Annotated in this window: 51 protein-coding genes and 2 riboswitches (2 of these 53 running past the window's edge); of the genes, 26 read left to right on the top strand and 25 right to left on the bottom strand. The window is 67.9% G+C overall.

All coding sequences use genetic code 11. The features are described from left to right. The 4 genes from AC5P5V_RS06855 to AC5P5V_RS06870 form a co-directional block, all read left to right on the top strand. Positions 1-233: the final stretch of a lauroyl acyltransferase gene (locus tag AC5P5V_RS06855; protein ID WP_134968290.1), read on the top strand. Its footprint begins 688 nt before the window's first position; only the last 233 of its 921 coding nucleotides appear in the window; its start codon lies off the left edge, out of view; its stop codon occupies positions 231-233. 87 nt (positions 234-320) lie between these two features. After that, positions 321-1,457: a GTP cyclohydrolase II RibA gene (gene ribA, locus AC5P5V_RS06860; protein ID WP_065196859.1), complete on the top strand. Its 1,137-nt coding sequence runs from the start codon at positions 321-323 to the stop codon at positions 1,455-1,457. Positions 1,458-1,529: 72 nt separating this feature from the next. Further along, on the top strand, positions 1,530-2,030 hold the full coding sequence (locus AC5P5V_RS06865) for a PH domain-containing protein (RefSeq protein ID WP_005419594.1): 501 nt from the start codon (positions 1,530-1,532) through the stop codon (positions 2,028-2,030). Next, a complete protein-coding gene (locus tag AC5P5V_RS06870) occupies positions 2,027-3,565 on the top strand; it encodes a PH domain-containing protein (RefSeq protein ID WP_134969197.1) in 1,539 nt (512 codons plus the stop codon). Before AC5P5V_RS06865 ends, AC5P5V_RS06870 begins: the two co-directional genes overlap by 4 nt. Before the next feature lie 90 nt (positions 3,566-3,655). On the opposite strand, the gene AC5P5V_RS06875 is transcribed toward AC5P5V_RS06870, so the two are convergent. Continuing rightward, positions 3,656-4,714 (bottom strand): CDP-glycerol glycerophosphotransferase family protein, encoded by a 1,059-nt coding sequence (locus tag AC5P5V_RS06875; protein ID WP_061478125.1) that lies wholly within the window; start codon positions 4,712-4,714, stop codon positions 3,656-3,658. Between AC5P5V_RS06875 and AC5P5V_RS06880 the strand changes: the two genes are divergently transcribed. Further along, the gene (locus AC5P5V_RS06880; RefSeq protein WP_061478126.1) at positions 4,713-5,519 is read left to right on the top strand and encodes a glycosyltransferase family 2 protein; all 807 of its coding nucleotides are present in this window, start codon (positions 4,713-4,715) and stop codon (positions 5,517-5,519) included. The genes AC5P5V_RS06875 and AC5P5V_RS06880 overlap by 2 nt on opposite strands. Positions 5,520-5,549: 30 nt before the next feature. Here AC5P5V_RS06880 and AC5P5V_RS06885 read toward each other — a convergent pair whose 3' ends face one another. The 5 genes from AC5P5V_RS06885 to def all read right to left on the bottom strand — a co-directional run bounded on the left by AC5P5V_RS06885 (position 5,550) and on the right by def (position 11,582). After that, entirely contained in the window at positions 5,550-6,806 is a 1,257-nt protein-coding gene (locus tag AC5P5V_RS06885; protein ID WP_061478127.1) for an O-antigen ligase family protein, read from the bottom strand. 152 nt (positions 6,807-6,958) lie between these two features. Then, positions 6,959-8,668: an ArnT family glycosyltransferase gene (locus AC5P5V_RS06890; RefSeq protein WP_134969198.1), complete on the bottom strand. Its 1,710-nt coding sequence runs from the start codon at positions 8,666-8,668 to the stop codon at positions 6,959-6,961. A gap of 22 nt (positions 8,669-8,690) precedes the next feature. Beyond that, the gene (gene rsmB, locus AC5P5V_RS06895; protein WP_061478129.1) at positions 8,691-10,022 is read right to left on the bottom strand and encodes a 16S rRNA (cytosine(967)-C(5))-methyltransferase RsmB; all 1,332 of its coding nucleotides are present in this window, start codon (positions 10,020-10,022) and stop codon (positions 8,691-8,693) included. 3 nt (positions 10,023-10,025) lie between these two features. Further along, positions 10,026-10,949: a methionyl-tRNA formyltransferase gene (gene fmt, locus AC5P5V_RS06900; RefSeq protein ID WP_231352337.1), complete on the bottom strand. Its 924-nt coding sequence runs from the start codon at positions 10,947-10,949 to the stop codon at positions 10,026-10,028. A 120-nt stretch (positions 10,950-11,069) separates the two neighbouring features. Further along, entirely contained in the window at positions 11,070-11,582 is a 513-nt protein-coding gene (gene def, locus AC5P5V_RS06905; RefSeq protein WP_005419619.1) for a peptide deformylase, read from the bottom strand. A gap of 126 nt (positions 11,583-11,708) precedes the next feature. Between def and AC5P5V_RS06910 the strand changes: the two genes are divergently transcribed. From AC5P5V_RS06910 to AC5P5V_RS06950, 9 genes are all read left to right on the top strand, one after another. Next, positions 11,709-12,839, top strand: a complete 1,131-nt coding sequence (locus AC5P5V_RS06910) for a LysM peptidoglycan-binding domain-containing protein (RefSeq protein WP_072167258.1) — start codon at positions 11,709-11,711, stop codon at positions 12,837-12,839. A 110-nt stretch (positions 12,840-12,949) separates the two neighbouring features. Then, on the top strand, positions 12,950-14,077 hold the full coding sequence (dprA, locus tag AC5P5V_RS06915; protein ID WP_154351477.1) for a DNA-processing protein DprA: 1,128 nt from the start codon (positions 12,950-12,952) through the stop codon (positions 14,075-14,077). A 43-nt stretch (positions 14,078-14,120) separates the two neighbouring features. Continuing rightward, the gene (locus tag AC5P5V_RS06920; RefSeq protein ID WP_005419622.1) at positions 14,121-14,594 is read left to right on the top strand and encodes a DUF494 family protein; all 474 of its coding nucleotides are present in this window, start codon (positions 14,121-14,123) and stop codon (positions 14,592-14,594) included. 39 nt (positions 14,595-14,633) lie between these two features. Continuing rightward, positions 14,634-15,392 (top strand): pilin, encoded by a 759-nt coding sequence (locus AC5P5V_RS06925; RefSeq protein WP_134969339.1) that lies wholly within the window; start codon positions 14,634-14,636, stop codon positions 15,390-15,392. Between the two features lie 49 nt (positions 15,393-15,441). Beyond that, positions 15,442-16,371, top strand: a complete 930-nt coding sequence (locus AC5P5V_RS06930) for an RDD family protein (RefSeq protein WP_005419625.1) — start codon at positions 15,442-15,444, stop codon at positions 16,369-16,371. A 193-nt stretch (positions 16,372-16,564) separates the two neighbouring features. Continuing rightward, positions 16,565-19,048, top strand: a complete 2,484-nt coding sequence (locus tag AC5P5V_RS06935; RefSeq protein ID WP_134969340.1) for a DNA topoisomerase I — start codon at positions 16,565-16,567, stop codon at positions 19,046-19,048. 98 nt (positions 19,049-19,146) lie between these two features. Next, positions 19,147-19,737, top strand: coding sequence for an L-threonylcarbamoyladenylate synthase type 1 TsaC (gene tsaC, locus AC5P5V_RS06940; RefSeq protein WP_005419629.1), 591 nt, complete (start codon positions 19,147-19,149; stop codon positions 19,735-19,737). 43 nt (positions 19,738-19,780) lie between these two features. After that, complete coding sequence (locus AC5P5V_RS06945) at positions 19,781-20,470, top strand: DUF4124 domain-containing protein (RefSeq protein ID WP_231352338.1); 690 nt, start codon at positions 19,781-19,783, stop codon at positions 20,468-20,470. Between the two features lie 34 nt (positions 20,471-20,504). Then, positions 20,505-21,215: a hypothetical protein gene (locus AC5P5V_RS06950; RefSeq protein ID WP_231352339.1), complete on the top strand. Its 711-nt coding sequence runs from the start codon at positions 20,505-20,507 to the stop codon at positions 21,213-21,215. A 49-nt stretch (positions 21,216-21,264) separates the two neighbouring features. Here AC5P5V_RS06950 and AC5P5V_RS06955 read toward each other — a convergent pair whose 3' ends face one another. Then, positions 21,265-22,041, bottom strand: coding sequence for an SDR family oxidoreductase (locus AC5P5V_RS06955; RefSeq protein WP_134969305.1), 777 nt, complete (start codon positions 22,039-22,041; stop codon positions 21,265-21,267). Positions 22,042-22,152: 111 nt separating this feature from the next. Here AC5P5V_RS06955 and AC5P5V_RS06960 point away from each other — a divergent pair, with 111 nt between their 5' ends. Beyond that, the gene (locus AC5P5V_RS06960; protein WP_134969306.1) at positions 22,153-22,365 is read left to right on the top strand and encodes a hypothetical protein; all 213 of its coding nucleotides are present in this window, start codon (positions 22,153-22,155) and stop codon (positions 22,363-22,365) included. A gap of 125 nt (positions 22,366-22,490) precedes the next feature. On the opposite strand, the gene sppA is transcribed toward AC5P5V_RS06960, so the two are convergent. The 4 genes from sppA to AC5P5V_RS06980 all read right to left on the bottom strand — a co-directional run bounded on the left by sppA (position 22,491) and on the right by AC5P5V_RS06980 (position 27,685). Continuing rightward, on the bottom strand, positions 22,491-24,413 hold the full coding sequence (gene sppA / locus AC5P5V_RS06965) for a signal peptide peptidase SppA (protein ID WP_061478137.1): 1,923 nt from the start codon (positions 24,411-24,413) through the stop codon (positions 22,491-22,493). A 115-nt stretch (positions 24,414-24,528) separates the two neighbouring features. Next, on the bottom strand, positions 24,529-25,893 hold the full coding sequence (locus tag AC5P5V_RS06970) for an MATE family efflux transporter (RefSeq protein WP_134969307.1): 1,365 nt from the start codon (positions 25,891-25,893) through the stop codon (positions 24,529-24,531). A gap of 207 nt (positions 25,894-26,100) precedes the next feature. After that, the gene (locus AC5P5V_RS06975; protein WP_154351482.1) at positions 26,101-26,688 is read right to left on the bottom strand and encodes a DUF3106 domain-containing protein; all 588 of its coding nucleotides are present in this window, start codon (positions 26,686-26,688) and stop codon (positions 26,101-26,103) included. Continuing rightward, positions 26,681-27,685 carry a hypothetical protein gene (locus AC5P5V_RS06980; protein WP_154351483.1) on the bottom strand — a complete coding sequence of 335 codons (1,005 nt, stop codon included), beginning with the start codon at positions 27,683-27,685 and terminating at the stop codon, positions 26,681-26,683. The genes AC5P5V_RS06975 and AC5P5V_RS06980 overlap by 8 nt, the downstream gene beginning before the upstream one ends. A gap of 412 nt (positions 27,686-28,097) precedes the next feature. On the opposite strand from AC5P5V_RS06980, the gene AC5P5V_RS06985 reads away from it, so the two are divergent. Next, positions 28,098-30,275, top strand: a complete 2,178-nt coding sequence (locus tag AC5P5V_RS06985; protein ID WP_134968664.1) for a primosomal protein N' — start codon at positions 28,098-28,100, stop codon at positions 30,273-30,275. Positions 30,276-30,357: 82 nt separating this feature from the next. Here the strand turns inward: AC5P5V_RS06985 and AC5P5V_RS06990 are convergent, their stop codons facing one another. Together AC5P5V_RS06990 and AC5P5V_RS06995 are read right to left on the bottom strand one after the other, a co-directional pair. Beyond that, positions 30,358-30,978 (bottom strand): glutathione S-transferase family protein, encoded by a 621-nt coding sequence (locus tag AC5P5V_RS06990; RefSeq protein WP_134968663.1) that lies wholly within the window; start codon positions 30,976-30,978, stop codon positions 30,358-30,360. 112 nt (positions 30,979-31,090) lie between these two features. Then, positions 31,091-31,870 carry an NYN domain-containing protein gene (locus AC5P5V_RS06995; protein ID WP_049470953.1) on the bottom strand — a complete coding sequence of 260 codons (780 nt, stop codon included), beginning with the start codon at positions 31,868-31,870 and terminating at the stop codon, positions 31,091-31,093. Positions 31,871-31,992: 122 nt separating this feature from the next. Between AC5P5V_RS06995 and AC5P5V_RS07000 the strand changes: the two genes are divergently transcribed. Beyond that, entirely contained in the window at positions 31,993-33,273 is a 1,281-nt protein-coding gene (locus tag AC5P5V_RS07000) for an NAD(P)/FAD-dependent oxidoreductase (protein ID WP_134968662.1), read from the top strand. An 82-nt stretch (positions 33,274-33,355) separates the two neighbouring features. On the opposite strand, the gene AC5P5V_RS07005 is transcribed toward AC5P5V_RS07000, so the two are convergent. Together AC5P5V_RS07005 and AC5P5V_RS07010 are read right to left on the bottom strand one after the other, a co-directional pair. Continuing rightward, positions 33,356-33,787, bottom strand: coding sequence for a nuclear transport factor 2 family protein (locus tag AC5P5V_RS07005; protein WP_061478141.1), 432 nt, complete (start codon positions 33,785-33,787; stop codon positions 33,356-33,358). 152 nt (positions 33,788-33,939) lie between these two features. Next, complete coding sequence (locus tag AC5P5V_RS07010; RefSeq protein WP_231352340.1) at positions 33,940-34,215, bottom strand: GIY-YIG nuclease family protein; 276 nt, start codon at positions 34,213-34,215, stop codon at positions 33,940-33,942. Between the two features lie 40 nt (positions 34,216-34,255). Then, positions 34,256-34,345: riboswitch (glycine riboswitch) on the top strand. 13 nt (positions 34,346-34,358) lie between these two features. Next, positions 34,359-34,462: riboswitch (glycine riboswitch) on the top strand. 84 nt (positions 34,463-34,546) lie between these two features. Here AC5P5V_RS07010 and AC5P5V_RS07015 point away from each other — a divergent pair. Continuing rightward, positions 34,547-35,164 (top strand): trimeric intracellular cation channel family protein, encoded by a 618-nt coding sequence (locus AC5P5V_RS07015; RefSeq protein ID WP_134968660.1) that lies wholly within the window; start codon positions 34,547-34,549, stop codon positions 35,162-35,164. A 211-nt stretch (positions 35,165-35,375) separates the two neighbouring features. Here AC5P5V_RS07015 and AC5P5V_RS07020 read toward each other — a convergent pair whose 3' ends face one another. The 6 genes from AC5P5V_RS07020 to AC5P5V_RS07045 all read right to left on the bottom strand — a co-directional run bounded on the left by AC5P5V_RS07020 (position 35,376) and on the right by AC5P5V_RS07045 (position 40,535). Next, a complete protein-coding gene (locus tag AC5P5V_RS07020) occupies positions 35,376-36,449 on the bottom strand; it encodes a 3-deoxy-7-phosphoheptulonate synthase (RefSeq protein ID WP_053443579.1) in 1,074 nt (357 codons plus the stop codon). Positions 36,450-36,744: 295 nt separating this feature from the next. Next, a complete protein-coding gene (locus AC5P5V_RS07025) occupies positions 36,745-37,002 on the bottom strand; it encodes a hypothetical protein (RefSeq protein ID WP_005419663.1) in 258 nt (85 codons plus the stop codon). 185 nt (positions 37,003-37,187) lie between these two features. Further along, a complete protein-coding gene (locus AC5P5V_RS07030; protein ID WP_134968659.1) occupies positions 37,188-37,928 on the bottom strand; it encodes a DNA alkylation repair protein in 741 nt (246 codons plus the stop codon). After that, positions 37,925-38,425, bottom strand: coding sequence for a MarR family winged helix-turn-helix transcriptional regulator (locus tag AC5P5V_RS07035; protein WP_134968658.1), 501 nt, complete (start codon positions 38,423-38,425; stop codon positions 37,925-37,927). Before AC5P5V_RS07035 ends, AC5P5V_RS07030 begins: the two co-directional genes overlap by 4 nt. Positions 38,426-38,496: 71 nt before the next feature. Next, positions 38,497-39,795 carry a sensor histidine kinase gene (locus AC5P5V_RS07040; RefSeq protein ID WP_231352342.1) on the bottom strand — a complete coding sequence of 433 codons (1,299 nt, stop codon included), beginning with the start codon at positions 39,793-39,795 and terminating at the stop codon, positions 38,497-38,499. Between the two features lie 32 nt (positions 39,796-39,827). Then, positions 39,828-40,535: a response regulator gene (locus AC5P5V_RS07045; protein WP_061478145.1), complete on the bottom strand. Its 708-nt coding sequence runs from the start codon at positions 40,533-40,535 to the stop codon at positions 39,828-39,830. A 106-nt stretch (positions 40,536-40,641) separates the two neighbouring features. Between AC5P5V_RS07045 and AC5P5V_RS07050 the strand changes: the two genes are divergently transcribed. After that, on the top strand, positions 40,642-41,565 hold the full coding sequence (locus tag AC5P5V_RS07050; protein WP_134968657.1) for an aspartyl protease family protein: 924 nt from the start codon (positions 40,642-40,644) through the stop codon (positions 41,563-41,565). 68 nt (positions 41,566-41,633) lie between these two features. After that, the gene (locus AC5P5V_RS07055) at positions 41,634-42,794 is read left to right on the top strand and encodes a serine hydrolase domain-containing protein (RefSeq protein ID WP_061478147.1); all 1,161 of its coding nucleotides are present in this window, start codon (positions 41,634-41,636) and stop codon (positions 42,792-42,794) included. 71 nt (positions 42,795-42,865) lie between these two features. Here AC5P5V_RS07055 and AC5P5V_RS07060 read toward each other — a convergent pair whose 3' ends face one another. The 3 genes from AC5P5V_RS07060 to AC5P5V_RS07070 form a co-directional block, all read right to left on the bottom strand. Continuing rightward, positions 42,866-43,477: a DUF6445 family protein gene (locus tag AC5P5V_RS07060; RefSeq protein ID WP_134969294.1), complete on the bottom strand. Its 612-nt coding sequence runs from the start codon at positions 43,475-43,477 to the stop codon at positions 42,866-42,868. Positions 43,478-43,614: 137 nt separating this feature from the next. Then, positions 43,615-45,264 (bottom strand): chaperonin GroEL, encoded by a 1,650-nt coding sequence (gene groL, locus AC5P5V_RS07065; RefSeq protein WP_005411226.1) that lies wholly within the window; start codon positions 45,262-45,264, stop codon positions 43,615-43,617. An 81-nt stretch (positions 45,265-45,345) separates the two neighbouring features. Then, entirely contained in the window at positions 45,346-45,633 is a 288-nt protein-coding gene (locus AC5P5V_RS07070; RefSeq protein ID WP_005411227.1) for a co-chaperone GroES, read from the bottom strand. Between the two features lie 311 nt (positions 45,634-45,944). Between AC5P5V_RS07070 and AC5P5V_RS07075 the strand changes: the two genes are divergently transcribed. The 4 genes from AC5P5V_RS07075 to AC5P5V_RS07090 all read left to right on the top strand — a co-directional run bounded on the left by AC5P5V_RS07075 (position 45,945) and on the right by AC5P5V_RS07090 (position 51,083). After that, on the top strand, positions 45,945-47,735 hold the full coding sequence (locus AC5P5V_RS07075) for an endonuclease (protein WP_061478149.1): 1,791 nt from the start codon (positions 45,945-45,947) through the stop codon (positions 47,733-47,735). Positions 47,736-47,803: 68 nt separating this feature from the next. Continuing rightward, entirely contained in the window at positions 47,804-48,142 is a 339-nt protein-coding gene (gene cutA, locus AC5P5V_RS07080) for a divalent-cation tolerance protein CutA (RefSeq protein WP_005419675.1), read from the top strand. Next, complete coding sequence (locus AC5P5V_RS07085) at positions 48,139-50,520, top strand: protein-disulfide reductase DsbD family protein (RefSeq protein ID WP_231352343.1); 2,382 nt, start codon at positions 48,139-48,141, stop codon at positions 50,518-50,520. Before cutA ends, AC5P5V_RS07085 begins: the two co-directional genes overlap by 4 nt. After that, a complete protein-coding gene (locus AC5P5V_RS07090) occupies positions 50,517-51,083 on the top strand; it encodes a TlpA family protein disulfide reductase (RefSeq protein WP_134969249.1) in 567 nt (188 codons plus the stop codon). Before AC5P5V_RS07085 ends, AC5P5V_RS07090 begins: the two co-directional genes overlap by 4 nt. A 99-nt stretch (positions 51,084-51,182) precedes the next feature. Here AC5P5V_RS07090 and AC5P5V_RS07095 read toward each other — a convergent pair whose 3' ends face one another. Further along, complete coding sequence (locus AC5P5V_RS07095) at positions 51,183-52,103, bottom strand: bifunctional helix-turn-helix transcriptional regulator/GNAT family N-acetyltransferase (RefSeq protein WP_134969248.1); 921 nt, start codon at positions 52,101-52,103, stop codon at positions 51,183-51,185. A gap of 280 nt (positions 52,104-52,383) precedes the next feature. Here AC5P5V_RS07095 and AC5P5V_RS07100 point away from each other — a divergent pair, with 280 nt between their 5' ends. Both AC5P5V_RS07100 and AC5P5V_RS07105 read left to right on the top strand, forming a co-directional pair. Then, a complete protein-coding gene (locus AC5P5V_RS07100; RefSeq protein WP_231352344.1) occupies positions 52,384-54,942 on the top strand; it encodes a TonB-dependent receptor plug domain-containing protein in 2,559 nt (852 codons plus the stop codon). A gap of 205 nt (positions 54,943-55,147) precedes the next feature. Further along, a protein-coding gene (locus tag AC5P5V_RS07105; RefSeq protein WP_231352345.1) for a PepSY domain-containing protein crosses the window boundary here: on the top strand, positions 55,148-56,213 show its 5' end (the start). 1,457 nt of this gene lie beyond the right edge of the window; the window shows 1,066 of its 2,523 coding nt (coding positions 1-1,066); the start codon lies at positions 55,148-55,150; the stop codon falls past the right edge of the window.

Here is a 56,213-nt window from a genome sequence, read left to right on the forward strand (position 1 = left end):
GCTGGTGCGAGCGCATCGGGCCGCACATGGAATTCGCCCTGCACATCGAGCCGACCGACCCCGCCGTGGCCGACCCGGACCCGCAGGTGGCGGCCACCGCGCTCAACGCCGGCATCGAGCGCATCGCCCGCCGCGACCCGACGCAGTACCAGTGGACCTACAAGCGCTATACGCTGCGGCCACCAGGCAGCGGCGAGGAAGACCCGTACGCGACCGAAGAGCATCCACACTGACGGTCGCATCACGCGGGCCCGTCCGGCCCCTGCGACCGGCGGCCGCACCACGTTGAATACGACGCCGTCGCCCCCATAGAGACTGCGATGTCCGCCTCCCCCGGTCCTGCCATGCCTGCTGCCTCTTCCCTGTTCGGCGACCCCGCCGCGATCCGCTGCGAACGCGCGGTGGCCGAACTGCGTGCCGGTCGCCCGGTACTGCTCCACGATGGCCAGGGCCAGCGCCTGGCGGTGATTGCACTGGACAGCGCCACTGCCAGCAGCTTTGCCACGTTCGCCGCTGCCGCGCGCGAGCGCCACTACCTGTTCCTGACCGCGACCCGCGCCCGCGTGCTCGGCGTGGAAGCACCGGAAGGCGCGCGCCTGCCGCTGGCCGGCATTGCCTTCGATACCCTGCCCTCGCTGGGTTACCTGCGCGAGCCCGGCCCCATGCCCGACGGCTGGGCGGCCGGCGACGCCTTCGATGCCGGCGCGGTGGAGCTGGCCCGCCTGGGCCTGCTGCTGCCGGCAATGGTCGCGGTGCGCCTGGACGTGGATGACCACACGTTCGACGGTGCCGCCGAGGTGGCCCTGTGCGACCTGGCCGAAGGCGCAGCACATGCGGCCCACGACTACGAACTGGTGGCGCGTTCGCCGGTACCGCTGCGCGACGTCGGCATGACCACCTTCGCGGTGTTCCGCGGCGGCGTGGCCCAGCGCGACCAGGTCGCGATCATCGTCGGCGAACCGGACCTGTCGTCGGTGGTACCGGTACGCGTGCACTCCTCGTGCCTGACCGGCGACCTGTTCGGCTCGCTCAAGTGCGACTGCGGCGACCAGCTGCGGCGCGGGCTGCGCAAGCTGAAGGAACTGGGCGGTGGCGTGCTGCTGTACCTGGACCAGGAAGGCCGCGGCACCGGCATCGCCGCCAAGATGCGCGCCTACGGCTACCAGCACGACGGCCTGGACACCATCGACGCCGATGCACAGCTGGGCTTCGGTGCCGACGAACGCCGCTACGGCAGTGCGGTGGCGATGCTGCATGGCCTGGGCATTTCGCGCGTGGCTCTGCTCAGCAACAACCCGACCAAGGCACAGCGCCTGCGCAATGCCGGCATCGAGGTGCTGGACTGCATTCCGGTCACCGGCGAGATCACCGCCGAAAACGAACACTACCTGCGCACCAAGGCCGATCGTGCTGGCCACCTGCTGGATGTCGATGCGCTGATCCAGGCTGCCCAGTAACACAGCCGACCTGCTACCGTCTGCGCGGTGCGGCCACCGCCGCCGCTCGCCCTGCCACCTGACGGAGCCCGCGTGACCGACGTCGCCCCCATCGCCCCGACCACCGAAGCCTGGCAATCGCTACCGCAACGTGCCGCCCGCCTGGCCGCACTGGAAGGCGCCTTCGGCGGACTGTTCGTGCCGGGTCTGCCACTGGCCGCAGCTGCCTGGTTCTTCGATCTGCCCGGCGGCCTGTGGACTGCCGCCCTGGGGCTGCTGATCGGCATCCTCTTCGGCGCCTGGCTCGGCCGCCGGCGACTGACCCGCACCCGCTGGCGCCTGGATGACCAGGGCCTGGGCCTGCGCCGCGACCTGATGTGGCAGCTGGAAACCCGGATTCCCATTTCGCGCGTACAGCACCTGGACCTGCGCCGGGGCCCGTTGGAGCGACGCGCCGGCCTGGCCACGCTGATCGTGCACACTGCCGGTACCCGCATGAGCGCGGTCACCGTCAACGGCCTGGATGAAGCCGACGCCGAGCGCCTGCGCGACACCCTCTCGCACCAGCTCGACCAGGACGCCGACGCCCTGTGAGCCTGCCGCCGCCCCTGCCCGCATCGCTGCCTGCCGGTGGCGAGGACCATCGCCTGCACCCGTGGTCGTGGTTGTTCGTGCTGCTGATGCAGCTGCGACACTACTTCCTGCCGCTGGTCGCGCTGCTGGTGTTCGGCCAGCGTGGCGAGCGCGACCCGATGTGGGCGCAGTTGATTCCACTGTCGGCGATCGCGGCACTGGTGCTGGTCTCGGTGCTGCAGTACCTCAGCTACCGCTACCGCATCGGCAGCGATGCCATCACCGTGCGCAGCGGGCTGCTGGCGCGCAACCGCCGCGAGATCCCGTTCGCCCGCATCCACAACGTGGAAGTGCGGCAGAACCCGTTGCACCGGCTGTTCGGTGTGGCCGAGCTGCGCCTGGAATCGGCCGGCGGCGTGCGGCCGGAAGCCGAGATGCGGGTACTGAGGCTGGACCAGGCGCTGGCGCTGGAACGGCTGGTGCGCCAGCGTGGGCAGGCACCGCAGCCCGCCGGCGCCGTTGCCACTCCCTCGATCACCGGGGCCGACACCGAACAGGTGCTGCTGCGCCTGTCGAGCTGGGACGTGGTGCGCATGGGCCTGCTCTCCAACCGCGGATGGGCACTGGCGATCGCCGCCTTCGGCGTGCTGTTCCAGACCGTGCCGCGGCCGGTGATGGACGCGGCCATCCAGCGTGGTGGCAGGGAGGCCTTCGGCTACGCAAGCCACCTGCATCCCGGCGTGGCCGGCGCCTTCCTGCTGCTGGCCGCAGCCCTGCTGCTGGGCTGGATGGCGCTGCGTGCGTTGTCGGTGGTGCTGACCCTGCTGCGCTATCACGGCTTCACTCTCAGCGAGCAGGATCGCCGGCTGACCGTCTCGGCTGGCCTGGTCAGCCGAACCCGCAGCAGTGTCGCGCGTCGCCGCATCCAGGCCTGGACGCTGTACGAGACCACCCTGCATCGCTGGTTCGGCCTGCGCCAGCTGCGCGTCGACAGTGCCGCCGGCGGCCCTTCGCGGGACCAGGACCGCGCTCTGCGCGAGCTGGCACCGCTGGCCCCGGCAATGCGCTGCGAGCAGCTGGTGCAGCACCTGTTGCCTCAACTGCAGTGGCCACCGGCGCAATGGCAGTCCATTCCGCAGCGTGGCTGGTGGCGGCTGTGCCTGGGCGCGCTGCTGCTGGTTCCCCTGCTGGCCGCCGCCGCGTACTGGCGCTGGGGATCATGGGGCCTGATCGTGCTGGCCTGGCTGCCGCTGGCGCTGCTGGTGGCCCACCGGCAGATGGCGCGCATGGGCTGGTATCTGGATGACCACTACGTCGCCGTGCGCGGCGGCTGGTGGAAGCGCTGGTGGCGCTGGGCCGAGCTGGACAAGGTGCAGGGCCTGCGCCTGCTGCGCTCGCCACTGGACAAGCTGCTGGGCACCAGCAGCCTGCAGCTGGATACCGCCGGCGCGCATGGCGATGTGGCATTGATCCTGCACTACCTGCCGCAGGCGCAGGCGCAACAGGTGATGGATCAACTGGCGGCCGCGCTGGCGCGGCGCAAGCTGCGCTGGTAGGCAGTGCCGGCCGCTGGCCGGCACTACCGCGGCCGGGGTCGCGCATCCACGCATGGCGTGGATCTACTTTGAGCCGAGCCCACGCTCGGCTTACCGCTGCGACGGCCCCCAATACCCCAGGTCCTTGCGGATCTGCAGGTCGCGCACCCAGCTGCCGAACGGCTTGCGCCGCAGCACGCCCATCTCGCCGGACAGGAAATCCTCGGTAGCCGCAATCACCCGTTCGCTGGACAGGCCATCGCGGTACGGATGGATGGCGTCGGCGTAGCGCACGATCTCCGCCTGCAGCGCGGCGTCGGGATGCAGCGCGCGCTGCAGCATCGCAGGCAGCTGCACCGGGTCATCGAAGTCGATCATGTGCGGCTTGGGCACCCGGTTGCGGAAGGTGACCACCGGCTTGTGCTGGACGATGAACTCCGAAACGATCGAGGACGTATCGGACACCAGCACATCGGCAGCGCGCTGTGCAGCCATCACCTGCTCAGGCTCGATGAAGCGCGCATTGGCACCGGCCAGCGCGCGGTAGCGTTCGAACAATTCCGGTGGGCACTTCGGGTGCAGGGTCAGCAGCCAGTAGCGGTTGCCCTCTGCGATGTCGGCAGCAATCTGCGCATGCAGGTGCGGGGCTGCGCTCAGGCGTTCGGTGAAGGTCGAACCGAACAGGATCACCGGGCGTCCTCCAGCGGCGGCGCGCAGCGCGGCGCTCTCGCCACCATCGTCGCGGAACAGCGGATCCAGCTTCGGCCAGCCGGTCTCGGCCACCGCGAAGTGGCCCTGCAGGGCCGCGATCTCACGAAACGGCCCGGTGGTGGCCGGCCCCTGCGTGCAGTACAGGTCGAACATGCCGCGCACCCGGAAGTGGCCGCGCGCACTGTCCCGCTTCTCCACGTTGAAGCCATGGAACAGCTGCACCTTGGCTCCCGAAAGGAAGGTCGGCACCCAGTTGGCGGCGCTGAACACCGCCCGCGGCCGCATTGCCAGCGCCTGCTTGAGGCCGATGTTGGGCACGCCCGGCAGCTGGCTGCCGGCCGCGCCGCCCTCGAACCAGGCCGCCACCTCCTGCCCGGAGACGTGCAAGGCCTGCGCCAACGGGGCGAGAATAGGCAGCGCATAGCGCTCCGTCGCAAACAACAGGTACCCGGCCATCATGTCCTCCACGACCGCTCCCATCGAACGGCCTCGCATCTCGGCCTGCATTATCGCGTTCAACGAGGCCGGCCGCATCGGCGACTGCCTGGCCTCGCTGGCCTTCTGCGATGAGATCGTCGTCGTGGACTCCTACTCCACCGATGCCACCGTGGCCATCGCCGAGGCCGCAGGCGCCCGCGTGCTGCAGCGCCCGTTCGACGGCTTCCGCAGCCAGAAGGCGTACTGCGTCGAGCAGGCCGGCCACGACTGGGTGCTGTGCCTGGACGCCGATGAGCGGATCAGCCCGGAACTGCGTGAGGCCATCGAACAGGCCCGCGACGGTGGCTTCGCTGGCCATGCCGGCTATCGCTTCGCACGCCTGTCGGAGTACTTCGGCAAGTTCCTGCGCCATGGCAATGCCTACCCGGACCGGGTGATGCGCCTGTTCGACCGCCGCCGTGGCGGCTGGCGCGGCAAGCGCGAGATCCATGAGGCCGCCAGCGTCGATGGCAGTGTCGGTACCCTGCGCGGCGACCTGGTCCACTACCCCTACCGCTCCTTGCAGCAGCAGCTGGCCAAGACCGAGAAGTACGCGCGGATGATGGCCGAGCACGAGTTCGCGCGCGGCAAGCGGGCCACCCTGGGCAAGCTGGTGCTGGCACCGGCCTGGCGGTTCTGGCGCGGCTTCGTGTTCCGTGGCGGCTTCCGCGACGGCTGGCATGGCCTGGTCTACGCCTACGTACGCGCCAACTACGTGCGGCAGAAGACCATCATGCTGTGGATGCTGGGCAACGGCCAGGCCGTAGCCGACCCGCCGAACCCCTGATCGCCGGGCCCTGCCCGGCGCGCCGATGCATCACGCCCCGGTGACTGCCCGGTGGCGCGCGCCTTCGACGATCGACAGGCCGGTCAGCAGGCCGACCAGGGTCACGTAGAAACTGGCCGTCATCTGGTGCGCGAACATCGACTGGGTCAGGCCGCACAGCGCATAGGTGATCACCAGCATGATGCCGGCTGCGGCCGGCCCCCGGAAGGTCGTCCGTCCGCTGCGGCGATGAAGCCGCACGAACACCCCTAGCGGGATGCCATACACCGCCAGCAACAGCAGCAGGCCCGGTACGCCCTGGGTCGCTGCCCATTCGGCAACATCGTTGTGCGCATGCCCCAGGTGGCAACGCATCTCTTCCGGATTCTCACGGCAGACCGGCACGCGCAGCATCGCGCTGTCGAAATGACCGATGCCAACGCCCACCAGCGGGTGATCGAGGAAGGTCTCCCAGGCCACCTGCAGGCGTTCCACGCGGGCACCGGCAGAAGAATCACTGTCACCCAGTTCCATCCGCTGCACGTCACTGTGAAGCTCGCTCAGGCGCACCTGGTGACGCAGCTCCGGTACCGACAGCAGCAGGGTCGCACCGATCGCCAACATGCCGGCCAGCACCGACAGGCGCGCCGCGCCGGTGCGCCAGCGCAGGCTCAGCGCCAGCACCACCAGCAGTGCCAGCAGGGCGGCAAACACGCCGCGGCTGCCGGTCAGCACGATGGTGCCGCAGCCGGCGGCCATGCCGAGGATCACCAGCGACCAGCGCCGCGACGGGCGACAGAACACCAGCAGCACCATCAACACCATCACGATGTCGGCCAGCACGATGGCGTTGGTGAACAACTCTGCGCGCGGGGCGCCACCCAGCACCTGCCACAGCGACATCGCGAAGGTGGCGAGCAGGCCGGTCAATGATCCGTACCAGAGCCACCGCAGGTTGGGACGCAGCGCGCAGACCCAGAGCGCGATCCACGGGATCACCACGAATCGCGAGCGGTTGTCGACGTCACGCAGGCCCTGCTCGAACAACACCACCGACAGTACGCCGAGCGCCAGCACCGCCAGCATCAGCCAGGCCAGCACTTTCACCGGCTGACCGGCCATGCCGCGCGCGCGCCACAGCAGCTCCGGCGCCAGCAGCGTGCTGAGCAGCAGCAGCAGGCCATACGGCAGCAGGTTGATCGGCACGGTCAGCACCAGTGCCGGCAGGCAGAACAGGCCCAGCTGGGCGAGCGCATGCGCGACCCCATGGCGCCCACCGGCGGGAACGCCCAGCGGGTTTCCGGCCAAGGGGTTCAGGTTGTCCGGTGAAGCTGGCACGTCGGGAAGTATCGCTGCAATCTGAGGGAAGAACGGGACGGGCCAACGCAGGCCGTCCCAGCCTGCTGTTTTACTGCCTTTGGGCCTGCTTGGGCAGACTGGACAAGCCGGAATCGTGGTGGCTAGTCATGTTCCTGCAAACGCCGTTCACGTTCGCGCTCCTCTGCAGTGACCACGCAGGGCACCTTCACCGCTGCTGCCGGCACCAGCCACCAGCGCCGCCGGTTGGCCACGCCGGCCAGTTCAGAACGGTTGCGGTCGACGCACGACAGCATCGCGTATTCGTGCACCAGCAACCAGCGGCGTCCGGGCGCCAGCCGCTGCCAGCGCGTGGCCGCAAACAGCTGCTCGTCCCAATCCGTCTCGAAACCGAAGGTCGCTGCGGGGCGGTCGGCCAACAGCAGATGCTGCTCCTTCCAGGCCACCAGCCCCAATTCGGCATCCGGTCCCAGACGGTCACCAACCGTGCGCATCAGGCCGCGGGCGGAACTGGAATCGTTCAGCAGCGGATAGCCGACCAGGCTGTACAGCACCCAGACCATCGCCAGGGTCGACACCAGCGCCAGATGCCGGCGACCGCCGCAGGCCAGCAGGCTCAATCCGCCCCACACGCCCATCGCCAGGATCGTCCAGGCCAGTGCGTCGACAGCGCCGGGCCCCAGCCCGCGGCTGTGGGTCAGGCGCAGCTCGAAGGCCGGGTCGCCCAGCACCGCCATCGCACCGGCCAGGGCCAGGCCCAGTGACAGCAGGCCGGTGAACACCCCCACCACGGCCTGCACATCGCGCCGCCTCAGCAATCCAGGCAACAGCGGCGCCAGCACCAGGCAGAACATCGGCAGCGCCGGCAGGATGTACACATCGCGCTTGCCGGCGGGAATCGAGAAGAACAGCACCACCATCAGCCACCAGGCCAGCGGCAGCAGGTAGCGCGGGTCGCGGCGGCGCAGCCGGCGGCGCCACGCCGGAATCGCCCAGGGCAGGGCCAGGAACGCCGGAATCCACATCAGCGGCATCGTCGCCAGGAAGTACCAGGCGGGCTGGTGATGGTCCCAGGAATGGGCGTAGCGCCGCGCCGTCTGCTGGAACAGGATGTCGTCCATGTAGGCCCGGTACTCGTCCGAGCCGGTGGCAAAGCCGGCCAGCAGCATCGGCGCCAGCCACAACGACACCGCCAGCAGGAAGGCCAGCGGCGCCAGCCAGAAGCGCGCATCGCGCGCATGCAGTCCCACCCGTGGCCACTGCAGCGCCGCGGCGATCGCCGCAGGCACGAGCATCAGCAGCGCCAGCATCCCCACGCCCTTGGTGATCACGCCGATGCCAGCAAAGAACCAGCCCAGCCACCACCAGCGCCAGCTGGGTCCCAGCAGAAGGTGGCGCAGCAGGCCGTAGTTGGCCAGGGTGATGAACAGCAGCAGCAGTGGGTCGATCTGCGCCTTCTTCGCCTGGAAGGTGAACTGCAGCGCGAACAGCAGCGCCCAGCCGGCGTACAGCCCCACCCGCCGCGTCCACAGGCGCCGCCCCAGGTCGACCACGCACCACAGCGTGCCCAGGGCCGCCAGCAGCGACGGCAGCAGGAAGGCCACGCGCCACTGCCCGACCAGGCTGTACAGCGTGGCCTGCCACCACATCAGCATCGGCGGCTTGTCCGAGTACAGCTCGGTGCCGCGATGCGGGAACAGCCACTGCCCGCTGTCGAACATCTGCTTGGCCACCAGCGCAAAGCGCGGTTCGTCCGACGGCCACGGATCACGAAGGCCCAGCCCGGCCCCCAGCACCAGCAGGGCCATCACCACGAACAACCACGTCTCGCGCGACGCGCGGGATTTCAGCATGGGACTCGGAACGTCAGCGGGGTCAGGCTGTTTTTAGCAGACGCGCGTAAAAGAAACCGTCAGCATCGTTGTCACCCGGCAGGCGCTGGCGCGCAATCCCCTCGCAATCGAGGCCGAATGTGTCATCCAGAGGCTGTGCCGCTGCGTCCGGATGCCACTTCAGGAAGGCTCGCACCTGATCGACGTTCTCGGCGCGCAGGATCGAACAGGTGGCGTACAGCAGCACGCCTCCCGGGCGCAGCATCGACCAGCAGGCCTCCAGCAGGCGGGCCTGCACGCCGACCAGCGCATCGATGTCCTCGGCGCGGCGGTGGAACATCACGTCCGGCTGGCGGCGGATCACGCCGGTGGCCGAGCACGGGGCATCGAGCAGGATGGCGTCGAACGGCGTGCCGTCCCACCAGGCCCCGGGATCGCTGGCATCGGCCACCCGGGTCTGCGCGCCCTCACCCACACCGGTGCGGGTGTAGGTATCGCGGGCGCGCGCGAGGCGACGCGCATCGATATCGAGCGCCAGCAGGCGCAGACTGGGGTCACGTTCCAGCAGGTGCGCCGACTTGCCACCGGGCGCCGCACAGGCGTCCAGCACGCGGGCGCCGGTCGCGGGCGCCAGCGCGTCGGCTGCGCATTGCGCCGACAGGTCCTGCACCGACAGTGCACCGTCGGCAAAACCCGGCAGCTGGTTCACCGCAACGGGGGCTGCCAGGCGCAATGCATCGGCGCAGAGCGCGCTGGGTTCGGCGGCAATGCCCGCCTCGGCCAGTGCCGCCAGTGCCTTGTCACGGCCACCGTGCTGGCGGTTGGCACGCAGCCACAACGGTGCCGGTTGCAGGCTGGCGCTGAAGATCGCCTCGGCCTGTGCCGGCCAATCGCGTTCCACCGCATCGGCCAGCCATTCCGGGAAGGCATCGCGCGCCGGCTGCTCCGGGAAACCTTCGCGCTGCGCGCGGCGCAGGATCGCATTGACCAGGCCGGCCTGGCGCTCACGGCCCAGCGCACGCGCGGCATCGACCGTGGCCGACAGCGCCGCATGCGCCGGCAGTTCCAGCACGTCCAGCTGGGCGAAGCCCACCATCAACAGGGTGCGCAGGTCGGCGTCGCGCGCCGACAGCGGCTTCTGCATCCACGACTGCAAGGCAGCGTCATAGGTACTGCGGCGACGCAGGACCGCAAAGCACAGCGCTTCCAGCAGGGCACGATCGCGGCTGTCGGCCAGCTTCGGCAGCGCCCAGGCCAGTTCGGCCTTCAATGAACGGCCACGGGTGAACACCTGTGCCAGCACACGCGCGGCCAGCATGCGCGTGGCCGCGCCCGGCGCCGCCTTGGCCACGGAGAAATCGTTCTGCTTCGACACCGCTTATGCTCCCACGCGCAGATCACGGCGGGCGTTGAGGTAGTCGGCGGCGGTGATCGCCTTGCCGCCTTCGCGCTGCAGCGTACGCAAGCGCAGTGCACCCTGCCCACAGGCGATGTCGATGCCATCGCGGCTGGCCGCCAGCACCGTGCCCGGCGCTTGGCCGTGGGCCGCATCCAGCGCCACCGCGCCATGGATGCGCACGCGTTCGCCAGCCAGCGTCGCTTCGGCGATCGGCCACGGATTGAAGGCACGCACGGTACGCGCCAGCACATCGGCGCGCTGCGCCCAGTCCAGACGGGCTTCGGCCTTGTCCAGCTTGTGCGCATAGGTCACGCCCTGCTCCGGCTGCGGCCGCGCGATCGGCTTGATGCCGGCCCGCAGCAGGCCCAGGCCGTCGGACAGGACCTGTGCACCCAGCTCGGCCAGCTTGTCATGCAGCTGGCCTCCGGTATCGGTGGCAGCGATCGGCAGTTCCTGGTGCAGCAGCACCGGGCCGGTATCCAGGCCCGCTTCCATCTGCATCAGGCACACACCGGTCTTTGCGTCACCGGCCTGGATCGCGCGCTGGATCGGCGCAGCACCGCGCCAGCGCGGCAGCAGAGAGGCATGCACGTTCCAGCAGCCGTGGGTCGGGATCGCCAGTACCGCCTTGGGCAGGATCAGGCCGTAGGCCACCACCACCATCAGGTCCGGCTGCAGGTCGCGCAGCTGCTGCTGGGCAGCCTCGTCCTTCAGTGATTCGGGCTGGTAGACCGGAATGCCACGGGCCACGGCCTCGAGCTTGACCGGCGACGGTGCCAGGCCACGGCCACGGCCGGCCGGCCGGTCAGGCTGGGTATAGACGGCCACGACCTCGTGGTGGCGCGCCGCGGCGCGCAGCGACGACACCGCGAATTCCGGCGTACCGGCAAAGACAATCCTCATGGCTACCCCACTTGCAGGATGGATTCGTGCAGGAAAGAAAACGGCGCCGTCGGCCGGCGCCGTGCAGCCCGCGCGCGTCGCGCAGGCACGGGCCACCCGAAGGGCGGCCCGGATGGGCGATCACGCCACGTGCTTGCGCTGCTTGGCCAGCTTCTTGCGGACCATCTCGCGCTTGAGCGGCGACAGGTAGTCAATGAACAGCTTGCCGTCCAGGTGGTCCATCTCATGCTGGATGCAGGTGGCCAGCACTTCACCGGCCTCCAGCTGCTGTTCCTGGCCGTTGCGGTCCAGGTACTTCACGGTGATGGTGTCGGCGCGGGTGACGTCGGCGAAGATGCCCGGGACCGACAGGCAGCCCTCCTGGTACACCCGGCCCCCGTCCCTGGCGACGATTTCCGGGTTGATGAACACATGCGGTTCATTCTTTTCTTCGCTGACATCGATGACCATGAAGCGCTTGTGCACGTCCACCTGGGTGGCCGCCAGGCCGATGCCCGGGGCGTCGTACATGGTCTGGAACATGTTGTCGATCAGTTCCTGGAAGGCCGGCGTGGTGACTTCGGCGGCGTCGATCAACGCAGCCTTGGTACGCAGGCGCGGATCGGGGAACTCGAGAATGGGGAGAAGGGCCATGGCTGTTTCCGGATAGGGGGCCGGCACGCCGGCATACGTCGCAGATTCTAGCTCCAACGCTTGCCTTGCGCCCCGGTTTCTGGACTATAGTGCGCGGACCTGTTGGGGAATCAGGGCTTCACACCTATGTTGCTTCGTTTTCGTACGGTCGTCGCCGCGGCGATGCTGACCGTGGCTGCCTATGCTACCGCCGTGGAAGTGAATGGCGGGCACCCGGACACCTATGTGGTCCGAAAAGGGGATACGTTGTGGGATATCGCCGCACGTTTCCTGCAGAAGCCTTGGCTGTGGCCGGAAATCTGGCAAGCCAATCCGCAGATCGCCAACCCGCACCTGATCTATCCAGGTGACGTGCTGAGCCTGGCCTACCTGGACCGGGTGACCGTATCCCAGGCCGGCCCGCGCCAGGAGGCCCCGATCGACGCCATTCCGCTGGCCCAGGTCGAGCCGTTCCTGAAGCAGCTGAGCGTTGTCGACAGCATCAAGCAGCTGCCCTACGTGGTCGGCCTGGAGGACAGCCGCCTGCGCGTGTCCGGCGGTGACACCGTCTATGTGCGCCTGGCCGATGCCCAGGTGGGCCAGCGCTGGGCCGTGGTACGCCCGACCGTGCGGTACGCCCAGCCCAAGCCGACCGAAGACCTGACCGCCAATGGCGACGTGACCCCGGGCAGCGGCAACCTGTGGAAGGCCTACAACGCGCCCAACGCCCGCCGTGGCGTGCTCGGCTACGAGCTGGCCCAGGTCGCTACCGGCACCATCACCCAGATTGCCGGCGGCAAGGTCGAGGCCTCCACGCTGGTGCTGGACAAGAACGACGGCGGCCGCGAAGTGCGCGCCGGTGACCGCCTGGTGCCGGTCGAAGCCAAGCCGTACGACCTGCAGTTCATCCCTCATGTACCCGCTGCCGGTGTCGAGGGTGTGGACGTGCGCGTGCTGGCCGTCACCGACATGTTCAATGCCGGTGGCCCGCGCGACGTGATCGCGATCTCGGCCGGCCGTGCCCAGGGCGTGGACAACGGTACCGTGTTCTCGCTGTGGCGCCCGGGCCGCCATGTGGCGCACCGCATGAAGTACCCGGGCTCCTCGCGCATGGACGACTCGCTCAGCACCGGCGCGGGCCGGGTCTCGTTGCCGGACGAGTATGCCGCGCACGCGATGGTGTTCCGTACCTTCGACAACGTCAGCTACGCGCTGGTGATGCAGGGCGTGAAGCCGGTGCAGGTGGGTTACAACGCGCTGCACCCGGACGCAAAGTAACCGTTGCCGGGCGTGCCGGCCGCTGCCCGGCAGGCGTCTGCGGGAAAACCTGACGATCACATGCGAAGGCGCCCTAGGGCGCCTTTGTTGCGTGCGGCCGATAGTGGGGGATGACCACGCATGCATATGAGGCGCTGCTGCGCCTGTTGATGGCGGGAGGCGCACTGGCGCCACGACGGGCCCTGCTGCAGGCCGCGGGCGGTGCGCAAGCCGCCATCGCGCAAGGCCCGGCGAACTGGCGCGCGCACGGCTGCACGCCGGAGCAATGCGCCGCGCTGGAACGTCCCGACGCCCGGGCGTGTGCATCCGCCCTGCGCTGGCTGGAACAGGACAACCATCACCTGCTGCCCTGCACCGATCCGGCCTTTCCACCCTCGTTGCTGGAGGTGCCCAACCCGCCGCTGGCGCTGTTCGTCGCCGGAGACCCCAGCCTGGCCTGGCGCCCGTCGGTGGCGCTGGTCGGCAGCCGTTCCCCCACCCCGGGCGGGCGCGCACTGGCCGCGCGTTTTGCCGGCTGCTTCGTCGAGGCGGGCCTGGCGGTGACCAGCGGCCTGGCCGCAGGCATCGATGCGGCTGCGCACCAGGCCACGCTGGAGGCCGGTGGCTGCACCGTGGCGGTGATCGGCACGGGCCCTGACCGCGCCTATCCGGACAGCCACGCCCGGCTGCAGGCGCGCATCGCCGCCGAGGGCGTGGTACTCAGTGAGTACCTGCCGGGTACGGCGGCCCGCCCAGGCCACTTCCCCGCGCGCAACCGGCTGGTAGCCGGGCTGGCGCTGGCCACCGTGGTGGTCGAGGCCGCGCAGCGTTCGGGCGCGCTGATCACCGCGCGCCTGGCCGCCGAGGCAGGCCGCGAGGTCTGTGCCCTGCCCGGGTCGGTGCTCAACCCGCGCGCGGCTGGCTGCCACCGCCTGATCCGCGAGGGCGCGGCGCTGGTCGAGCGCCCCGAGGAGGTTCTGGAACTGCTCGCCCCCGCCCTTCGCCAGCAACTGCCGGGCTTGCAATCGCGGCTGGCCACCCCCACTGAACAGGCACTGCCGGCCGTCCTGCCGGCGCGCTGGGCCGACGACCCTGACTACCAGTGCTTGTGGCGAGCCCTGGACCACAACCCAAGCGGTATGGATTCACTGATCACGCGCTGTGGATTGACGGCGTCCCAGGTGTCCTCCATGCTGCTGGCCATGGAACTGGCGGGAATCGTGGTGTGCGTACACGGCCGCTACTGTCGAACTCCCTAGTTTCTTCACCTCCACAGCGTCGCGCGACGCAGGCCGAGGGGCAATGAAAGAGAGCATCCTGGATGTACTGCTGTACCTGTTTGAACACTATTTCAGCGAAGATGCGGACCTGATCCGTGACCGCGATTCGCTGCAGAACGGCCTGATCCAGGCCGGTTTCAGCCCCACCGAGATCAACAAGGCGTTCGACTGGCTCGATGCCCTGGCCGCCCAGCGGCCGAGCGTGGCCCAGGCGAGGGTCGACGGCCCCGTGCGCATCTACCATGGCCCCGAGCTGGACAAGCTGGATGTGGAATGCCGCGGCTTCCTGCTGTACCTGGAACAGCACGGCATCCTCGACGCCGACCAGCGCGAGCTGGTGCTGGACCGGGCGATGGCCCTGGACCAGGACGAACTGGACCTGGACGACCTGAAATGGGTCGTGCTGATGGTGCTGTTCAACCAGCCCGGCTCCGAAGCGGCCTATGCCTGGATGGAGACGCAGATGTTCATGGACGAGCCAGAACCCCTTCACTGACCGTACACTTGGGGGCATAGCGCATTCAGGAGCGTCCCCGTGAGCGAGTGGTTCCATGCAGAAGGCAACCGGCAGCAAGGCCCGCTGCCGGCGGAACAGTTGGTCGAGTTGTTCCGAAACAACCAGATCTCCCTGGACACCCTGGTCTGGCGCGACGGCCTGCCGCAATGGCAGCCCTTGCGCACCGTTGTCGACGAGCTGGGCCTGATCGTGCCGGCGCTGGACGTTGCTGCGCCGGCCCAGCAACCCGAGCCGGAACCGGAACCGGTGGCCCCGCCTCCGCCGCAGCCGCCTGTACTGCCGCCGTCCACGCCCTATGCCACCCAGGCGGCGGCCGGGGTCCTGCCGCCGCCGAAGAAGAAGCTCTCCGGTTGCGCCCTGACCGCGATCATCGGCGGCGGCCTGCTGCTGGTACTGGTACCGATCATGGCCATCCTCGCGGCGATCGCGCTGCCCGCATACAGCGACTACACCGTGCGTGCCAGGATCGCGACCGCGGTCAATGCCCTGCAGCCGCTGAAACAGCAGGTGCAGCACTTCGCCGACGATGAAGGCCGCTGCCCCGGCGCCAACGATGCCGGTTTCCCGGCCCCGGGTGACTTCACCCAGGCCGGCCTGTCGGCGGTGAACATCGGCCGCTTCAACAACGGCCACTGTGGCATCGAAGCAACGCTGGCCGTGCCCGGCAAGAGCCTCGATGGCGACCTGCTGTGGCTGGAATATGATCGCGACAGCGGCCGCTGGGAATGCAGCGGTGAAAGCGACGACAAGTACCTGCCGACGTCATGCCGCGGCTGAGCCACGCGCACGGCAGCACCTCCAAGGACGATCCAACAGGGAACATGCAATGACTGAGTGGTACTACGCCGTAGGACAGCAACGCCAGGGCCCGCTGTCGGTCCAGGAGATCCGCCAGCGCTTCCAGCGCGGCGAACTGAACCTGGACACCCTGGTCTGGCGCGAAGGCATGGCCCAGTGGGCTGCACTGCGCCAGGTGGTCGATGAACTGGGCCTGCAGACGCTGGCCGACGCCAGCACCGCCACTGCCAGTGGCGGCTTCGACCTGCGCAGCGACTACGCCGCCATCGACAACGGCACTGCGCCGCTGCCTGGCACGGGCGCGCTCAGCAGCTCGCCCTACAACGCCCCGGCCGCCGCCGCTGCCGGTGGCGCGCGGCCGGTGATCGGCGGCGAGGTGGTCTACGCCGGCTTCTGGAAGCGCGTCGCGGCCTACATGATCGACTACTTCGTGCTGGCCGTGCCGGGCGGCATCATCGGCGCCATCATCGGTGTGGTGCTTGGCGCCAGCATGGGCGCGGTGGGCAGTGGCGAAACCTCCATCGAAATCGTCGCGCAGCTGGCCAGCGCGCTGATCAACATGGCCATCGGCGTGGCCTACTACACCTGGTTCCATTCCTCGCAGGGCGGCGCCACGCTGGGCAAGATGGCGGTCGGCATCAAGGTCGTGCGCAGCAACGGTGACCGCCTGACCCGTGGCCGCGCCTTCGGTCGCTACTGGGCCATGCTGCTGAGCAGCTTCACCCTGGGCATCGGCTTCCTGATGGCCGCCTTCACCGAGCGCAAGCAGGGCCTGCACGACATGATCTGCGACACCCTGGTGGTCGACCGCTGGGCCTACACCGACCAGCCGCAGCTGCAGCGCCATGAGCTGGGTACGGTCACCATCGTGATCCTGGTGCTGACCGGCCTGCTGACGGTGGCGGGCCTGGTGCTGCTGGTGGCTGCGGTCGGCTTCATCGCCAAGATGGCCTCATGAACGGCCATCCTCACGTCTGGCTGCTTGACAGGGGCTGGCCGGGCGTGATTCCTCTAATAAGGTGAAACCTGAACGCCCGGCACACTACCGGGCGTTCAGCGTATTGATTTGTCCGTGGCCGCTTCACTAATGCGGCCGTTTGCTCCACCCTAGCGGCCCCTTCCCTGCGGCTCGCCCCACAGACACTGCTGCCATGCCCAAGCACCTGCTCATCGTCGAATCGCCGGCCAAGGCCAAGACGATCAACAAATACCTCGGCAAGGACTACACCGTCCTGGCCTCGTATGGGCATGTGCGTGACCTGATTCCGAAGGAAGGCGCGGTCGACCCGGACAACGGGTTCGCCATGCACTACGACGTGATCGACAAGAACGAAAAGCATGTCGATGCGATCGCCAAGGCCGCCAAGGGCGCCGACGACATCCTGCTGGCAACCGACCCGGATCGCGAGGGTGAAGCGATCAGCTGGCATATCGCCGAGATCCTGAAGGAGCGCGGGCTGGTCAAGGACAAGCCGATGCAGCGCGTGGTGTTCACCGAGATCACCCCGCGGGCCATCAAGGAAGCGATCAGCCAGCCGCGCGCGATCGCCAGCGACCTCGTCGACGCCCAGCAGGCCCGCCGCGCGCTGGACTACCTGGTCGGCTTCAACCTGTCGCCGGTGCTGTGGCGCAAGGTGCAGCGCGGCCTGTCCGCCGGCCGCGTGCAGAGCCCGGCGCTGCGCATGATCGTCGAGCGCGAGGAAGAGATCGAAGCCTTCATCGCCCGCGAGTACTGGTCGATCGCTGCCGAGTGCGCGCACCCGTCCCAGCACTTCAATGCCAAGCTGGTCAAGCTGGACGGGCAGAAGTTCGAGCAGTTCACCATCACCGATGGCGACACCGCTGAAGCGGCGCGCATGCGCATCCAGCAGGCCGCGCAGGGTTCGCTGCACGTCACCGACGTGGCCAGCAAGGAGCGCAAGCGCCGCCCGGCGCCGCCGTTCACCACCTCCACCCTGCAGCAGGAAGCCTCGCGCAAGCTCGGCTTCACCACCCGCAAGACCATGCAGGTGGCGCAGAAGCTGTATGAGGGCGTGGCCATCGGCGACGAAGGCACCGTCGGCCTGATTTCGTACATGCGTACCGACTCGGTGAACCTGTCGCAGGACGCGCTGGCGGAAATCCGCGACGTGATCGCCCGCGACTACGGCATCGCCTCGCTGCCGGACCAGCCCAACACCTACCAGACCAAGTCGAAGAACGCCCAGGAAGCGCACGAAGCGGTGCGCCCGACCTCGGCCCTGCGCACGCCGTCGCAGGTCGCCCGCTTCCTGACCGACGACGAGCGGCGCCTGTACGAGCTGATCTGGAAGCGTGCGGTGGCCTGCCAGATGATCCCGGCCACGCTCAACACCGTCAGCGTCGACCTGTCGGCCGGCAGCGAACACGTGTTCCGCGCCAGCGGCACCACCGTGGTCGTGCCCGGCTTCCTGGCCGTGTACGAGGAAGGCAAGGACAACAAGAGCGCCGAGGACGAAGATGAGGGCCGCAAGCTGCCCGCGATGAAGCCGGGCGACCGCATCCCGCTGGAACGCATCCTGGCCGAACAGCATTTCACCCAGCCACCGCCGCGCTACACCGAAGCGGCGCTGGTGAAGGCGCTGGAAGAGTACGGCATCGGCCGTCCTTCGACCTACGCCTCGATCATCCAGACCCTGCTGTTCCGCAAGTATGTGGAAATGGAAGGCCGCAGCTTCCGCCCGTCCGACGTGGGCCGCGCGGTGTCCAAGTTCCTGTCCAGCCACTTCACCCAGTACGTGGATTACGACTTCACCGCCAGGCTTGAGGACGAGCTCGATGCCGTCTCGCGCGGTGAGGAAGAATGGATTCCGCTGATGGCCCGTTTCTGGGAGCCGTTCAAGGAACTGGTCGAAGACAAGAAGGAATCGGTCGACCGCGCCGAGGCCAGTGGCGCGCGCGAGCTCGGCACCGACCCCAAGACCGGCAAGCCGGTCAGCGTGCGGCTGGGTCGTTTCGGGCCGTATGCTGCCATCGGCAGCACTGCCGAGGACGCCGAGGAAAAGCCGAAGTTCGCCTCGTTGCGCCCCGGCCAGTCGATGCACACCATCTCGTTGGAAGACGCGCTGGAACTGTTCCTGATGCCGCGCGCGCTGGGCGAGGACAATGGTGAGCCGGTCAGCGTCGGCATCGGCCGCTTCGGCCCGTTCGCCAAGCGCGGCAGCACCTACGCCTCGCTGAAGAAGGAAGATGACCCGTACACCATCGACCTGGCCCGCGCCGTATTCCTGATCGAAGAGAAGGAAGAGATCGCGCGCAACCGGATCATCAAGGAGTTCGAGGGCAGCGACATCCAGGTGCTGAACGGCCGCTTCGGCCCGTACATCAGCGATGGAAAGATGAACGGCAAGATCCCCAAGGATCGCGAGCCGGCCTCGCTGACCCTGGCCGAAGTGCAACAGCTGATGGAAGAAACCGGCAAGCCGGTGCGCAAGGGCTTCGGCGCCAAGAAAGCCGCCGCGAAGAAGGCGCCGGCCAAGAAGGCTGCAGTGAAGAAGGAAGCAGCGCCGAAGAAGGCAGCGGCCAGGAAAGCGCCGGCCAAGAAGGCGGTGAAGAAAGCTGCCGCAAAGAAGGCACCGGCGAAGAAGGCCGTCAAGAAGACCGCCGCAAAGAAGTAGATCCACACCGTGCGTGGATGAGGTGGCAAGGTGTGCGGACCAACGGTCCGCACCTACCGTCCGCGCCGACCACCCCTTCTGCACGCAGCGGAGGGATAATGGAGGCCCACGCCGGGCCGGTCGCCGTCATGAAAGAACTCACCCTGAACTCTGCTGTCGCCACGCTCCGCGCCGGTGGCGTGATCGCCTATCCCACAGAAGCGGTCTGGGGCCTGGGCTGCGATCCGTCACATGAAGCCGCGGTGCACGCGGTGCTGCGGCTGAAGCAGCGCCCGATCGAAAAGGGCATGATCCTGGTCGCCGCCGAACTGTCGCAGCTGGAGGGCTGGGTCCGCCTGCAGGCATTGCCCGACGCCCGCCAGCGCGCGGTGCTGGCCAGCTGGCCGGGCGCCAACACCTGGATCCTGCCGGCCGGTCCGCACGCGCAGCCCTGGGTCACCGGCGAACACAGCGGTATCGCGGTGCGCATCAGCGCCCACCCGCTGGTCGCCGCCCTGTGCCGCGCCTGGGGTGGCCCGCTGGTCTCCACCAGCGCCAACCTGGCCGGTGAACCACCGGCCCGCAGCCGTGCCGAGCTCGATCCGCGCCTGCTGCGCCTGCTCGATGGCCTCCTCGACGGCGAGACCGGCGGCCTGGCCCAGCCAACCCCGATCCGCGACGCGCTCAGCGGCAACGTACTGCGCTCCTGAACCGACGATTGCACTGCCGCGGACAATCACGCACCCTGCCGCCATGAACCTGCTGCGCACCGCCCTGGGCCTGTGCCTGTTGCTGCCATGGACCGCACCCGCCGCCGAGGACGTGCGCGTGTACCGCTGTGTCGCCAGCAACGGCGCCGTGGCCCTGCAGGACAAGCCATGCAGCAGTGGCCGGCAGGAAGTGCGTGACCTGCAGCGCCCGCGCGACCCGGCCCCCCGGGTGGTGCGCAGCGACGCGGCACCCGCCCGGCCGGACGAGGTTCCGGTGATGCGTGATCGTGAGGTCCGCCACGTCTACCTCCAGCCACCACAACCGTTGTACGAGTGCGTAAGCGACGACGGTCGCCGCTACACCAGCGACAACAACGAGGGCAATCCGCGCTGGGTGCCGTTGTGGACCAGCGTCTGGCTCCCGCACGGGCACCACGGCCCGGTCCATCCCGGCCCACGCCCGGCCTTCGGCACGCCGGTCGGCACCCCCATCGGTGAAGGAACCGGCTACCGGCCGCCAGCGGTAGGTGTCGGTGTACAGGTTCCGGCCGGCAGCGTGCTGGTCCGCGACAGCTGCCATGCGCTGCCGCCACAGGAAGTCTGCGCGCGCCTGCGCGACCGCCGCTGGGAACTGGACCTCCGCTACAACAGCGCGCTGCAGAGTGAACGCACCGCCATCAGCAACGAACAGCGTGGCATCGACGCGCGCCTGTCGCGCGACTGCGAACGCTGAGCGCAGCACCTGCCGTGGCATGTACGCTGTGCGCATGAAGAACCTGATCTGGCTGGCCCTGGGCCTGTTCGCCGGCAACGCAGTGGCCGACGACGGGGTGATCTACCGCTGCACCTCCAGCAACAGCGATGTGCCCACCCTGCAACGTACGCCCTGCCCTGCCGGCAGCAAGCAGCAGGTGGTGCGGATTCCGGCCGCTGCCAGTGCGTCGCCCACGCCGGCCCCTGTGCCGTCGCCACCCGCACCGGCGGCGGCGGGTATGCCGCCGGCTTCCGCGCCCAGCCCCCGCCGCCCCGGCGAAGGACGCACGATCATGGAAGCCGGCATGGTCGAACGCGAAGGCGGCGATCTGATACTCGACAGTGCATCGCTGCCACGCCAGGCCGATGCCGCGCCGGACAGCAATGCGCCGCCGAAGCCGCCGCTGCCGCCCATCTTCCAGTGCACCGACAGCCAGGGCGGTGGCTACCTGCACGAATACGAGGCTGCCCCCGGCCGCTGCGAACTGATGACCGTGCAGGGCCTGGGCGGCGCCACACCGGTCAACGCTGCAGGCTGCGAAGTGGTGCGCGACCGCTGCGAGGAACTGCCGGACGCGCAGCGCTGCAGCAGCTGGCAGCAACGCTTCCGCGACGCACGTGGCCGCGAGCGGTTCGCCTCGCCGGAGAACCGCGACAAGGCCCGGGGGGAACGCGAACGGTTGCAGGGCGTGCTGGAGGCCAGCAACTGCCCGGTACCGGGGTGACTGACATGCCGGCAGTGCCGGCCGCTGGCCGGCGCTACCCCTCGGAAGATCAGAACCCGTAGCGCAGGAAACCACCATCCACTGCGATGCACTCGCCGGTGACATAGCTGGCCGCCGGCAGGCACAGGAAGCCTACCGCGGCAGCCACTTCCTCCGGCTCGCCGATACGACGCATCGGCGTGCGGTTGATCACTTCCTCGTAGTAGTCCGGGTCCGACAACGGACCGGACGTGCGCCGCGTGCGGATGTACCAGGGCGCCACCGCGTTGACCCGGATGCCATCCTCCGCCCACTCGACGGCCAGGTTGCGGGTCATCTGGTGCATCGCGGCCTTGGTCATGCCATAGACCACGCCACTGCGTACGTGGGTCAGGCCGGATACGCTGCCGACGTTGACGATGGACGACGACGCATGCCGCGCCAACAGCGGATGCGCGTAGCGCGACAGCTCGAAGGCCGAGAACAGGTTGGTCTCGAAGATCTTGCGCCATTCGTCCTCGGAATACTCCGTGGCCGCCTTGGTGACGTTGCCACCGGCGTTGTTGACCAGGATGTGCAGGCCATCGCTGTGGTCCTCCACCCAGTCCAGGATCTGCCGGCGGTCCTCGTCATCGGAGACATCGGCAGCCAGGGCATGCACCTGGTGCTGCGGATAGACGTCCAGCAGTTCGTCGCGCGTCGTCTCCAGCATATCGATGTCACGGCCCACGATCATCAGGTCGGCGCCGAGGCCGGCCAGTTCGTGCGCGATGGCCAGGCCGATGCCGGCGCTGGCGCCCGTAATCAGGGCAGTCTGGCCGTCCAGGCGCCACCGTTGCTGGGTCATGTGTCCTCCGGGGCCGCGCCCGCTGTGTTTCGATGCCGCAAGGATACGCGCTCACGGCAGGGCGTTGCCGGAGATGCGACACTGCGCGAACGCCCACCGCGGAGTACCGCCATGCGCATCCTGATCCTGTCGTTGTCCCTGCTGGCCATCGTGCTGCTGGTGGCCTGCCAGCGTCCGCCGACGCCGAACCCGGAGAAGCCACCGGTACCCAAGGCGATGTCGCGTGCGATGCAGGAGCCACTGGACCGCGCCAAGGGCGCGCAGAAGGCCGTGGATGAAGCCGCCGCTCGCGAGCGCAAGGCCGAGGTCGACGCGGCGCAATGACGAGTGGCCTATGGGGTCAGAGCCCTTTGCGAAGCCAAGGGATCCGACCCCATGAACGAGAACGCCCGGCCAAGGCCGGGCGTTTCGCTGTCCAGTAGTTCCACGCCCTGCGTGGATGGCTTCCGTCAGAACCCGCAGAAGCAGTAAGCAAGCGCCTTCACCGGTGCGCCATTGCCCTTCTCGCGGGCCGCGTTCTCGACAAAGCGCAGCTGCGTATCCACTTCCGGCATCGTGCGTGCCAGCATCATCCGTGCCATGCCCGAATCGGACAGCATCCAGGCACCGGCGCGGCTGCCGGCGAAACCGCTGACGAACTGTGCGAACGGCGTGGCCGCCTTCTCGATGTAGCGCACGCGATAAGCGTCGGCCTTGCCCAGCTTGGCACGGCTGGCAGCGTCGGCCACGGCATCCTTCAGGCCACCGAAGGCATCGACCAGGCCCCGTTCCTTGGCCTGCGCACCGCTCCACACGCGGCCGCGAGCCACCTCGTCCACCGCCTCGACCGGCTTCTTGCGGGCGTCGGCGACGCGGCCGGTGAAGTCGGCGTAGCCCTTGTTGATCACCGACTGGATGACCTGGCCCACGGCCGGATCCATCGGGCGGGTGACATCGAATGCACCGGCGAAACGGGTGGTGCCGACACCATCGGTGTGCACGCCGATCTTGTCCAGCGCGCGGCTGAAGTTCGGCACCATGCCGAAGATGCCGATCGAACCGGTGATGGTCGACGGATCGGCGTAGATGCGATCGGCATTCATGCTGATCCAGTAGCCGCCGGAGGCAGCCAGGTCGCCCATCGACACCACCACCGGCTTGCCGGCGGCCTGCAGCGCCACCACTTCACGGCGGATCTGCTCGGAGGCGAACACCTCACCGCCCGGCGAATCGACGCGCAGCACCACGGCCTTCACGTTGTCGTCGTCGCGCGCGGCGCGCAACAGCGCTGAGGTCGACTCTCCGCCGATGCGGCCGGCCGGCAGGTCGCCACCGCTGATCTCGCCGGCAGCCACCACCACGGCCACCTGCGGACGCGAGTCCACCGGGTTGCGGCGCGCGTCGAGCAGGGCCAGGTAACGCCCGAAGTCGACGTTGCGGAAACCACCGTCGGCGTCTTCGTCGGCCACGCCGCGCTCGATCATCAGATCCTCGAACTCCTCGCGGGTCTTCAGCGCGGTCACCAGCTTCTGCTGCAGCGCGAACTTGGCCAGGTCGCCACCGGCGGCGGCAATGCCTTCCGGCAGCGTGTCGATGCCGGCAGCCAGCTGCGCCGGATCCAGGCGGCGCGCCTTGGCGATGTCGCCCAGATAGCGCTGCCACACATCGTTCATCCAGAACAGGTCGGCTTCCTTGGAGGCCGGCGACGCGGCGTCGAGCACGTACGGTTCGGCCGCGGACTTGTACTCGCCCACCTTGAACAGGTGCACGTCCACGCCCAGCTTGTCCTGCAGGCCGGTGCGGAAGTACTGGCGGTAGCGGCCGAGGCCTTCGAGCACGACCGAACCCATCGGGTCCAGGTAGACCTCGTCGGCCTGCGCGGCCAGCAGGTACTGCGACTGGCCCATGCTCTCGCTGTAGGCCACCAGCTGCTTGCCGGAGGCACGCAGATCCTGCAGCGCGGCGGCCACTTCGCGCAGCGAAGCGAAGCCGGACGGCTGCAGCTTGTCCAGCTCCAGCACCACGCGCTCGATCTTCTTGTCGTCCTTGGCCGACTCGATCACCCGCAGCAGATCGCGCAGCTGGATCTCTTCGGCACCGTTGTCACCCACTGCCTTGGCCAGTGCGCGGCTGACCGGATCGGCACTGAACTGCTCGACCAGGCGGCCCTCCGGCGCGATCACCAGGGTGGTGCGGTCCTGCAGCGACTTGCTGGCACCGGCGCCCATGCCGGCGGCGATGACGAACATCACCAGCAGCAGGAACAGCAGGCCGAAGAACACCAGGTTGAGGATCAACCGGCGGGTGAAGTTCATGACGTCCCACAGCCCGATGAAGAAACTGGCGACGGGGTTGCGACGCGCCGGGGGCAGCGGGGGCACGGGTTGATTCATGGAACGCTCCGGATGGCTTCTTGCCGTGGTACCAGCATAGCCGGTGCCGCGTGATGCGGCATCGGACACAAGTCAGGGGATCGCCCGCCATGGGTCGGCATGGCGGGCAGGAAGATCAGGACAGCGCGGACTGCCCGATGCGCTGGCTGCTGCGGCGCAGGCGCCAGCCCATCAGGATGGCAGCGGCGGTCAGGCCGACGATCAGGCCGATCCACATGCCCTGCGGGCCCATGCCCAGCCCCAGGCCGAGCCCGGCGCCGAGCGGCATGCCCAGGCCCCAGTACGCGAACATGGCGATGAACATCGGCACGCGGGTGTCCTTGAGGCCGCGCAGCGCGCCCGCCGACAGCACCTGGATGCCGTCCGGGAACTGGAAGGTGGCCGCGTACAGCAGCAGGGTCGAGGCCAGGCCGGCCACTGCCAGGTCGTTGGTGTACACACCGACGATGGCATCGTGGCCGAACAGCAGCACCGCCGCTGACAACGTCTGCGTGCCCATGATGATCGCGTAGCCGGCCCAGGCCGCACGCCGCACGCCGAAGCCGTCACCACGGCCGACCGCATGGCCGACGCGCACGGTGGTGGCCTCGGCCACGCCCATCGGGATCATGAAGCACAGCTGCGCGACGTTGATCGCGATCTGGTGTGCCGCCGCTTCATTGGCGCCCAGGCGGCCGATCAGCAAGGCGGTGACGATGAACAGGCCACCTTCCATCAACACGGTGATGCCGATCGGCAGGCCGGTACGCAGCAGCTCCCAGATCGCCTTCCAGCGCGGTCCCTCGAAGTGCGAGAACAGCTGCAGATGGGCGAAGCGCTTGGTCCGCCACAGATACAGGGCGAATGCGGTCGCCTGCAGCCACATCATCACCGCCGAAGCGATGCCCAGGCCCTCGGCCCCCAACTCCGGGAAGCCGAGCTTGCCATTGGCCAGCACGTAGCCCATCGGTGCCAGCACCAGCAGGCCACCGAAGCCGAGCAGCATGGTCGGCAGCGTCCAGTGCATGCCCTCGCTGAGATAGCGCATGCAGAAGTACAGGGTCAGCGCCGGGCCACCCCAGCGCACCGCATGCAGGAACGCGGTCGCCCCCGGCACGATGTCCGGCGCGATGCCGAAGGCCGGCAGCAGCGGCGGCACCACGGTGAGGAAGGTGAACATGATCAGCCCCAGCCCTAGCGCCAGCCACAGTGCCTGGCGGAACAGCGGGCCGATCTCGCGCTCGCGGCCGGCGCCGTGCAGCTGCGACACCGAAGCGGTGAGCGAGATCAGGGTGCCGATCGGAATCAGCATCGGCAGCCACAAAAGCGCCGTACCGATGGTGACTGCGGCAAGGGTCGCCGTAGCGTGGTGGCCGGCAATCACGTTGTCGACGAAGGAGATCAGACCGGTGGACACATGGCCCAGCACGAGCGGCAGGGCGAGCAGACCGGTGGCGCCGACTTCCTTGCTGAAGCACGGCGTGGAGGTTGCAGTAGACATAAGGTGCTTGACGCGAACTGCGGTTGCGCGCGAAGGGCACAGGCACCGGGTTGCGGGCGCTCATCTTACGCGGGCGGCGCCTGCATTCCCATGACATGGCGTGAATGCTGGGTTTCAGCCGCCCCACACAAAAAAGGGGGCGGAGGGGATTAAGTCGTTTCAGGCCCGTCAGTGCCGGATGCGACTTAATCCCCTCCGTCCCCTTTTCTACTGGCCGGCCTGGCGCTTCAGCCAGCTGTCGCGCTCGGCGGCGGGCACGGCGAGGAAGGCGCTGCGTACCGTGTCGCGTTCCTGCGGCGGCGTGCGCTGCGCGACCAGGGCCAGCTGGGCCAGCTGCGCCGGGTTGAGTTGGCGCAGCACGGCCAGCGCGGTCTCGCGTTGCTCCGGTGGCACGAATCCGAACAGTCCGTGCAGCTTGGGGAATTCAAGGCCCAGCTGCGGGCCCAGCCGCCATCCGGCGCGGAACGCCTGATCCTGCGCCTGGAATTGCTGCCGCATGCGCTGCTGTTGATCGGCCGGCAGCGAATTGAAGCGCGCAGCCGCCTGACGGATGCGCTCGCGCTCTGCTTCCGGCAATGCGCGCCAGGCGGCGTAGTCGGCACGGCGCTGTCGCTGCTGCTGCGTATCCAGCTGAGCGAATTCGGCAGGTGCTGTTGCAGCAGCCGACGCCGGCGTGGCCGGCGAACTGCCCGGAACTGGTGGCGGCAACGGCACGCTCAACGGCTGCGGTGCGGCGGACAGCGACAGCGACAGCGGCAGGGCCAGCAGCAGGCTGGCGAGCACGGACTTATTCATCGGCGGCAGCAGTTTCCAGCGTGGCACTGGCCGGCTCCGGCCGGCTCGGCTTGGCTTGCGATTCATCCACCGGCAGCGGGCCGCCCGCGGCAGTCCACGCGTACAGGTCGGCATCGGCGACCAGCGGGTAGTCGCGGTCTGCCAGCATCGCTGCGTCATCATTGGCTTGCGCCTGGCCCGCGTGCGGTGCGGCGTCGACCCTGCTCGGTGGCAGGGCTTCCACGGTCACCGGACCGGCTTCGGCCACCACGCCCTCCGGCAAGGGTGCATCGCTGCCGAACGAATGTCCCTGCAGGTGGCGCCAACCCAGCGCCGCGGCCAGCAGTACCGCCACGGTCACCAGCAGGATCAGCGGACCGCGCCAGCGCGGCCTGGCATTCGCGCGGCGGCGCTTGGCGTTGGCGGCCGCACGCTCGTCGCGCTGCGGTGCGCGCCAGCTGGAGGCCGGTGCTTCATTGTGGGTGGTGGGTGCGGCCGGCTGCTGCAGTTGCTGCAGGCGCGCGGCCGGCAGGTCACGGACACGGGCCTGTACCTGCTCGGCCAACTGGCGCCAGGCCGCGGCATCGGGCCGGCCCTGGGCATCACGCGGGCAGGCATCGGCCAGCAGGTGCTGGTAGCCGGCCTCGTCCTGGTCGAGCACGCGCATGGCAATGCCCTCGTCGAGGCTGCCGCCCACCCGCAGCAGCAGCGCCAGTCGTGGAAGTGGCGGCATCGCGCCCAATGCGGCCAACGACGGCGCCCACTGCCCGCCCGCCGGCTCGCGCAGCGCCTGGCGCTGGCCCAGCAGGGTCCAGAAGCGGGTCGGCCATTGCGCCATCGGCAGGTCGCTGGCGACCGCCGCAAACGCGCGCATCACCGCCACCAGGGTCTGCTCGGCACGCGCGGCATCGCCGCACTGCAGTTCAGCCACCACCAGGGCGCGGCGCTCGACGCCACGCAGGAACGCCGACAGCGCGCCGGCCGCGGTCGAGGAAACAGGGGCGGGCACAGCCGTCATCGGTCACTCCAAAGGTCTGCCGGCATGATAGCGGCAGCCCATCGGCACCCGTAGGACTTGCGCCCACAGGCACTTCGTGCTGCAGGTTGTGCACAGCACCACGCTCCCCGCGCGGGAAACTGCGGCATGCAGCTGAATTCACTCTGTTTCAGCAATGTTTCACACTCAAGTTGTTGATTTTGAATGCCTTTTAAGTGTGGCGATTTTTTGACCAACCCAAGCGTGAGCTCGTCGCCATCGGCCTCCTGGGTTGCCGTCGACCGGTAACGCACAACGTTATCCACAGAACATGTGGATAAGACTGAATCTCCAATGGACACCGATATTTAGGTGACATTTATGATTCAACGGTCGTGCCCGGGCACCTCTGCCCCCTGCCATTCGCGCGCGCATGGCCCGTTACACTGGCCCGATGCTTTCGCCCATTCCGACCCTGCAGGTCGCCCTGCCCGTCCCCCTGCCCCGCCTGTTCGACTACCTGTCGCCGGAGGGCGATGGCCCCACGGCCGCGGTCGGCTGCCGCCTGAAGGTGCCGTTCGGCAACCGCGAGCTGGTCGGCGTGGTGGCAGGCCACGGCCAGACCGACGACGGCCAGGGACTGCGCCAGGCGCTGGCCTGGTGCGACCGGCAGCCGCTGCTGCAGGGCGAACTCTGGCAGAGCCTGCAGTGGCTGGCGCGCTACACCCATGCGCCACTGGGTGAGGTGCTGAGCACCGCCCTGCCCGGACCGCTGCGCCATGGCGAGGCCCTGCCCGACACCCACCACTGGGGTTGGCAGCTGACCACCGAAGGCCACGCCCAGCGCGAAAAGCTGCGCGCCGGCAGCCGTCCGCGGCAGCTGGCCGAGCTGCTGGCCGGAGCGATCGTGGATGAGGACGTGCTCGGCGAACGCATGGCCGACTGGCGCACCGCTGCACGCAGCCTGGCCAAGCGCGCGCTGGCCGAGCGCGTGGCGATGACGGTGGCACCGCAGCATGCGCAGCCGCTGCCCGGCCCCACGCTCAACCCGGACCAGGCCGGGGCGGTGGCTGCGATCAACGCTGCCGACGGCTTCCAGCCGTTCCTGCTGGACGGCGTGACCGGCAGCGGCAAGACCGAGGTCTACCTGCAGGCGATCATCCATTGCCTGGCGCAGGGCAGGCAGGCGCTGGTGCTGGTGCCGGAAATCGGCCTGACCCCGCAGACCCTGGCACGTTTCCGCGGCCGCCTCGGCATCGCCGTGCACGCCTTGCATTCGGGGTTGAACGACAACGAGCGCGCGCGCGTCTGGGCGGCCGCCTCACGTGGCGAAGCACGGGTCATCGTCGGCACCCGCTCGGCGGTGTTCACGCCATTGCCGCAGGCTGGCCTGCTGATCGTCGACGAGGAACACGACGGCAGCTACAAGCAACAGGACGGCATCCGTTACCACGCGCGCGATTTTGCCCTGGTCCGGGCCAAGGCACTGGGCATTCCGGTACTGCTCGGCAGCGCCACCCCTTCGCTGGAAACGCTGCACAACGCCTACGCAGGGCGCTACACGCACCTGCGCCTGAAGCAGCGCGCCGGCGATGCACGGCCACCGCGCGTGCGCATCCTCGATGTACGCAAGCGGCCGCTGCACGATGGCCTCTCGGCCGATGTGCTGGCCGGCATCGGCGAACACCTGCAGCGTGGCCAGCAGGTGCTGGTGTTCAAGAACCGCCGGGGCTACGCACCGGTGCTGCTGTGCCACGACTGCGGCTGGACCGCGCCGTGCCAGCGCTGCGATGCGCCGATGACCGTGCATGGCGGCGGCCGACGCCTGCAGTGCCACCACTGTGGCGCGCGCCAACCGGCGCCGTTGGCATGCCCGGCCTGCGGCAGCCTGGCGCTGCAGCCGCAGGGCATCGGCACCGAACGCCTGGAAGAACACCTCACCGCCGCCTTCGCCGATTTCCCGGTGGTGCGCATCGACCGTGGCACCACCTCACGCCGCGATGCGCTGGAACAGCAGCTGGCGAAACTGGGCGACCAGCCCGGCATCCTGGTCGGCACGCAGATCCTGGCCAAGGGCCATGACCTGCCGAAGCTGACCCTGGTGGTGGTGGTGGGCATCGACGAAGGCCTGTTCTCCTCCGACTTCCGCGCCAGCGAGAAGCTGGCGCAGCAGCTGATCCAGGTGGCCGGTCGCGCCGGGCGCGCACGTGACCCCGGCGAGGTCTGGCTGCAGACCCATCACCCGGGTCACCCGCTGCTGGAAACCCTGGTGAGCGGTGGCTACCACCCGTTCGCGCAGGCCGAGTTGAACCAGCGGCAAGCCGCAGGATTCCCGCCATTCGCGCACCTGGCGTTGATGCGTGCTGAAGCGCAGCAGGTGGAGCATGCCAATGCGTTCCTGCTGGCTGCGCGGCAGTTGCTGGGCGAGCAGAACGTGGTGGAGGCGTACGGCCCGATGCCGGCGCCGATGCCGCGGCGCGCGGGCTACCAGCGCACACAGCTGCTGCTGTCGGCGCCGCAGCGGCCACCCTTGCATGGCGTGCTCGCGCAGCTGGTGCCGCAGCTTTATGCGCTGCCGGAAGCACGCAAGGTGCGCTGGTCGCTGGATGTGGATCCAACGGACCTGTATTGATCCCGTAGAGCACTGCCGAGCATGGCTCGGCACTACCGTAGAGCCGAGCCATGCTCGGCTGCGTTTCAGTACCGGGCAGTGCTTACGTCAGCGGCGACATCACGCCGCGCTGGTAGGCCGGTCGCTCGCGCAGGCGCGCATACCAATCCGCCAGGTGCGGAAGCTCCGGTCGCTGGATCGGCAGTTCGAACCAGGCATAGACCAGCGAGCCCAGCGGGATGTCGCCCATCGCGAACGTCTCGCCCGACAGCCACGGCTGCCTGGCCAGGATGGCGTCGGCCATCGCCAGGTAGTCACCGGCGCGCACGATGGCGGCATTGATCCGCGCTTCATCGCGGTCGGCCGGCGCGGTGCGCATGATGCCCCAGACCAGGTCGCTGTACAGCGGCGCCATCCGCGAAGTGCTCCAGTCCATCCACTTCTCGGCCTGGGCGCGCTCCATCGGGTCTGCGGCGTACAGCGTGCCCAGCGCATAGCGCGCGCTCAGGTAGCGCACGATGGCGTTCGATTCCCACAGCGGCAGGCCGTGGTCTTCGATCACCGGCACCAGGCCGTTGGGATTCATCGCCTGGTACTCCGGCGTCTGCGTGCCGCCGTGGCTGCCGCCGACCTCGATGGATTCGTACGGCAGGCCGATTTCCTCGGCACACCACAGCACCTTGCGGACGTTGCTGGAATTGCGGCGGCCCCAGATCTTCAACATGCAGGTTTCCTTTGCTGGAGTTGCGAGCGGCAACGATACGCCTGATCGTTACGGGTGTGTGCGTGCCGGATGCGGGATCGGGCGCCTGCGCGCTGCCGGCCAGCGGCCGGCACTACCGGTTCTTTTTTGGCAGCGCGCGCACGTAGGACGACTTGCCATCCTTCTTCAGTTCGAACAGGCCGATCGCCGCCAGCAGGTCGCTGAGCTTGCCGTAGCCATAGTTGCGCGGATCGAACGAGGCCTGGTTGCCGATCTGGCTGCCGACCGGGCCGAGGTGCGACCAGCCATCCTCACCCTCGGCCGCGGACACCGCACGGCGCAGCATCTTCACCAGCCGGGTGTCACTGCGCATTTCCGCACCGCTCTTGCGCGGACGCGCATCGTCGTTGGCCACCGGCTCGTTCGAGGCCTGCTCGCTGGACGCCTGTTCGGCATCCGGCACGCTGGCATGGGTCTGGCCCAGTGCCTCCAGGTAGGTGAACTTCGAGCACGCATTGACGAATGGCTCGGGCGTCTTCTTCTCGCCGAAGCCATATACCTTCACGCCATCGGTCAGCAGGCGCATCACCATCGGGGTGAAGTCCGCATCGCTGGAGACGATGGCGAAGCCATCAAGGTTGCGCGCGTACAGCAGGTCCATGGCATCGATCACCATCGCCATGTCCGAAGCGTTCTTGCCCTTGCTGTAGGCGAACTGCTGGATCGGGCGGATCGCATACTCATGCAGCACCGCTTCCCACCCCTTCAATCGCGGGCTCTTCCAGTTGCCGTAGGCACGGCGCACGTTGGCCACGCCGTAGCGGGCGACTTCCGCCAGGACCTCGTCGATCTTCGAGGCCGGCGCATTGTCGGCGTCGATCAACAGGGCGATGCGCTTTTCCGGTTCGCTCATGGGCTCCTCACGGGCCGTTGCCTGAACCCGAGTATCGCCGATCCGGGCAGGCGCTGACGTGACAGGCGGCCGCCGTGCGAAGATGCCAGGCGCTTCCCCCGATGCCCCACTGGAGTGAGTCGATGAGTCGCGAACGCGTTCCCCACCTGGTCGTTGTCGGCGGCGGTTTTGCCGGTCTCTGGGCCACCCGTGCCCTGGCCCGCGAGCGCATACGCATCACCCTGGTCGATCGCCGCAACCATCACCTGTTCCAGCCGCTGCTGTACCAGGTGGCCACCGCCGGCCTGTCCGCGCCGGATATCGCCGCACCGCTGCGCCACATCCTCGGCCACCAGCGCAATGTGGAAGTCCGCCTCGGCGAAGTGGTGGCCATCGACAAGCAGGCGCGGCAGATCCGCATGGCCGATGGCAGCACGCTGGACTACGACAGCCTGCTGCTGGCCACCGGCGCCACCCACGCCTACTTCGGCAACGATCAGTGGGCCCATGATGCGCCCGGCCTGAAAACGCTGGACGATGCCATCGCGCTGCGCCGCAAGCTGCTGCTGGCGTTCGAACGCGCCGAGGCCGAACCGGACCCGGCGAAGAAGGCGGCGTGGCTGAGTTTCGCCATCGTCGGTGGTGGTCCCACCGGCGTCGAACTGGCCGGCACCCTGGCCGAGATCGCGCGCCACACGCTGCGCAACGAATTCCGCCACATCGACCCGGCCAGCGCCAGGGTGCGGCTGGTCGAGGCTGGGCCGCGCGTGCTGTCCTCGTTCCCGGATGTGCTTTCGCTGAAGGCGCGCCGCCAACTTGAAAAACTGGGCGTGGAAGTGCTGACCGGAACCCCGGTGAGCGACATCGACAGCCAGGGCTTCAAGCTCGGCGAACAGTTCATACCGGCGCGCACCGTGGTCTGGGCCGCCGGCGTGGCCGCTTCACCGCTGGCGCGCACGCTGGACGTGCCACTGGACCGCGCCGGACGCGTGCCGGTGCAACCGGACCTGACCCTGCCCGATCACCCGGAGCTGTTCGTGGCCGGCGACCTGGCCGCATTGAGCCAGGCCGACGGCAAGCCGGTTCCCGGTGTGGCACCGGCCGCCAAGCAGATGGGCAAGTACGTGGCCGAGGTGATCCGCGCACGGCTGCACGGCAAGCCCGAGCCCGGTCCGTTCAAGTACGCCGACTACGGCAACCTGGCCACCATCGGCCGCATGGCCGCGATCGTGCACCTGGGCCGGCTGCAGTTGTCTGGTGTGCTGGCGTGGTGGTTCTGGCTGGCCGCGCACGTGTTCTTCCTGATCGGCTTCCGCAACCGCATCGTGGTGCTGCTGAACTGGGCGGTCGCGTACTGGAGCTACCAGCGCAGTGCGCGCATCATCTTCGGTGATGACCAGGATGACCGGCGGCCGAGGCGCTAGGAGCGCACGCATGCTCCTGTAGCGCCGAGCCATGCTCGGCTGCACTTCGCGCGGATTGCAGAAGCCGAGCATGGGCTCGGCTCTACGGCGCCTTCGGTTTCGGGTACCACAACGCGTTGACGATGACCCAGCGCTGGTCGAAGCGCCCCATGTGGAAGTAATCGACGAACCACGGGGTCTCCAGCCGCACCGAGGCCGCGTTGCCGGTCACGTCCAGCACCGTGCAGCGACGATCCCATTGATCCTTCGGGGTCTTCAACGCGCCCTGCTTCGTCAGCGAGACCAGCTCTTCCTTCGACATCCGGCGCAGGCCCAGCCGTTCGTCGGGTGTATCGCCGAGCACAGCGCGCTTGGCCAGGTCCGGATGCAGGGAGCGGGCGACGCGCTGCGGGTCGGCCTCCAGCTGGCCATCGACGTAGTCGTGGCAGGTGGCTTCGATGGCCGCGATCGTGGTGGCGTCGGCAGTGGGGCTGGCTGCTGCAGAAAGCGCGAACAACAGGGCAACGGTGGACATCCGGGTCTCCAGCGCTGAGGGCTGGGCGATCATGGCATGGCCGGGTGCACCCCATCCACGCATGGCGTGGATCTACCGGCGATGTTGTAGAGCCGAGCCCATGCTCGGCTGATGCTTGTCGCCGAGTCCAGCAGCCGAGCGTGGGCTCGGCTCTACAGAAGGCCGGAATCCGGCGCCTGCAGCCAGGCCAGCTTGCGTTCGCGGGGCTGCTGCTTGAGTTGCCACTCGGCGCGTGAGGCGGCGGCCCGGTCCGGGTATTCGCGCACGGCCAGCACGCGCAGCGGTGGCCGGGCCCGGGTGTAGCGCGCGCCCTTGCCGGCCTGGTGGGCGGCGAAACGCGCGTCTACGTCGGTGCTGATGCCGGCGTAATAGCTGCCGTCGCGGCATTCGAGCAGGTACAGGAACCACGGGCGGAGGGACGGGACCATGCCTGGATTATGCCGTGCTGCACTGCAGCGGATATACTGGCGCCCGAATGCAGGAGAGTGGCGCCGCGCTGGCGCCCGCCGAAGGCGCAGGCTCCCATGATCGCTCAGGCCGGTGGGCTGGAATCCCACCAACCATGCATTCGACTCGCCGAGCTGGAGAGAGGTCACCGGGCACGCCCGGGACGACCCGCCGAAGGGGCACGTGGCCAACGCCGCTGAACTCTCAGGCAAAAGGACAGCGGGAGCGGCACCGGTCATCGTCATCCCGTCATTGCGCAGGCAGTGGCGGTAGTCGCGCATGGCCGGCCCCACCGCGCCCGGAGCCTGTTCCATGCTGCTGTCCATCATCTACCTGATTGCCATTTCCGCCGAAGCCATGACCGGTGCACTGTCTGCCGGCCGCCGCCGCATGGACCTGTTCGGAGTGGTCATGATCGCCTGTGTCACTGCCCTCGGTGGTGGATCACTGCGCGACATCCTGCTCGGCCACTATCCGCTGGGCTGGGTGAAGCATCCCGAATACCTGGGGTTCACCGTATGCGCGGCGCTGATCGCCACCTGGGTGGCACGCTGGATGCACCACTTCCGCCGCACCTTCCTGGTGCTCGATGGCCTGGGCCTGATCGCCTTCACCCTGATCGGCTGCTCGATTGCGCGCGAAGCCGGCCATGCGATGCCGATCGTGCTGATCGCCGGCATGCTGACAGGCGCGTTCGGCGGCGTGCTGCGCGACATCCTCTGCAACGAGGTGCCGCTGATCTTCCAGAAGGAGCTGTACGCGATCATCGCGCTGCTGACCGGCGCGGCGTATCTGTTGCTGCTGCACTGGGGCGTGGCCGACGCCACCGCGATCCTGTGCTGCCTCGGCGGCGGCTTCGCGCTGCGCCTGATGGCGATCCACTACCGCTGGGAAATGCCGAAGTTCGTGTACCACGACGAAGTGCATTGAACGATAGCGTGTTCGCCGGGCATGGCCCGGCGCTACCCTTCGCGCCCTGCACCACCCCGGCGATGTACCTGGCGCTGTCGCTCATGCGCAGCGCCAGGCGCATCGCCGGTGCAGATGGGCCGGTCTCCAACTCCGGCCGGCCCTGATCGCGGCCGCACCCCCGCAGGCGCTGGCCGCCATCCACACACGTGCCGCCATCAGGCGGCTTCATTCACGCTGCTTCGGACACCTTCACTTCACGACGGGCACGCACGGCCGCAGCCAGTCGCTCCAGCACCGTCACGGTGGTGTCCCAGTCGATGCAGCCATCGGTGATGCTCTGCCCGTAGACCAGCGGCTGGCCTTCCACCAGTTCCTGGCGGCCACCGACCAGATGGCTCTCGATCATCACGCCCACGATGCGCTGCTCGCCGTCTTCCAGCTGAACGGCGATGTCGTCGATCACCTTCGGCTGGTTCTCGGGGTTCTTCAGGCTGTTGGCATGGCTGGCATCGATCATCAGGCGCGCCGGCAGCTTGGCCTTGGCCAGCACCTGGCAGGCCTCAGCCACGCTGCCAGCGTCGTAGTTCGGTTGCTTGCCACCGCGCAGGATCACATGGCAATCCGGGTTGCCGGTGGTCGACACGATGGCAGTGCCACCCTGCTTGGTGACCGACAGGAAATGATGCGGGTTGGATGCCGCACCCACTGCGTCGGCGGCGATCTTCACGTTGCCATCGGTGCCGTTCTTGAAACCGACGGGGCACGACAGCCCCGAAGCCAGCTCGCGATGCACCTGGCTTTCGGTGGTGCGTGCGCCGATCGCGCCCCATGCCACCAGGTCGGCGATGTACTGCGGCGAGATCACGTCGAGGAACTCGACACCGGCCGGCAGGCCGAGCTTGTTGATGTCGCGCAGGAGGCCACGTGCGATGCGCAGGCCCTTGTCGATCCTGAAGCTGCCATCCAGGTCCGGGTCGTTGATCAGGCCCTTCCAGCCCACCGTGGTGCGCGGCTTCTCGAAGTACACGCGCATGACGATTTCCAGCTCGCCAGCCAGCGCGTCGCGCAGCGGCTTCAGGCGCTGGGCGTACTCGATGGCGGCCTTCGGGTCGTGGATCGAGCATGGGCCGACCACCACTGCCAGGCGGTCGTCACGGCCATGCAGGATCTGGTGCAGGGCCGCGCGCGAGGCGCTGACGGTGTCGGAGGCTTCATCGTCACAGGGCAGCATCGCCAGCAGCTGGGCAGGCGGTGTCAGCGGTTCGATGGTGCGGATACGCAGGTCGTCGGTGTGCGGGGGCATTGCAGGAGATCTCCGGAACGTTGGGGGTCCCCAGCGTGGCGGCATGAAAAAAGCCGCCAGGTTCGCTGGCGGCTTTCGGGAATGCGTCTGAAGCTTTCTTCAGGGTGAGCGCAGTCCTTCCTCCGCCAGTGGCTTCGGAAAGTAATACCAGTAAAAGCGGGTGGCGGCTGCGTTCATGGGATCTATTGATAGCACAGCTTTTGCGCAGTGCAAAATGTTTCATCCGCAACTGGGCGCGCGGTTCAGTGATGCGCCTGACCGCGCAGCCCACGCGGTGGCCGCCGTGCAAGGTCGCTCATCTGCCATGCACTTCCACGTCCAGCAGCAGGCCTTCGTGGATGTCGGCCCAGCGCTCCAGCACGCGGTCCAGCTCCTGCCGGGCCTCGTCCAGCTGCTCGGGATTGAGCAGGGAACGGGTGGTGTAGAGATCGGACACCAGCCGGCGCAGTACCGCTTCCGGGATGGCCACCGAGGGCCCTTCCATCTGCGGCAGCTGCAGTGCCGGCGTATCGCCCTGCGGGCCGTACAGCGTTACCTGGAGCGTGCTCTGCATGATCAACTTCCCTGCGGATGGACATGGGCAATGTCCTGTTTACCGCGTCCGGGTGACAGACGCATGTGCCATGCGCCTCCGGAGGCGCTGTTACAAGGCGGCCAGAGCGGTGTAGAGCTCGATGAGGGTGTAGGACATGGAAGGCCTTCCTTGAGGTTGATGAGGTTGCCGGCCAGCGGCCGGCACTACCGCAACGAGCGCATGGCGCGTTTGCGGATGTAGGCATTGGCATCGCCAGGGTGCTGCTGTTGCCACCGCGTGCACAGCTCATGCAGCCACTGCGGCTGAGTCTTGCCGGCATCGTTGAGCCAGTTCCCGACCGAGTCCTGCACGTAGCGCTCCGGGTCGTTGGCCATTGCTTCCAGCATCGGCAACGCGAGTTCTGGATGCTGCTTGAACAGCGCGATATGCGTGGACCACACGCCTCGTGGGCGCAGCGCTTCGCAGGCGAAGCGGCGCAGGTAAGGCGATGCTTCCTGCGTCCACACCTGCAGGTACTCAAGCGCCTGCAACGGTGCGGCAACGATGTCGCTGCGCAGCGCCAGCCATGCCCATTCGCGCACGCCGAAGTGCGGGTCGTCAGCCAGCGGACGCATCGCCTGCAGCTTGGCCGGCAGCGCCGCGCCGGCATCGCTGCCAATCAGGTAGCAGGCCCAGCCACGCACGGTGTCTGATGCGTGTGCCTGCCAGTGCGCGGGATCACCCTGCCCGGCTTCGTGCAGCAACCGCGCCGCCAGCGCCATGCGCTGGGTGATGCCCTTGCCGGAGGCGTCGCGCATACGTTGCAGCGCTTCCGGCTCGAGCACAGGTGCCACCCCCTGCAACAGCGCGGCGAAATCCACTGCCAGGCATTCGGCCAGATGCGTGGCAGCGGCACCACCGCTGTTGAGTGCACGCAGCCGTTCCGCGGGAATGGGCGTGCTCATGCGGCGGCTTCCCGCCCGGTGTCCGTGTGCTGCCAGACCTTGTGCAGCAGCTGTGACAGCTGCCGCCGTTCATCAGCATCCAGGCCGTTGAACAGGCCGCTGATCCATTGTGTGTGCTGCTCGAACAGCGACTCGGCCAAACGCTTGCCCGGTGCGGTCAACACGATCTGCAGACGACGGCCATCCTCGTCATCGCTGCGACGCTGCAGCAGGCCTTCGCGCTGCAGGCCATCGAGCAGGCCGCTGATGGTGGCCCGGGTCACGCCAGCGCGCTCGGCCAGCGCGTGCGGCGCCAGTGCGCCGCCGGCCCCGTGCAGCAGGAACAGCACGATGAAGCGACCCTCGCTGAGCCCGTGCGGTGCCAACCGCGCAGCGCAGTCGCGATCGATCGACGAGGACAACGAGAGCAGCTGGAAGCACAGGCGCAGCTGCGCGATGTTGGCGTGGCCGCGCCGCTGCGCTTCCTCCAGCAACGCCTGATGCTTGGCTTCGATCATCCTTTCCTCACTGGCTGATTAGGCACCTAATCATATGGAAGAGTGGCCATTGGAAGCAAATCTGAGTTGACTCAGGAAGTGCGTCCCAGCAGCAGCCGCGCGATCAGCCCCCCGCCCTCGCGGTGCAACAGCTGAAGTTCGCCCGCGTGGCGCTTCGCCACGTTGGCAGCCACGGCCAGTCCAAGTCCGGCGCCCCCGGTGGCGCGGCTACGCGAGCCCTCGCTGCGCTGGAACGGTTGCAGCAGGCGTGCGCGATCGATCTCGGCGATGCCAGGGCCGCGGTCCATCACGTCCAGCTGCACTCCATCCCCCGCCATGGCGACCCACAGCTCCACGGCGCCCGCGTAGCGCTCGGCGTTGTCGATGAGATTGTCGACCGCGCGCCGGAGCAGCAGCGCATCGCCATGCCACGGCAACGTATCCGGGCCCTGAAGGGAAATGTCGACCCCGCGCAGCAGCGCCGCCTGCACGCAGTCCTCCAGCAGCGCTGAAAGATCCAGCATCCGCATCTGCAACGGCTGCAGCTCACCGCGTGCGTAGTCGAGCACCTGCTCGATCATCGTATCCATGCGCTCGATGTCTGCCACCATCCTGGCGGCCTGTGGCGCGGGAGCGAACTCCGCGCGCAGGCGCAGGCCGGTCAAGGGCGTGCGCAGGTCATGCGCCACGGCCGCCAGCATATGCGTCATGTCCCGTGCCTGGGCGCGCAGACGTTCGCGACCGGTGCTGATCGCTGTGGCCAGTACCTGCACTTCGCGTGGACCGTCATCAGGCAATGGCGTTTCGGCCTGCAGGTCGACCCGTGCGCTGGCTTCAGCCAGGCGTCGCAGCGGGCGCCCCAACCGGATCGCCGCCCACGCCGCCAGAGGGGCCAGCAGGATCGCACCGCCCAGCAGGGCGAGCATCACCTGGCGGCGCCAGGCCGCCAGGTCACTGTGGTCGCTGCCGACCACCCGCCATCGGCCATCGGCTTGCCGCATCCCCAGTTCGAACGGCGGCCACTGCATGGCGGTCAGCAACGCGGCCTGCGATTTCAGCACGCCAGCACGAGCGGAGGCGTCCAGTACCGCGCCACCCTCGATGACCTGCACATCGGGCGCCCTGCCCTGCCCCGTCCACACCAGGCGTACATTCCTGGCCGGCAGGTCCATCTGCAGCGCCGCCAACTGGGTGAGCCAGTTACTGGCGCTGCCCCGGGGTGGCGCGTCCTGCGTCGACATATGCAATCCCAGTGGCGCCGGCGCCTGTTCCCCACGCAGCACCTGCATCGCATGGTCCAGCCGCATCGGTGGCGGCGCGGGCCGGGGCATCCACCCCACTACCGCCACGCTGACCAGGGTTGCCAGCAGCAGGCTGGCCAAGGCCAGCATCGCGATCCAGCGGGTGGTTGACCACCGGCTGCTCACAACACCCCTACCTCCGCGTTGAAGCGGTACCCTTCGCCACGCAGTGTCTGCACAAGGGCTTCAGCGCCGGACGCGGCCTGCCCGAGCTTGCGGCGCAGGCGGCTGATCGCAAGGTCGACGGCACGGTCCACGCTGTCGCTGGCTTCTCCGCGACTCAACTGCAGCAGCTGTTCGCGCGCCAGCACCCGCCCGGGACGTTCAGCCAGTGCCAGCAGCAGGGAGAATTCGCCGCGACTCAGCACCAGTTCGGCGCCATCCGGCGCGAACAGGCGACGCTGGTCAGGCAGCAATCGCCAGCCATCAAACCGCAGCTCGCTGGCCACCTGTGCGCGCAGTTTGTCCTGCCTGCGCAGCAGCGCGCGTACCCGCGCCAACAGCTCGCGCGGGTCAAACGGCTTGGCCAGGTAGTCGTCCGCGCCCATCTCCAGGCCGATCACGCGATCCGGCGCGGCCCCCATCGCCGACAGCATCAGGATCGGGATCGCCCGCGCCTGCAGCCGGCGGCAAACCGACAGGCCATCCTCACCGGGCATCATCCAGTCGAGGATGATCAGGTCAGGACGTTCAACCTGCAGCAACACGTCCAGCGCTGTTGCATCCGCCGCCACACGCACCTGGTAGCCGTGCAGCAGCAGGTGGTCGGCGATGGCGTCGCGAATGCTGGCATCGTCATCGACGACGATGACGCGGATGGGAGTGTTCATTCGCCCAGTATCCCGCACCTGTGTATCAGGACGGTATCAACGCCGATATCGCGGTGATACGCCGCTGCGCGCCAATGGTCGCCCACGATCACTGCGGAGTCTCCCCTTGCGCCTGTTCCTGCTGCCCCTGTTCGCCATCCCCTTGCCGACGCTCGCCTCCGATGCCGCCGAGCACGTCCTGCCGATGTGGATGCAGGGCGGTCATCCGGCAGTGGCCGTCTCGCTGGACGGGCGTTCAGAGCCGCTGCGCTTCGTGGTCGACAGTGCCGCCGGGGCAACCCTGGTCGATGCACGCGTAGTGCGGCGCTATGGTTTGCAGGATGCGGAAGCGGCAATGTCGCAGGCCCAGGGCGCGAGCGCGAAGGCGGCGCGGTTGCAGCGCATGCGCAGCACAGCGTGGCAGCTGGGCAGTTGGCAATTGAAGGCCAGCGGCATGCAGGTCGACCTGTCATCGCTGGCGAAGGGCGATGATCCGGCCATTGACGGCTTGATCGGCAACGACCTGACCGGGCGCTGGGACACCCGTTGGGACTTCGGCCGCAATCAACTGGCGCTGTGGACACCCGGCGGCTTGGACCTGGAAGGACCGGGTTGCCAACCCAATGCGCTGCCCGGCCGCGATGACGGCCTGCGCCAGTTCGGCTTCATCACGCTTGCCTTGGGTACGCCCGGCGTGGACGCCATCGCCGTGGTCGACACCGGTGCCGCGCAGACCGTCCTCAACGCCGAAGCAGCCCGCGCACTGGGCCTGCGCACCGACGGCAGCGATGCTCGGGTGCGTGCACGTGAAGAGGGCACCGAGGGGCTGGGTGGCGGTGCACAGGCAACCTGGCTGTACACCCTGCCCGGCATGACCGGCGGCATCTGGCAGCACCCGCCGATGGAGGTCCGGATCAGCGAACTGCCGGTGTTCAGGGTGATCGGCCTGGAGGCGCGACCGGCCTTGATCCTCGGTGCCGACGCGATGCGCGGTGGCCAGGTGGACATCGGTGCGGGTGCCGCGCGGATCTGCCTGCGCCGACCCGGCTGACGTCCGGCGCATGACGGCGGGAGCTGGCAGGCGTAGCATCGCGCCACGTCCCGCCAGGAGTTCCACGCATGCGCCGTGCTGTCCTGCTGTTGCTGACGCTGCTCCCGCCGGCCGTGCTGGCCGCGCCGCCGCTACCCTCGCCCGCGCGCATCGATGCCGAAGCACAGCGGCTGATGCAGGCGGCGCATGCGCGCGGGATGGCGCTGGCGGTGATCGATGGCGGCAAGGTGGTACACGTGGCCGCCTACGGCGAACGCAACGCCGCAGGCGAGCCACTGCGCACCGATACCGTGATGTACGCCGCCTCGCTGACCAAGATGGCGTTCGGCCACCTGGTCGCACAGCTTGCCCAGGACGCACGGATCGAGCTGGACGCCAGCATCGCCACGGCGCTGGACAAGCCGCTGCCGGACTACCCGCCGGAGCCGAAGAAGTACGCCGACTACAGCGTACTGGCCGATGATGCGCGCTGGCGCCAGCTCACCCCGCGCCTGCTGCTCAACCATTCCAGTGGCTTCGCCAACTTCGGCTTTCTCGAACCCGATGGCCGCCTGAAGTTCCACTTCGATCCGGGCAGTCGTTATGGGTATTCCGGCGAAGGGCTGATCCTGTTGCAGTTCGTGATCGAGCGTGGACGGCTGGGCCAGGACGTGGGTGCATTGATGCAGCGGCAGGTATTCGACCGCTTCGGCATGGTCCGCACCAGCATGATGTGGCGTGAGGATTTCGCCGCCAACCTGGCCGATGGCTGGACAGCGGAAGGCACGGCCGAGCCGCACGATGAACGCAGCCGCGTGCGTGCGGCCGGTTCGATGGATACCACCATCGCCGACATGGCGCGCTTCGCCGCCGGCTATGTCCGCGGCGATGGGCTGTCGCCTGCAATGCGCAGGGAACTGGTGCGGCCGCAGCTGCCGATCACCACCGCCAGCCAGTTCCCCACGCTGCAGCCGGAGCTGCCCGTGGCGCAGCAACGCAAGGATCTGGCCGCGGGCCTGGGCGTGGTGACGTTCCGCGGCCCGCAGGGCGCAGGCTTCTACAAGGGCGGCCACGACGATGCGGTCGGCAACACGCTGGTGTGCATCGAACGGCACAAACGCTGCGTGGTGATTCTGGGCAACGATGTACGGGCGGAAGCTGCGTTCCCGGCACTGGTGGCATTCGTACTGGGCGATACCGGCGTGCCGTGGCAGTGGGAGTATGGCGCGGCGAAGGCATTCGTCGAATGAGGGTGCGATGACGCCTGCATGGCGAACGCGGCTGGGAGAGGAGCATCCACGCCATGCGTGGATGGCACTCCTCAGCGCGCCTGCTCGAAGAACATCAGGTATACCAGCCGGCCATTCTCCGGTCGATCACCGAACGCTGGCCCGGCGGTGTGCCAGAACCAGGGCCGCAGCAGCACCAGCCGGTTGAAGCGCATCGGAATGCGCATGGTCATTTCCCACTGGCTGTCGTCATTGCTGTCGCGCTCGATGATGTCGCGATGCATGTCGCCGCCGTTGGCGTAGCCCAATGCGGCCAGCTCCGCCGCGTCCAGGGCCATGCGCTCGGTGCCGGTACGGCGATGGCGGAAGAACTCGGTGCCGCCCTCGCAGTGCTCCGGTGCACTCAGGTAGAGAATGCCCGACCAGTGCGAGTGGTCGGCGTGCACCTTGGCGCGGCCGGTGTCGCCGGCGAGGGTAAGGCGGAACTTGCCGTGCGACTGCAGCGGGTTGACCGGCCGCAGCGGTTCGTTGACCAGTCGCGAGACCGCACCGGACAGTCCCTCCAACTCCAGCCGCTGCTGTGAATTGCGGCCGGGGAATGCGCCCTCCTGGACGGGATAGTCCAGGCCCAGTGCCGCCTGGCGCAACCCCTGCGCATCGGCGGGAGAAAGGAAGTCGTCAACGACGATGAACGAAGTAGGCATGGTTACCGAGCGTAGCGATGCACTGCGGCGACGGCAACCGGGCAACGAAAAACCCCGCCTTGCGGCGGGGTTCTTCTTTACATCACATCGGGAAGGCGTGCCGACCGAGGCCGGCAACGACCGCCGGAGGCGTGGACTTAGAAGTCCATGCCGCCCATGCCGCCCATGCCACCCATGCCACCAGCGCCGCCCATGGCCGGCTCGTCCTTCTTCGGAGCTTCGGCAACCATGGCTTCGGTGGTGATCATCAGGCCGGCGATCGAGGCCGCGTTCTGCAGGGCCGAACGGGTCACCTTGGTCGGGTCCAGGATGCCGAACTGCAGCATGTCGCCGAACTCGCCGGTGGCCGCGTTGTAGCCGAAGCTGCCGGTGCCTTCCTTGACCTTGTTGATGATGACCGACGGCTCGTCGCCAGCGTTGGCCACGATCTCGCGCAGCGGGGCTTCCATCGCACGCAGGGCGATCTGGATGCCGTGGTTCTGGTCTTCGTTGGCACCCTTCAGGCCGGCCAGCGCGGTGATCGCGCGGACCAGGGCAACGCCGCCGCCCGGGACCACGCCTTCTTCAACGGCTGCACGGGTGGCGTGCAGGGCGTCGTCGACGCGATCCTTCTTTTCCTTCATTTCGATTTCGGTCGAGGCGCCGACCTTGATCACGGCAACGCCGCCGGCCAGCTTGGCCACGCGTTCCTGCAACTTCTCGCGATCGTAATCCGAGGAGGTGTCCTGGATCTGGGTCTTGATCTGCGCCACGCGTGCATCAACGTTGGCCTTGTCGCCGACGCCGTCGATGATGGTGGTGTTCTCCTTGGAGACCTGCACCTTCTTGGCGCGGCCCAGGTCCTTGATGGTGGCCTTTTCCAGCGACAGGCCGACTTCTTCGGAGATCACGGTGCCGCCGGTCAGCACGGCCATGTCTTCCAGCATCGCCTTGCGACGGTCACCGAAGCCCGGGGCCTTGACGGCCACGACCTTGACGATGCCACGGATGGTGTTGACCACCAGGGTCGCCAGCGCTTCGCCTTCGACTTCTTCAGCGACGATCAGCAGCGGCTTGCCGGCCTTGGCGACGCCTTCCAGCACCGGCAGCAGGTCACGGACGTTGGAGATCTTCTTGTCGTGCAGCAGGATGAACGGATCATCCAGGTCAGCGGTCTGCGACTGCTGGTTGTTGATGAAGTACGGCGACAGGTAGCCGCGGTCGAACTGCATGCCCTTGACCACGTCCAGCTCGTTGTCCAGGCCCGAGCCTTCTTCAACGGTGATGACGCCTTCCTTGCCGACTTCCTTCATCGCGTCAGCGATGATCTGGCCGATCGACTCATCCGAGTTGGCCGAGATGGTACCGACCTGGGCGATCGCCTTGTCGTCGGCGGTCGGCTTGGAGATGTTCTTCAGCTCGGCGACGGCAGCCGAAACGGCCTTGTCGATACCGCGCTTGAGGTCCATCGGATTCATGCCGGCGGCAACGGCCTTGGCGCCTTCGCGGATCAGGGCCTGGGCCAGCACGGTGGCGGTGGTGGTGCCGTCGCCGGCATCGTCGTTGGTGCGCGAAGCAACTTCCTTCACCATCTGCGCACCCATGTTCTCGAACTTGTCAGCCAGTTCGATTTCCTTGGCGACGGAGACGCCGTCCTTGGTGATGGTCGGGGCGCCGAAGCTCTTTTCCAGCACGACGTTGCGGCCCTTCGGGCCCAGGGTGGCCTTGACGGCATTGGCGAGAACATTGACGCCGCGCACCATGCGCGAACGGGCGTCTTCACCGAAACGAATATCCTTGGCAGCCATTGCATTTACCTCATTGGTAGCGCCGGACGATGCCCGGCGGCTGGGAGTTTGGGATCAGGTTGAAACAGGTCGCGCCGGGGCTCAGCCGATGACGGCGAGCACGTCGTCTTCGCGCAGGACCTTGTATTCGACGCCTTCGCTCTTGTACGAGCTGCCGGCGTACTGGCCGTAGATGACCTTGTCGCCGACCTTCAGCGACGGCGCGCGCACGTTGCCGTTGTCCAGCGGCTTGCCCGGGCCGACGGCCACGACCTCACCCTTGGTGGACTTTTCCTTGGCCGAGTCGGGGATGACGATGCCACCGGCGGAGATTTCGTCGGCTTCGATCGGCTTGACCACAACGCGGTCGTGCAGCGGCTTGATGCTCATAGGAGACCTCTTAAGTGATTGATTGGTCTAAAAAAGTCCGGCGATGTTAGCACTCACCCCAGGCGAGTGCCAGAACCGCACGTGAAGAAACCCGACAACGTCGGGAGCAGGGCAGAGATGGAGCCCTGCCGCCCCCTTTCAAGGGCGGAATGAAAAAATTTTTTCGCCCGCGCGCCTCGGCCAGGGCGTCGGTCCAGATCAATTTCGGTGACAAGCGTCGCACTGTCAGATATCTGACGTTCATTTACGACAAAGTGTCACTGGATCGGCCTTAGGCTCGGTCAGGCATTCCCAATCACAAGGAGTAGTCGATGCGATTGCTGTCCCCGCTTGCCGCCGCCTGCCTGCTGGCGCTGGCCGCCGCGCCGGTCCAGGCCGAGGTCTTCATCAATGAACTGCACTACGACGACAGCACCGCCGCCGGTGACGTCGGCGAAGCGATCGAGGTCGTAGCCACTGCCGGTGAGGACCTGTCCGGTTACCGCCTGTACCTCTACAACGGCAGCAACCCGTCGGCCGCCACCGTCTACGCCAACAATCCGGTCCCGGCCGGCACCGCCGCCGGCTGCGGCAGCGCCACCATCGCCGTGGTCAACTACCCGACCAACGGCCTCCAGAATGGTCCGAACGACGGCATCGCCCTGGTCGATGCCAGCGGCAAGGTGGTCCAGTTCCTCAGCTACGAGGGCGCCATCACCGCCTCCGGTGGCCCTGCCGCCGGCATGACCAGCCAGAACATCCCGGTGGCCGAAAGCAACAGCACCGCGCCGGGCACCTCGCTGCAGCTGACCGGCAGCGGCAGCCAGTACGCCCACTTCACCTGGGCCGAATCGGCCGGGCAGACGTTCGGCAGCTGCAACAACGGCCAGACCTTCAGCGGCGGTGGCACGCCAGGCCCCAACACGCCGCCGTCAGTGTCCACCACCACCCCGGCGCAGGGCAGCAGCACCTTCCCCGCTGCCGCCGACCTGGAAGTGGTGTTCAGCGAGACGGTGAACCTGGCCAGTGGCGCCTTCGCCCTGAGCTGCGGCACCTCCGGCAGCGTGCCGCTGACCTTCCCGGCCAGCGGCCGCAGCGTGAAGCTGTCCACCAATACCGCGCTGGTGGCCGGTGAAGCCTGCCGCTTCGACATCCGCGCCGCGCGCATCACCGACCTGCAGGGCGCGCATCCGGCCGCCGACAGCCGCATCGCCTTCACCGTGGCCAGCACCGGCGGCAATCCGGACCCAGGCAACCCGGGCGTGCCGGCCGGCTACTACTCCAGGGTCAACACCAGCAGCCCCAGCCAGCTGCGCTGCTCGCTGCACGCCACCATCAAGGGCCATACCGCCTACCCGTACAGCGGCTCGGGCACCAGCACCTGGACCATCCTGGAAATTGCCGACGAGGATCCGAACAACCCGAACCGCATCCTCGATGCCTACCGCAACCGCAGCTACGCCAAGGTCAGTGATCGTGCGGGCACCGGCAGCGGCCTGACCTACAACCGCGAGCACACCTGGCCGAACTCGCTGGGCTTTGCCACCACCACCGGTGACAAGGGCCTGCCCTACGCGCCGTACACCGACACGCACATGCTGTACCTGACCGACGCGCAGTGGAACGCCGACCGTGGCAACAAGCCGTTCGCCAAGTGCGATGCCAGCTGCGGCGAGCGTGCCACCGAAGCCAACAATGGGCAGGGCGGCGGCAGCGGCGGCTACCCGGGCAATTCCAACTGGGTGCGCACGCCGGACGGCAACACCGGCACCTTCGAGGTGTGGGGCAAGCGCAAGGGCGACATGGCGCGTGCGGTGATGTACATGGCGATCCGCTATGAGGGTGGCAAGGATGCGGCCACCGGTCAGTCCGAGCCGGACCTGGAGCTGACCGACGACCGCAGCAAGATCGTCAAGACCAGCAGTTCGCCGGCCTACATGGGCCTGCTGTCGACGCTGATCGACTGGCACCTGTCCGATCCGCCGGATGATGCCGAGCGGGCCCGCAATGACGTGGTCTACAGCTTCCAGGGCAATCGCAACCCGTTCATCGACCACCCCGAGTGGGCGACCCCGGCCCTGTTCACCTCGGCCAAGCCAGCCACCTGCCAGCTGGCCAACTGACCGCGCAACGCAGCGGTCCACTGCCGCCGCCGGGCCCTGACCCGGCGGCGGCCCTATACTCGGCGGTCATGCCGACCGTCGATCCCGTCCTGCTGCTGTTGACCACCTGCCCGGACCGGGCCAGTGCCGAGCGCATTGCGCACGCGCTGGTCGGCGAGCGCCTGGCCGCGTGCGTGACCCGCCTTGATGGCGCGCAGTCCACCTACCGCTGGCAGGGCGAGGTGACCACAGATGCCGAGCTGCAGCTGCTGGTAAAGACCACCGCGAGCCGCGTCGATGACGCAATCGCGCGGATCGTCGAACTGCATCCGTATGAACTCCCGGAATGCATCGCGGTCGAAACCCGGGCCGGCCTGCCGGCGTATCTGGACTGGATCCGGGCACAGACCCGGGAGGACACTGATTGAAGACTCTGTTTGCGCGTGGCGCTGCCTTGTGCGCCCTGTTGTGGCTCTCGCTGCCGGCCTTGGCCCTGGATGAGAAGGACCTGCTGCCGGTGGACCAGGCGTTCGCGCTGACCGCCACGGCCCCCGAACGGGGCCAGGTGCAACTGCAGTTCAAGATCGCACCGGGCTACTACCTGTATCGCCACCGCACCAGCGTCAAGGCGGATCCGGCATTCAATGCCGGCACGCTGCAGATGCCCAAGGGTGACAGGCACCACGATGACTTCTTCGGCGAGGTCGAAACCTATCGGGAGCGCCTGCAGGCCACCCTGCCCGGCACGCCGACGGGCGCCGCCGGCACCATCAGCCTGGAAGTACGCTACCAGGGCTGCGCCGATGCCGGCGTCTGCTACCCGCCGCAGAAGCGCGTGGTGCAGGTCACCCTCCCGGGTGCCGGCGCGGCGGCGGCGGTGCCTGCCGCGCGTACCGGTGCCGCCAGTCCGTTCAACAACCCGCTGGCCGGTGCCGGCAACAGCGGTGGCCTGCGCCTGCCGGGCGCGGCCAACAACAGCCAGGCGCTGCCGCTGCCGTCGGAACAGGCGTTCGGCTTCGATGCCATCGCCAGCGACGGCAACACCCTGCTGCTGCGCTTCAGCCCGGCACCCGGCTACTACCTGTACCGCGACCGCACTTCGCTGAAGCTGGAAGGCAGCGCCGGCGTGCTCGCCGACAAGCCGCGCTGGCCGGCCGCGCAGTCGCATCGCGACGAGCACTTCGGCGATGTCTCGGTGTACTTCAACCAGGTGGAAGTGCCGCTGCCGCTGCGCCGCACCGTCACTGATGCGGTCGACAGCACCCTGGTGGTGACCTTCCAGGGCTGCCAGACCGATGGTATCTGCTACCCGCCGATGACCCGTCGGGTGAAGCTGTCGATTCCGGCCGGCAAGCTCAACGCCGGCACCGGCCAGGCGCCAGTGCGCGAGGAAGCCGTCAATGCGCTGCGCGCTGCCGGTACGCCGCGTGAATCCGCCAATGGCGTACCGCTGCGCCTGCTGCCGACCGTACCCAACGACGGCAACGCCACTCCCGCCGCCACGGGCGGCCAGGGCGCAGGCAACGCGTTCGCCACCGACGCGCGTGGTGACAATTCGCTGCGCACGCGTCCGCCGGCGACCACCCCGAACCCGGACCGTTCGTTCGTCTGGGTGCTGCTGCTGGCGCTGGCCGGTGGACTGGTGCTGAACCTGATGCCCTGCGTGCTGCCGATCCTGTCGCTGAAGGTGCTGAGCCTGGCGCAGAGCGGCGAAAGCCCGCAGCGCGCCCGCAGCCACGCGCTCTGGTACACGTTGGGCGTGCTGGTCGCGTTCGCCGTGATCGGCGCATTGATGGTCAGCCTGCGCGCGATCGGCAACGCCGTCGGCATCGGCTTCCAGTTGCAGCACCCGGGCGTTGTGGCGGCACTGGCCTACATCATGTTCGCGGTGGGCCTGAGCCTGTCCGGCGTGTTCACCCTCGGCGGCGGCATCGGCAACCTTGGCCAGTCGCTGGCCAGCCGCAGCGGACCGGCCGGTGACTTCTTCACCGGTGCGCTGGCCTGCGTGGTCGGCAGTGCCTGCGTCGGCCCGTTCATGGGCGGTGCGATCGCCTACGCCTTCATTGCCCCGCCGCTGAAGGCGATGACCGTGTTCCTGTTCCTCGGCCTGGGCCTGGCGCTGCCGTTCCTGCTGATCGGCTTCGTGCCAGCGCTGGCACGCCGCCTGCCCAAGCCCGGCCCGTGGATGGAAACGCTCAAGCACGTGCTGGCCTTCCCGATGTACGCCACTGCGCTGTGGCTGCTGTGGGTGCTGGGCAAGCAGCGCGGCGTGGACGGCATGGCGCTGGTGCTGGGCGGCCTGCTGCTGTTCGCGTTCGGCCTGTGGCTGTTTGAACGCAACCGCTGGACCGGCTCGCGTGCGGGGACCCTGCTCGGCGTGCTGCTGGCGATCGGTGCGCTGGTTCCGGCCTGGGGCGTGACCCAGCTGGCACCGCCGGCGAGGGCCGCACAGGCCGCCAGCGACAACGTGGTCGAGTATTCGCCGCAGCTGCTGGACCGCCTGCGCGCCGACAACCGCGTGGTGTTCGTCAACATGACCGCCGACTGGTGCGTGAGCTGCAAGGCCAACGAACGTGCGGTGCTGTCACGGCCGGAGTTCAAGGAACTGCTCAAGCGCACCAATGCGGTGTACATGCGCGGTGACTACACCAACGTCGACCCGCAGATCACCACGTTCCTGGAAGAGCACAAGGCGGTGGGCGTACCGCTGTACGTGGTGTACGGCCCCGGCGCGCCGCCGACCGTGCTGCCGACCCTGCTGACCCAGGCGGTGGTCGAGGAAGCGCTGCTGCGCACCGCACGATGAAGTGGCAACGGCCAGCGCTGCTGTGGACAGCGGTGCTGGCCGCCGGCCTCGGCCTGTGGGCCGGGCATCGATTGGCACCCGGCCCATCATCACCTGCCGCGCCAGCGACGGCTTCCAGGGCGACGGCCATGAAGCCCACGCTGCAGGTGGGCGATCAGTTGCCCGCGCTGACACTGCCTGACCTGGCGGGTCAGCCATTGGTCCTGCGCGATCGCTTCGCCGGCCGGCCGCTGCTGATCAACGTCTGGGCCAGCTGGTGTGCGCCCTGCGTGGAAGAGATGCCCGAACTGGCGCGCTTCGCCGGTGCCCAGGGCGACAACGGTGTGCAGGTGCTGGGTCTGGCGCTGGACACCACGGACGACGTGCGCGGTTTCCTGCAGCAGGTGCCGGTGGACTACCCGATCGTGATCGAGACACCGGGCCCGCGCGATGCCAGCGTGCAGCTCGGTAACGCGCAAGGCCTGCTGCCCTACAGCGTGTTGTTCGATGCGCAGGGGCGAATGGTAAAAGCGAAGCTGGGACCGTTCGCCCACGGCGAGATCGAGGCATGGGCCGCCCCATAGGCCTGCGTCGGCGGTGCAGGTGCCACTCAACGACCTGCTGGAGAACGTCCTGCGCCGGCAGCATGCGGGTCCAGGCAGCATGCGCTGCGGCCGATCGCATCAGACCAGCGGGCGCGCCCACAGCTGGGACACCTGCGGCTGGCCGAACAGCTGTTCGTTCTGCTCTGCTATCAACTCGAAACCGGCCCGTTCGTACAGGCCGCGCGCTTCGGTGAGCGCGGCATTGGTCCACAGCACCATGCGCTTGTAGCCCACCGCGCGCGCGAAACTCATCGCCTCCTCCACCAGCCGCTGCCCGATGCCCCGCCTGCGCGCACTGGCATCGACGTGCAGCAGCCGCAGCTTGGCATTGTGCGCGTCGTGCCGGACCACGAACACCGAGCCCACCGCGGTGCCATCCAGTTCGGCGATCCAGCAGCGCTCGGTCTGCGGGTCATGCTCGCGCAGGTAGCGGGTGACGATGTCGGCCACCAGCGCTTCAAACTCCGCGTTCCACCCGAATTCGCGTGCATACAGCGCGCCGTGCTTCTGGATCACCCAGCCCATGTCGCCGGGGCGGGGATCGCGCAGCACGCAACCCGACGATGCACCTCCCAGCAGCGCCTGGATGTGTCCCATCGCCTCCAGAAGGCGCTGGCATCCCGCTTCACTGATATCTCCCAGCATGGCACCGATGCTTTCGCTGGACGCTGCATCCAGCTGTGCGAAGGCGGCCCGGCCCGCCTCGGTCAACACCAGCCGGTTCGCGCGCGCGTCCATCACCGATGGCTCGCGTTGAACCAGACCGCGCGCCTGCAGCCCGCTCAACAGCCGGCTGAGGTAGCCCGCGTTGAGGTCCAGCTGATGGCCCAGCTGCGCAGCTGTGATGCCCTGGCCCGTCGCCAGTTCGAACAGCACCCGCGCTTCGGTGAGGGTGAAGTCGCTGTGCAGCAACCGCTCCTCGAGCACGGCGATCCTGCGGGTGTAGAAGCGGTTGAAGGCTCGGACCTGTGCAACGGGATCGGCAATGAGCGTAGACACGGGACATTCCTGATGGTTGCCTGAAGCACATACTACGTGCTTTCAGCATACATATGAGACTGTTCTGCGATCCATTCCGCGAGTTTGCACCTTAAATCGAAAGATCCGTTGCGGTACGGTTTACGTTCTGTTAATTCTACGTTTAGCGACCAGGGCCCTGGCTGCAAGGAGAACCAACAGGATGAACCACTGACCGACAAACCACTCAAATCGACTGCAGGGTGCATGCATGAAACACGGAATTCGCAGAAGTGTTCGGGCTCCAGACGCAATCACGCCCTTGGCATCCGCAGTAATGGTGGCCCTCGCCACCGCGCTGCTGTCCACCAGCCCCGCTGCATGGGCGCAGGACAGCAGCACATCGACGACGCCCGACGCGGCCACCACCCTGGATACCGTTTCGGTGCTGGGCAGCCGCACCAAACCGCGCACGGTGTCGTCGTCGGCGGTGCCGATCGACATCATCAGCGGTGAAGAGTTCCGCAACCAGGGCGCGACCGACGCCCTCGACCAGCTCAAGGTGCTGGTGCCTTCCTTCAACGTCAGCACGATCCCCATCGACGATGCGGCCAGCCTGGTGCGTCCGGCCAACCTGCGTGGCCTGCCGCCGGACAACACCCTGCTGCTGGTCAACGGCAAGCGTTTCCACCGCTCGGCGGTGATCACCTTCCTCGGCCATGGCCTCTCCGATGGTGCGCAGGGCCCTGACCTTTCGGTGTTCCCGTCACTGGCACTGGAGCAGGTCGACGTCCTGCGCGACGGTGCCGCCGCGCAGTATGGATCGGACGCCATCGCCGGCGTGCTCAACTTCGGCCTGAAGAAGCTGCGCGAAGGCGGTACTGCCGAGGTCTTCGCCGGGCAGTACTACAAGGGCGACGGGCTTACCACCCAGTACTCGGCGCAGATCGGCCTTCCGCTGACCGAGCACGGTTTCGCCACCCTGACGGCTGAGTGGCGCAAGGCCGACGACACTTCGCGCAGCGTGCAGCGCGATGATGCCGCCGCGGTGGCGGCGGCCGGCTACCCCGGGGTGAACGACCCGGCGCAGATCTGGGGATCGCCGAAGGTGGACGACGACCTCAAGCTGGTCGCCAACCTCGGCTACAACACCGAAAACGTGGAGTTCTACCTGTTCGGCAACTATGCCAAGCGCAAGGTGGACGGCGGGTTCTACTACCGCGACCCCACCGCGCGTTCGGGCGTGTACTCCAATGATGGGGGGGAGACGCTGCTGGTGGGCAACCTGACCGGCGTGGGCAGCTGCCCTTCCATCGCCCTGCGCGACGGCGCCGGCAGCCTGCTGCCCTACAGCACCGTAAGTGGCGCCGTGGGTGCGCTGCCGGCCAACTGCTTCACCTTCCTCTCCAGTCTGCCCGGTGGCTTCACCCCACGCTTCGGCGGCGAACTGGAGGACGCTTCGGTGTTCGCTGGCGCCAAGGGCACGTGGGGCCAGTGGTACTGGGACGTAAGCGGCTCATGGGGCCGCAACGATATTGAATTCACCATCTACAACACCGTCAACGCGTCGCTCGGGCCTGACCAGCCGGCCGGGTTGCTGTTCCGACCCGGCGGTAACACCCAGACCGAAAAGAACCTCAACGTGGACGTAAGCCGGGACATACCGGCCAGCTTCAGCAGCCAGCCGCTGCGCCTGGCGATGGGCGCCGAATGGCGCGAGGAGAGCTTCAGGATCAGCCCCGGTGATGGCCCATCCACCGCCATCGGCCCGCTGACCGAACAGGGCTTCGCGCTTGGCTCCAACGGTTTCAATGGTTTCAGCACGCGCACCGCCGGCACCTTTGATCGCCGCAACTGGGCGGCCTATGCCGACCTGGAAGCCCAGCTCACCGACAAGCTGCTGCTGGCCGGTGCGCTGCGCTACGAGGACTACGATTCGTTCGGCAGCACCACTACCGGCAAGTTCACCGCGCGTTTCGACTTCAACGAGCACTTCGCCCTGCGCGGTGCCTACAACACCGGCTTCCGCGCACCGACTCCCGGCCAAGCCAACGTCAGCCAGATCAGCACCGTGTTCGGCGGCACCGCGCTGGAGGACATTGCCACGCTTCCGCCCACCAACCCGATCGCGCAACTGAAGGGCGCCCAGCCGCTCAGTCCGGAAGAGTCCAGGAATGTGTCACTGGGAGCGGTGTGGACCGCGGGCGACTGGCTGATCACCCTGGACGGCTACCAGATCAAGGTGGAAGACCGCATCGCGTTGAGCACCAGCTTTGCGGTCACCCCGGAAGAGCGCGCGGCGCTGGTGGCCGGCGGCAATGCGGAGGCCGCCTCCATTTCGCAGGTGACCTACTTCGGCAACGCCTTCGATACCACCACGACCGGCGTGGATCTGGTGACCAGCTTCAAGAGCGATCACTTCGGCGGGGTAACCACCTACTCGCTTGCCGCCAACTGGAACCGCACCAGGGTGGATCGCTACGACACCGACTTCATCGACGAAGCCCGCGTCTACAAGCTGGAGAAATCGCTGCCCAGGACCAAGGGCTACTTCAGCATCCACCACCAGCGGCAGATCTTCCATGCCAACCTGCGCTTCAATTACTACAGCAGCTGGTACGAAGACCATCTGGACAGCGGCGTGATCTCCGCCGAGGACGGGGGCCTGCCGATCTACGACGGCAGCGCGCTGATCGTGGATGCAGAGGTGGGCTGGAAGTTCGATTCGGGCCTGTATTTCAGCCTCGGCGCGCAGAACCTGTTCGACCGCACGCCGGCCGACAACCCCTGGAGCGGGGTGGCCGGCGCGCAGTACCCCGTGCACTCGCCCTATGGATTCAACGGCGGCTTCTATTACGCGCGGGTAGGCTGGAAGTTCTGAGCCCTGCGTGAAGACCCGGGACGACAGCCAGGGAAGGCTGCGTCTCTGCGTCCAAGTACACCGCGACGGGGGCAGAGGCCAGGCACAGCCCGGCCTCTGTCCAACGGCTTGACCGCAGCCAACGCGCCACGGAGAATTCCGCGACTAATTCTCATTTGCTGTTGCGCAGGATGCGGGCGGCAGCCTCCCGGGCCCTCCTTCTTCGATGTTCAAGAACGTCCTGTTCCAACTGCACTGGCTGCTGGGCATCACCGCAGGTGCCGTCCTGGCCGTGATGGGCCTCAGTGGCGCCACGCTGTCCTTCGAGGACGAACTGCTGCGCGCCGCCAATCCCGGCTTTGCCGAGATCGCCGAGCACCATGCCGACGGGCAGCCTCCCCTTGCACTCAGTGAACTGGTGCCGCTGCTCCAGGCCGGCAGCGAACGCCCCCTGCAACGCCTGCGTATCGATGCCACCGGACAGCGGCCGTCGGTGGCGCGCTTTGCCGGTGGCAGGGAACACTGGGTGTACTTCGACCCGTACAGCGGTGAGCGCTTCAGCGCCCTGCGCGGCCAGGCGTTCTTCGACTTCGTCGAGGACCTGCATCGCCACCTTGCCGCGGGCGAACGCGGCAAGTGGATCACCGGCAGCTGTGCCATCGCCCTGCTGTTCTTCACCCTGTCCGGCCTCTACCTGCGCTGGCCACGACGCTGGTGGCACTGGCGCAGCTGGCTGGCAGTGGAGTGGAAACGCAGCGGGCGCGGCTTCCTGTGGAGCCTGCACTCGGTAGTCGGCACCTGGGTGCTGCTGATCTACCTGATGAGTGCGCTGACCGGCCTGTGGTGGTCGTTCGACGGGTATCGCAGCGCGGCCAGCACGCTGCTGGGCGTCCCACCGGCGGCCAAGCACCAGGTTGCCACCGATGCGTCGCTGGACCTGCACCGCATTGAAGCCACGCTGTACGCGCTGCCGGGCGTGCGCGCCGGCTTCATTGACCTGCGCCTGCCGGAGAAGCCCGGACAGGCACTGAATGTTCGGGTGATGGCCGGTGATCCGTCGCAGCGCGGCGGCCACCACGATCGTGCGCATGACCTGCTGCAGCTCGATCCGGCCAGCGGTGCCGTTCTCGATGCCCGTCCGTACGCACGCCAGGGCGCGGGCGGACAGTTGGCCACCAGTGTGTTCGCGTTGCATTCGGGCAGCTACTTCGGTGTGCCCGGCCGCGTGGTGGTGATGCTCAGCAGCCTGGGCATGAGCCTGTTCTTCATCACCGGCTGGATGCTGTACCTGG

Source organism: Stenotrophomonas sp. YJH_SMC_130 (genome assembly GCF_059369035.1).

What these genes read in the sequence shown, in the direction of transcription:
- AC5P5V_RS07035 (WP_134968658.1), bottom strand. Translation starts at nt 38,425, where the DNA reads ATGATCGAAGCCAAGCATCAGGCGTTGCTGGAGGAAGCGCAGCGGCGC.
- AC5P5V_RS07045 (WP_061478145.1), bottom strand. Translation starts at nt 40,535, where the DNA reads ATGAACACTCCCATCCGCGTCATCGTCGTCGATGACGATGCCAGCATT.
- AC5P5V_RS07005 (WP_061478141.1), bottom strand. Translation starts at nt 33,787, where the DNA reads ATGTCCACCGTTGCCCTGTTGTTCGCGCTTTCTGCAGCAGCCAGCCCC.
- AC5P5V_RS06970 (WP_134969307.1), bottom strand. Translation starts at nt 25,893, where the DNA reads ATGTCTACTGCAACCTCCACGCCGTGCTTCAGCAAGGAAGTCGGCGCC.
- AC5P5V_RS07010 (WP_231352340.1), bottom strand. Translation starts at nt 34,215, where the DNA reads ATGGTCCCGTCCCTCCGCCCGTGGTTCCTGTACCTGCTCGAATGCCGC.
- AC5P5V_RS07000 (WP_134968662.1), top strand. Translation starts at nt 31,993, where the DNA reads ATGAGTCGCGAACGCGTTCCCCACCTGGTCGTTGTCGGCGGCGGTTTT.
- sppA (WP_061478137.1), bottom strand. Translation starts at nt 24,413, where the DNA reads ATGAATCAACCCGTGCCCCCGCTGCCCCCGGCGCGTCGCAACCCCGTC.
- AC5P5V_RS06945 (WP_231352338.1), top strand. Translation starts at nt 19,781, where the DNA reads ATGAACCTGCTGCGCACCGCCCTGGGCCTGTGCCTGTTGCTGCCATGG.
- dprA (WP_154351477.1), top strand. Translation starts at nt 12,950, where the DNA reads ATGACCACGCATGCATATGAGGCGCTGCTGCGCCTGTTGATGGCGGGA.
- AC5P5V_RS07070 (WP_005411227.1), bottom strand. Translation starts at nt 45,633, where the DNA reads ATGAGCATCAAGCCGCTGCACGACCGCGTTGTGGTCAAGCCGATCGAA.
- AC5P5V_RS07025 (WP_005419663.1), bottom strand. Translation starts at nt 37,002, where the DNA reads ATGCAGAGCACGCTCCAGGTAACGCTGTACGGCCCGCAGGGCGATACG.
- AC5P5V_RS06890 (WP_134969198.1), bottom strand. Translation starts at nt 8,668, where the DNA reads ATGCTGAAATCCCGCGCGTCGCGCGAGACGTGGTTGTTCGTGGTGATG.
- AC5P5V_RS06960 (WP_134969306.1), top strand. Translation starts at nt 22,153, where the DNA reads ATGCGCATCCTGATCCTGTCGTTGTCCCTGCTGGCCATCGTGCTGCTG.
- AC5P5V_RS07075 (WP_061478149.1), top strand. Translation starts at nt 45,945, where the DNA reads ATGCGATTGCTGTCCCCGCTTGCCGCCGCCTGCCTGCTGGCGCTGGCC.
- ribA (WP_065196859.1), top strand. Translation starts at nt 321, where the DNA reads ATGTCCGCCTCCCCCGGTCCTGCCATGCCTGCTGCCTCTTCCCTGTTC.
- AC5P5V_RS06875 (WP_061478125.1), bottom strand. Translation starts at nt 4,714, where the DNA reads ATGATGGCCGGGTACCTGTTGTTTGCGACGGAGCGCTATGCGCTGCCT.
- AC5P5V_RS06995 (WP_049470953.1), bottom strand. Translation starts at nt 31,870, where the DNA reads ATGAGCGAACCGGAAAAGCGCATCGCCCTGTTGATCGACGCCGACAAT.
- AC5P5V_RS07030 (WP_134968659.1), bottom strand. Translation starts at nt 37,928, where the DNA reads ATGAGCACGCCCATTCCCGCGGAACGGCTGCGTGCACTCAACAGCGGT.
- AC5P5V_RS07090 (WP_134969249.1), top strand. Translation starts at nt 50,517, where the DNA reads ATGAAGTGGCAACGGCCAGCGCTGCTGTGGACAGCGGTGCTGGCCGCC.
- tsaC (WP_005419629.1), top strand. Translation starts at nt 19,147, where the DNA reads ATGGAGGCCCACGCCGGGCCGGTCGCCGTCATGAAAGAACTCACCCTG.
- AC5P5V_RS06880 (WP_061478126.1), top strand. Translation starts at nt 4,713, where the DNA reads ATGTCCTCCACGACCGCTCCCATCGAACGGCCTCGCATCTCGGCCTGC.
- AC5P5V_RS07040 (WP_231352342.1), bottom strand. Translation starts at nt 39,795, where the DNA reads ATGCTGGCCTTGGCCAGCCTGCTGCTGGCAACCCTGGTCAGCGTGGCG.
- AC5P5V_RS06935 (WP_134969340.1), top strand. Translation starts at nt 16,565, where the DNA reads ATGCCCAAGCACCTGCTCATCGTCGAATCGCCGGCCAAGGCCAAGACG.
- def (WP_005419619.1), bottom strand. Translation starts at nt 11,582, where the DNA reads ATGGCCCTTCTCCCCATTCTCGAGTTCCCCGATCCGCGCCTGCGTACC.
- AC5P5V_RS07060 (WP_134969294.1), bottom strand. Translation starts at nt 43,477, where the DNA reads ATGCCTACTTCGTTCATCGTCGTTGACGACTTCCTTTCTCCCGCCGAT.
- groL (WP_005411226.1), bottom strand. Translation starts at nt 45,264, where the DNA reads ATGGCTGCCAAGGATATTCGTTTCGGTGAAGACGCCCGTTCGCGCATG.
- AC5P5V_RS06930 (WP_005419625.1), top strand. Translation starts at nt 15,442, where the DNA reads ATGACTGAGTGGTACTACGCCGTAGGACAGCAACGCCAGGGCCCGCTG.
- AC5P5V_RS07020 (WP_053443579.1), bottom strand. Translation starts at nt 36,449, where the DNA reads ATGCCCCCGCACACCGACGACCTGCGTATCCGCACCATCGAACCGCTG.
- AC5P5V_RS06955 (WP_134969305.1), bottom strand. Translation starts at nt 22,041, where the DNA reads ATGACCCAGCAACGGTGGCGCCTGGACGGCCAGACTGCCCTGATTACG.
- AC5P5V_RS06950 (WP_231352339.1), top strand. Translation starts at nt 20,505, where the DNA reads ATGAAGAACCTGATCTGGCTGGCCCTGGGCCTGTTCGCCGGCAACGCA.
- AC5P5V_RS06920 (WP_005419622.1), top strand. Translation starts at nt 14,121, where the DNA reads ATGAAAGAGAGCATCCTGGATGTACTGCTGTACCTGTTTGAACACTAT.
- AC5P5V_RS06910 (WP_072167258.1), top strand. Translation starts at nt 11,709, where the DNA reads ATGTTGCTTCGTTTTCGTACGGTCGTCGCCGCGGCGATGCTGACCGTG.
- AC5P5V_RS06980 (WP_154351483.1), bottom strand. Translation starts at nt 27,685, where the DNA reads ATGACGGCTGTGCCCGCCCCTGTTTCCTCGACCGCGGCCGGCGCGCTG.
- AC5P5V_RS07055 (WP_061478147.1), top strand. Translation starts at nt 41,634, where the DNA reads ATGCGCCGTGCTGTCCTGCTGTTGCTGACGCTGCTCCCGCCGGCCGTG.
- cutA (WP_005419675.1), top strand. Translation starts at nt 47,804, where the DNA reads ATGCCGACCGTCGATCCCGTCCTGCTGCTGTTGACCACCTGCCCGGAC.
- AC5P5V_RS06975 (WP_154351482.1), bottom strand. Translation starts at nt 26,688, where the DNA reads ATGAATAAGTCCGTGCTCGCCAGCCTGCTGCTGGCCCTGCCGCTGTCG.
- AC5P5V_RS07015 (WP_134968660.1), top strand. Translation starts at nt 34,547, where the DNA reads ATGCTGCTGTCCATCATCTACCTGATTGCCATTTCCGCCGAAGCCATG.
- AC5P5V_RS06985 (WP_134968664.1), top strand. Translation starts at nt 28,098, where the DNA reads ATGCTTTCGCCCATTCCGACCCTGCAGGTCGCCCTGCCCGTCCCCCTG.
- AC5P5V_RS06990 (WP_134968663.1), bottom strand. Translation starts at nt 30,978, where the DNA reads ATGTTGAAGATCTGGGGCCGCCGCAATTCCAGCAACGTCCGCAAGGTG.
- fmt (WP_231352337.1), bottom strand. Translation starts at nt 10,949, where the DNA reads ATGAGGATTGTCTTTGCCGGTACGCCGGAATTCGCGGTGTCGTCGCTG.